Origin of the sequence: [Phormidium] sp. LEGE 05292, assembly GCF_015207735.1 — a bacterium.
GTDB lineage: Bacteria > Cyanobacteriota > Cyanobacteriia > Cyanobacteriales > Aerosakkonemataceae > Floridanema.
In genome coordinates this window covers 1-57,671 of record NZ_JADEWG010000013.1, presented here as the reverse complement: position 1 = coordinate 57,671, position 57,671 = coordinate 1, and the positions used below count along the sequence as shown (strand labels likewise).

At 40.1% G+C, this 57,671-nt stretch carries 50 protein-coding genes (1 of these 50 running past the window's edge); 25 read left to right on the top strand and 25 right to left on the bottom strand.

All coding sequences use genetic code 11. The features are described from left to right. Together IQ264_RS06250 and IQ264_RS06245 are read right to left on the bottom strand one after the other, a co-directional pair. Positions 1-579 carry the 5' portion of a hypothetical protein gene (locus tag IQ264_RS06250; RefSeq protein ID WP_193979647.1) on the bottom strand. The gene continues 69 nt to the left of window position 1, outside the view, so only the first 579 of its 648 coding nucleotides appear in the window; it begins with the start codon at positions 577-579; its stop codon lies off the left edge, out of view. After that, positions 554-1,783: a sulfite exporter TauE/SafE family protein gene (locus IQ264_RS06245; protein ID WP_193979645.1), complete on the bottom strand. Its 1,230-nt coding sequence runs from the start codon at positions 1,781-1,783 to the stop codon at positions 554-556. The genes IQ264_RS06250 and IQ264_RS06245 overlap by 26 nt, the downstream gene beginning before the upstream one ends. A gap of 436 nt (positions 1,784-2,219) precedes the next feature. On the opposite strand from IQ264_RS06245, the gene IQ264_RS06240 reads away from it, so the two are divergent. The 4 genes from IQ264_RS06240 (at position 2,220) to IQ264_RS06225 (ending at position 6,350) form a co-directional block, all read left to right on the top strand. Continuing rightward, the gene (locus IQ264_RS06240; protein WP_193979643.1) at positions 2,220-3,188 is read left to right on the top strand and encodes a cell division protein FtsQ/DivIB; all 969 of its coding nucleotides are present in this window, start codon (positions 2,220-2,222) and stop codon (positions 3,186-3,188) included. A 134-nt stretch (positions 3,189-3,322) separates the two neighbouring features. Then, on the top strand, positions 3,323-4,609 hold the full coding sequence (ftsZ, locus tag IQ264_RS06235; RefSeq protein ID WP_193979641.1) for a cell division protein FtsZ: 1,287 nt from the start codon (positions 3,323-3,325) through the stop codon (positions 4,607-4,609). A 153-nt stretch (positions 4,610-4,762) separates the two neighbouring features. Continuing rightward, entirely contained in the window at positions 4,763-5,590 is an 828-nt protein-coding gene (thiD, locus tag IQ264_RS06230; protein ID WP_193979639.1) for a bifunctional hydroxymethylpyrimidine kinase/phosphomethylpyrimidine kinase, read from the top strand. Between the two features lie 151 nt (positions 5,591-5,741). Continuing rightward, positions 5,742-6,350 carry a hypothetical protein gene (locus IQ264_RS06225; protein ID WP_193979638.1) on the top strand — a complete coding sequence of 203 codons (609 nt, stop codon included), beginning with the start codon at positions 5,742-5,744 and terminating at the stop codon, positions 6,348-6,350. 20 nt (positions 6,351-6,370) lie between these two features. Here IQ264_RS06225 and IQ264_RS06220 read toward each other — a convergent pair whose 3' ends face one another. From IQ264_RS06220 to IQ264_RS06195, 6 genes are all read right to left on the bottom strand, one after another. Next, positions 6,371-6,694 (bottom strand): DNA-binding protein, encoded by a 324-nt coding sequence (locus tag IQ264_RS06220; protein WP_193979635.1) that lies wholly within the window; start codon positions 6,692-6,694, stop codon positions 6,371-6,373. Next, positions 6,666-7,010: a type II toxin-antitoxin system RelE/ParE family toxin gene (locus tag IQ264_RS06215; RefSeq protein ID WP_193979633.1), complete on the bottom strand. Its 345-nt coding sequence runs from the start codon at positions 7,008-7,010 to the stop codon at positions 6,666-6,668. Before IQ264_RS06215 ends, IQ264_RS06220 begins: the two co-directional genes overlap by 29 nt. 65 nt (positions 7,011-7,075) lie before the next feature. Beyond that, complete coding sequence (locus IQ264_RS06210) at positions 7,076-7,399, bottom strand: DNA-binding protein (RefSeq protein WP_193979631.1); 324 nt, start codon at positions 7,397-7,399, stop codon at positions 7,076-7,078. Further along, complete coding sequence (locus IQ264_RS06205) at positions 7,374-7,715, bottom strand: type II toxin-antitoxin system RelE/ParE family toxin (RefSeq protein WP_193979629.1); 342 nt, start codon at positions 7,713-7,715, stop codon at positions 7,374-7,376. The genes IQ264_RS06210 and IQ264_RS06205 overlap by 26 nt, the downstream gene beginning before the upstream one ends. 29 nt (positions 7,716-7,744) lie before the next feature. Next, complete coding sequence (locus IQ264_RS06200) at positions 7,745-8,803, bottom strand: aromatic ring-hydroxylating oxygenase subunit alpha (RefSeq protein WP_193979627.1); 1,059 nt, start codon at positions 8,801-8,803, stop codon at positions 7,745-7,747. A gap of 111 nt (positions 8,804-8,914) precedes the next feature. Next, positions 8,915-10,864 carry an FAD-dependent oxidoreductase gene (locus IQ264_RS06195; RefSeq protein WP_193979625.1) on the bottom strand — a complete coding sequence of 650 codons (1,950 nt, stop codon included), beginning with the start codon at positions 10,862-10,864 and terminating at the stop codon, positions 8,915-8,917. Between the two features lie 29 nt (positions 10,865-10,893). Between IQ264_RS06195 and IQ264_RS06190 the strand changes: the two genes are divergently transcribed. Both IQ264_RS06190 and IQ264_RS06185 read left to right on the top strand, forming a co-directional pair. Then, the gene (locus tag IQ264_RS06190; RefSeq protein WP_193979623.1) at positions 10,894-11,697 is read left to right on the top strand and encodes an ABC transporter permease; all 804 of its coding nucleotides are present in this window, start codon (positions 10,894-10,896) and stop codon (positions 11,695-11,697) included. Positions 11,698-11,779: 82 nt separating this feature from the next. Further along, the gene (locus tag IQ264_RS06185) at positions 11,780-12,682 is read left to right on the top strand and encodes an ABC transporter ATP-binding protein (protein WP_193979621.1); all 903 of its coding nucleotides are present in this window, start codon (positions 11,780-11,782) and stop codon (positions 12,680-12,682) included. Between the two features lie 182 nt (positions 12,683-12,864). On the opposite strand, the gene IQ264_RS06180 is transcribed toward IQ264_RS06185, so the two are convergent. Beyond that, positions 12,865-14,064 carry a pentapeptide repeat-containing protein gene (locus tag IQ264_RS06180; RefSeq protein WP_193979619.1) on the bottom strand — a complete coding sequence of 400 codons (1,200 nt, stop codon included), beginning with the start codon at positions 14,062-14,064 and terminating at the stop codon, positions 12,865-12,867. A 282-nt stretch (positions 14,065-14,346) separates the two neighbouring features. Between IQ264_RS06180 and glyS the strand changes: the two genes are divergently transcribed. Further along, positions 14,347-16,497 carry a glycine--tRNA ligase subunit beta gene (gene glyS / locus IQ264_RS06175; RefSeq protein ID WP_193979617.1) on the top strand — a complete coding sequence of 717 codons (2,151 nt, stop codon included), beginning with the start codon at positions 14,347-14,349 and terminating at the stop codon, positions 16,495-16,497. A gap of 120 nt (positions 16,498-16,617) precedes the next feature. Here glyS and IQ264_RS06170 read toward each other — a convergent pair whose 3' ends face one another. Beyond that, positions 16,618-16,896 (bottom strand): hypothetical protein, encoded by a 279-nt coding sequence (locus IQ264_RS06170; RefSeq protein WP_193979615.1) that lies wholly within the window; start codon positions 16,894-16,896, stop codon positions 16,618-16,620. Between the two features lie 122 nt (positions 16,897-17,018). Here IQ264_RS06170 and murD point away from each other — a divergent pair, with 122 nt between their 5' ends. From murD to IQ264_RS06155, 3 genes are all read left to right on the top strand, one after another. Beyond that, positions 17,019-18,368: a UDP-N-acetylmuramoyl-L-alanine--D-glutamate ligase gene (murD, locus tag IQ264_RS06165; protein ID WP_193979613.1), complete on the top strand. Its 1,350-nt coding sequence runs from the start codon at positions 17,019-17,021 to the stop codon at positions 18,366-18,368. Positions 18,369-18,596: 228 nt separating this feature from the next. After that, on the top strand, positions 18,597-20,189 hold the full coding sequence (locus tag IQ264_RS06160) for an ATP-binding protein (RefSeq protein ID WP_193979611.1): 1,593 nt from the start codon (positions 18,597-18,599) through the stop codon (positions 20,187-20,189). A gap of 95 nt (positions 20,190-20,284) precedes the next feature. Beyond that, positions 20,285-20,629: a hypothetical protein gene (locus tag IQ264_RS06155; RefSeq protein WP_193979609.1), complete on the top strand. Its 345-nt coding sequence runs from the start codon at positions 20,285-20,287 to the stop codon at positions 20,627-20,629. Between the two features lie 138 nt (positions 20,630-20,767). On the opposite strand, the gene IQ264_RS06150 is transcribed toward IQ264_RS06155, so the two are convergent. Continuing rightward, positions 20,768-21,181, bottom strand: coding sequence for a hypothetical protein (locus tag IQ264_RS06150; protein ID WP_193979607.1), 414 nt, complete (start codon positions 21,179-21,181; stop codon positions 20,768-20,770). 307 nt (positions 21,182-21,488) lie between these two features. Here IQ264_RS06150 and IQ264_RS06145 point away from each other — a divergent pair, with 307 nt between their 5' ends. From IQ264_RS06145 to IQ264_RS06125, 5 genes are all read left to right on the top strand, one after another. Next, positions 21,489-22,889, top strand: coding sequence for a nicotinate phosphoribosyltransferase (locus tag IQ264_RS06145; RefSeq protein ID WP_193979605.1), 1,401 nt, complete (start codon positions 21,489-21,491; stop codon positions 22,887-22,889). A 35-nt stretch (positions 22,890-22,924) separates the two neighbouring features. After that, positions 22,925-23,524 carry a nicotinate-nucleotide adenylyltransferase gene (locus tag IQ264_RS06140; RefSeq protein WP_193979603.1) on the top strand — a complete coding sequence of 200 codons (600 nt, stop codon included), beginning with the start codon at positions 22,925-22,927 and terminating at the stop codon, positions 23,522-23,524. Then, complete coding sequence (locus IQ264_RS06135; protein ID WP_193979601.1) at positions 23,485-24,231, top strand: NUDIX hydrolase; 747 nt, start codon at positions 23,485-23,487, stop codon at positions 24,229-24,231. The genes IQ264_RS06140 and IQ264_RS06135 overlap by 40 nt, the downstream gene beginning before the upstream one ends. 72 nt (positions 24,232-24,303) lie before the next feature. After that, positions 24,304-25,977, top strand: a complete 1,674-nt coding sequence (locus IQ264_RS06130; RefSeq protein ID WP_193979599.1) for an NAD+ synthase — start codon at positions 24,304-24,306, stop codon at positions 25,975-25,977. A 61-nt stretch (positions 25,978-26,038) separates the two neighbouring features. Continuing rightward, positions 26,039-26,929, top strand: a complete 891-nt coding sequence (locus IQ264_RS06125) for a carbohydrate ABC transporter permease (RefSeq protein ID WP_193979597.1) — start codon at positions 26,039-26,041, stop codon at positions 26,927-26,929. An 89-nt stretch (positions 26,930-27,018) separates the two neighbouring features. Here the strand turns inward: IQ264_RS06125 and IQ264_RS06120 are convergent, their stop codons facing one another. From IQ264_RS06120 to IQ264_RS06095, 6 genes are all read right to left on the bottom strand, one after another. After that, a complete protein-coding gene (locus IQ264_RS06120) occupies positions 27,019-28,191 on the bottom strand; it encodes a glycosyltransferase (RefSeq protein ID WP_193979595.1) in 1,173 nt (390 codons plus the stop codon). A 237-nt stretch (positions 28,192-28,428) separates the two neighbouring features. Continuing rightward, positions 28,429-30,834 carry an ATP-binding protein gene (locus IQ264_RS33640; RefSeq protein WP_193979593.1) on the bottom strand — a complete coding sequence of 802 codons (2,406 nt, stop codon included), beginning with the start codon at positions 30,832-30,834 and terminating at the stop codon, positions 28,429-28,431. A 304-nt stretch (positions 30,835-31,138) separates the two neighbouring features. Further along, entirely contained in the window at positions 31,139-31,348 is a 210-nt protein-coding gene (locus IQ264_RS06110) for a Uma2 family endonuclease (protein ID WP_228061325.1), read from the bottom strand. Positions 31,349-31,412: 64 nt separating this feature from the next. After that, the gene (locus IQ264_RS06105; protein WP_193979591.1) at positions 31,413-38,111 is read right to left on the bottom strand and encodes a translocation/assembly module TamB domain-containing protein; all 6,699 of its coding nucleotides are present in this window, start codon (positions 38,109-38,111) and stop codon (positions 31,413-31,415) included. A 253-nt stretch (positions 38,112-38,364) separates the two neighbouring features. After that, positions 38,365-38,757 (bottom strand): type II toxin-antitoxin system VapC family toxin, encoded by a 393-nt coding sequence (locus IQ264_RS06100; RefSeq protein ID WP_193979589.1) that lies wholly within the window; start codon positions 38,755-38,757, stop codon positions 38,365-38,367. 2 nt (positions 38,758-38,759) lie between these two features. After that, positions 38,760-38,990 (bottom strand): DUF2281 domain-containing protein, encoded by a 231-nt coding sequence (locus tag IQ264_RS06095; protein ID WP_193979587.1) that lies wholly within the window; start codon positions 38,988-38,990, stop codon positions 38,760-38,762. Between the two features lie 291 nt (positions 38,991-39,281). Between IQ264_RS06095 and IQ264_RS06090 the strand changes: the two genes are divergently transcribed. The 7 genes from IQ264_RS06090 (at position 39,282) to IQ264_RS06060 (ending at position 46,531) form a co-directional block, all read left to right on the top strand. Next, positions 39,282-39,707, top strand: a complete 426-nt coding sequence (locus IQ264_RS06090; protein ID WP_193979706.1) for a DUF3110 domain-containing protein — start codon at positions 39,282-39,284, stop codon at positions 39,705-39,707. A gap of 14 nt (positions 39,708-39,721) precedes the next feature. Then, complete coding sequence (murQ, locus tag IQ264_RS06085) at positions 39,722-40,642, top strand: N-acetylmuramic acid 6-phosphate etherase (RefSeq protein ID WP_193979585.1); 921 nt, start codon at positions 39,722-39,724, stop codon at positions 40,640-40,642. 185 nt (positions 40,643-40,827) lie between these two features. Continuing rightward, complete coding sequence (locus tag IQ264_RS06080; protein ID WP_193979704.1) at positions 40,828-42,366, top strand: site-2 protease family protein; 1,539 nt, start codon at positions 40,828-40,830, stop codon at positions 42,364-42,366. A 91-nt stretch (positions 42,367-42,457) separates the two neighbouring features. Continuing rightward, positions 42,458-43,234 carry a PIN domain-containing protein gene (locus tag IQ264_RS06075; RefSeq protein WP_193979583.1) on the top strand — a complete coding sequence of 259 codons (777 nt, stop codon included), beginning with the start codon at positions 42,458-42,460 and terminating at the stop codon, positions 43,232-43,234. 143 nt (positions 43,235-43,377) lie between these two features. Beyond that, complete coding sequence (locus IQ264_RS06070; protein WP_193979581.1) at positions 43,378-45,006, top strand: FAD-dependent oxidoreductase; 1,629 nt, start codon at positions 43,378-43,380, stop codon at positions 45,004-45,006. A 13-nt stretch (positions 45,007-45,019) separates the two neighbouring features. Beyond that, positions 45,020-45,406 carry a VOC family protein gene (locus tag IQ264_RS06065; RefSeq protein WP_193979579.1) on the top strand — a complete coding sequence of 129 codons (387 nt, stop codon included), beginning with the start codon at positions 45,020-45,022 and terminating at the stop codon, positions 45,404-45,406. 621 nt (positions 45,407-46,027) lie between these two features. Further along, a complete protein-coding gene (locus tag IQ264_RS06060; RefSeq protein WP_193979577.1) occupies positions 46,028-46,531 on the top strand; it encodes a hypothetical protein in 504 nt (167 codons plus the stop codon). Between the two features lie 122 nt (positions 46,532-46,653). Here the strand turns inward: IQ264_RS06060 and IQ264_RS06055 are convergent, their stop codons facing one another. The 4 genes from IQ264_RS06055 to IQ264_RS06040 form a co-directional block, all read right to left on the bottom strand. After that, the gene (locus IQ264_RS06055; protein ID WP_228061323.1) at positions 46,654-48,786 is read right to left on the bottom strand and encodes a glycoside hydrolase family 10 protein; all 2,133 of its coding nucleotides are present in this window, start codon (positions 48,784-48,786) and stop codon (positions 46,654-46,656) included. A gap of 417 nt (positions 48,787-49,203) precedes the next feature. Further along, entirely contained in the window at positions 49,204-49,683 is a 480-nt protein-coding gene (gene msrA, locus IQ264_RS06050; RefSeq protein ID WP_193979575.1) for a peptide-methionine (S)-S-oxide reductase MsrA, read from the bottom strand. 24 nt (positions 49,684-49,707) lie between these two features. Further along, positions 49,708-50,112, bottom strand: coding sequence for a hypothetical protein (locus IQ264_RS06045; RefSeq protein ID WP_193979574.1), 405 nt, complete (start codon positions 50,110-50,112; stop codon positions 49,708-49,710). A gap of 45 nt (positions 50,113-50,157) precedes the next feature. Beyond that, on the bottom strand, positions 50,158-50,298 hold the full coding sequence (locus IQ264_RS06040; RefSeq protein WP_193979572.1) for a hypothetical protein: 141 nt from the start codon (positions 50,296-50,298) through the stop codon (positions 50,158-50,160). On the opposite strand from IQ264_RS06040, the gene IQ264_RS06035 reads away from it, so the two are divergent. Next, positions 50,297-51,229, top strand: a complete 933-nt coding sequence (locus IQ264_RS06035) for a hypothetical protein (protein WP_228061322.1) — start codon at positions 50,297-50,299, stop codon at positions 51,227-51,229. The genes IQ264_RS06040 and IQ264_RS06035 overlap by 2 nt on opposite strands. A gap of 6 nt (positions 51,230-51,235) precedes the next feature. Here IQ264_RS06035 and IQ264_RS06030 read toward each other — a convergent pair whose 3' ends face one another. The 4 genes from IQ264_RS06030 to IQ264_RS06015 form a co-directional block, all read right to left on the bottom strand. Further along, entirely contained in the window at positions 51,236-51,754 is a 519-nt protein-coding gene (locus tag IQ264_RS06030) for a DUF29 family protein (RefSeq protein WP_193979570.1), read from the bottom strand. A 6-nt stretch (positions 51,755-51,760) separates the two neighbouring features. Next, positions 51,761-52,957, bottom strand: coding sequence for a bifunctional phosphopantothenoylcysteine decarboxylase/phosphopantothenate--cysteine ligase CoaBC (gene coaBC, locus IQ264_RS06025; RefSeq protein ID WP_193979568.1), 1,197 nt, complete (start codon positions 52,955-52,957; stop codon positions 51,761-51,763). A gap of 118 nt (positions 52,958-53,075) precedes the next feature. Next, complete coding sequence (locus IQ264_RS06020) at positions 53,076-53,288, bottom strand: DUF2555 domain-containing protein (RefSeq protein WP_193979566.1); 213 nt, start codon at positions 53,286-53,288, stop codon at positions 53,076-53,078. A 247-nt stretch (positions 53,289-53,535) separates the two neighbouring features. Further along, on the bottom strand, positions 53,536-54,165 hold the full coding sequence (locus tag IQ264_RS06015; RefSeq protein WP_193979697.1) for an alpha/beta hydrolase: 630 nt from the start codon (positions 54,163-54,165) through the stop codon (positions 53,536-53,538). 566 nt (positions 54,166-54,731) lie between these two features. Here IQ264_RS06015 and IQ264_RS06010 point away from each other — a divergent pair. After that, on the top strand, positions 54,732-55,982 hold the full coding sequence (locus IQ264_RS06010) for a vWA domain-containing protein (protein WP_193979564.1): 1,251 nt from the start codon (positions 54,732-54,734) through the stop codon (positions 55,980-55,982). 84 nt (positions 55,983-56,066) lie between these two features. After that, positions 56,067-57,587, top strand: a complete 1,521-nt coding sequence (gene purH, locus IQ264_RS06005; protein WP_193979562.1) for a bifunctional phosphoribosylaminoimidazolecarboxamide formyltransferase/IMP cyclohydrolase — start codon at positions 56,067-56,069, stop codon at positions 57,585-57,587. Positions 57,588-57,671 lie beyond the last annotated feature (84 nt).

Here is a 57,671-nt window from a genome sequence, read left to right as displayed (position 1 = left end):
AGGTAATGCTGGATTAATTCTTGGTTTTGTCTGGGAATTTAATTCAGCATTCTTATTTGTTTGTAAGGTATTTCTTTGCAGGTTTTGACTAGGCGAATTTATCGCTTTGGGGCTAGCTGTTGGTGCTGCCGCAGTTCTACCAGCAGCAACAGTAACTGGGAAAGTTAATTTAAAGGGTTTAAAATTAGCGTTTGCTTTAGGAGTACCGCTGATTTCTATTTCGTAATTTCCCACTTTAGGAAACACTAGATCAGCACCGGGAATGCCTTGATATTGAGAATTTGAGATAGGTTTTAAAGCAGGTTTCAGCAGAGGAAGAGAACCTTTAAGACGCGGTTTTGTGTAAACTGCCATTTGGCAGTTACAATCTTTGAGCGGAATTAGTTTTCCACCTTGACGAGTTAATGCTATCCAAATTTGAGTAGATTCACCTGCTTTGGGATTATCATTTGGTTCAATGTGTAAAGTTCCGCCCACATCTGCGGCAACTTGTACATTATGTGCGTAAACAGGAGTAATTGCTAATCCTAGAAATAGTATAGTCGCCAAACTTTTATTCAGACTTGAGTGGTGCAGCATAGAATTTTTCTAAAGATAAAATTGACCAAAATTGACGCGATCGCACTAACAACACACAAACAGTAACTACTATTAAAATTGCCGTTCTTAACTTATTTTCCCAATTCCATTGCAAATTACCTAAATAATGAGAACCAATCACTACAGCGTGAATCGCACACAACAGAAACGCTGGCACAGCTAATAAATGAATTTGTCGCCAACGATTGCCTAAGTTTTTCTGAAAGCGATCGAAACTCGTCACCGTTGCCGGAATCATTAATATTAACGCTACAATGCCCGTCACTATACCTAATTGATGCAAAGGCAACATGAACGAAACCGCATTTACATTCCAACTCAAAGTATGATCTAAAATATGAGAAACATGAGCCAAAGCTAACACAAAAGCACCCACACCCAAAGCCCTGCGATATCGCAAAGGATGAGGCCAAATTCTGCTAACTGGACGGGCAATTAAAGCCAACATTAAAAATAATAAAGCGCCATGACTGGTGAAGTCTACCATAGTATCACCAGTGCGTAATAAAGTTAAAACACCGATCGCGATCGTAATCCAGCCACCCATACGGAACAACTGACTGCGCCGACTCGCACTCACACCAGAAATCGAAACCCCCACCCCCAACATCATCGGCAAAGTTCCCAACCCAAAAGCCAACATCGTCGCCGCACCAACCCAAAGATTACCAGTTTCCGCTGCCTTAATTTGAGCCGCATAAAGAAAACCGCAGGGAATAAAACCCCAAACCATCCCCAAAATTCCCGGAGTCCACCATTGATTTTGGAATGAGAGATTTAGCATAATTTTACTTAAGCGATCGTGCAACTTCCCCTGAGTCAAAGGATGAAAAATCGGGATCGGAGGCAGGAAATCCGGCTTTACCTGCGCCAAACCAAACCAAATCAACATGATCCCCGTCAAAATAGCGATCGATCGCCGCAACACACTATCGATCCCCGCCATCTGTCCGCTAGCAATCAACACCGAACCAAACGCCCCAATAGCCGCACCCACCAAGGCATAGCTGAGAATTCGCCCTAAATTGAGCAAAATATGAAAAAATAACTGTTGTCGCCAACTCGCACCAGGCTTTGGCTTCTGGGAAAAGGAAAAAGCCACACTCAAAGGGCCACACATTCCAATACAATGACCAAAACTTCCCAAAAAACCCAAAGCAGTCATCAGTAGCAAGTCGAGCATTTTGGTCTTAGTCTCCCGGAAATTTAGTAAACTTACAATCAAAGTGATTTTAGCTGAAGATCGCTGACGATCGAAAATCCCCAATTACCAAACTTATAGAAAATCAATCAACAGGTAGATGACGAAATAATTAAGTAATACTTCTGTTATTTAAACAACTCTTGAGGGATTGAACTGAGTAGTGAGGAATTAAGATTTTTGGTGGAAAACTCCAAATCAGGAACAAACAACTTGTACACTTTGCCCTAAACCCGGATATTAGGGAGAGCATGAATAGCGATCGATCCCTATCAATATCACCTAAACAAAGCAAATTTTTGGGATTTCCCCACCCTATTCCACCTAAAATCAAAAACACCCCCAGAGCATTTACCCGCTAAAACTCAAAAACAGAAAATTAATTAGCCGCTTTACTTTAGGCATTTAAGGTATCAGCATGACCAACATCTTATCGATTAGTTCAGCAGAATTGTCTCAAAGGCGAAAAACTCTGCGTCGTCAAAGAAGACAGCAACTAGTTTGTGGAATTTGGCGCATTGTAGCAATTACTAGTTTGGCAGGTGGTTTAAGCTGGGTAGCCACCCAACCAGTTTGGGTGATCGAACAACCCGAACAAATTAACATCGAAGGCAATCACATTCTTTCCGACCAAGGAGTTCGCTCTTTATTATCCTTGTCCTATCCCCAGTCATTACTGCGAATTGAGCCGAAAACATTAGCTCAACAGCTAGAAACAAAGCAAACATTGATCGCCAAAGCATCAGTCAGCCGCCAGCTATTTCCACCGAGTTTAACGGTCAAAGTCGAGGAACGTGAACCTGTAGCAACCGCAGTTTCAGTAAATCCCAGCGTACCCCCAACTCCCGCCATATCATCCCCAACAAATCCAGCCGATCCCAATCAAACAAATCAACTAGAACCAACCACCCCTCCCCCACCGCAAATAGTACCAGTGGGATTAATTGATGCTAAAGGAACTTGGATACCAATAGAAAACTCCAACTCTGCCGGACAACCAATACCTCTGCCCACATTGCGAATTATCGGCGATCGCCAACAATATTTACCCCATTGGGCACAACTCTATCAAATATTGCGTCGCTCCCCCGTCAAAATTTCCGAAATTGACTGGCAAAATCCCACCAATGTAATCTTGAAAACCGACATCGGCACCGTGCATCTGGGAATATATGGTTCTCACTTCGCCGACCAACTCGCAATTTTAGACCAAATGCGCCAATTGTCAAACCAAGTTGATGGACACCCAATAGCTTACATTGACTTGAGTGACCCCAATTCACCCGCTGTTCAATTACAATATCCAACAACTCAACTTGATTCAGAGTCGGCTCAAATCCTGAAGATTCGCTCAAAACGAACACTAAAGCTTGACAGACAGCGATAAGCTATAGGTTAGCAAAACTTGCTATATAATCAATCAGCTTGTCACTATTTATTGGTTTTTCAACCACCTTAGCCTATAGTTGACTTGAGCTACCTAGAATTGAAAAGTTGTTTAGGGACTATTTTTTGATTCCAATGATTATTAATAATAGACAGGGGCTCGCAAATAAAGTTTCCCAAGCAGAGGGACAACAGGGTTTGGCACCAGGAATGGATGCCAGTAATCCTTATATGATGACTGGATTTCAGTTTGGTCAAGTTCGCGAACCCAAAGATATGCCTGAAGAAGCACGCAGCGGCGACATTGTACCCAGTCGGGTAGCCAAAATTAAAGTGATTGGTGTTGGTGGCGGTGGCAGCAATGCCGTCAACCGCATGATCGCCAGCAATCTCTCAGGAATAGAATTTTGGTCAATTAACACCGATGCTCAAGCCTTGGCTTTATCATCTGCCACCCAACGCTTGCAAATCGGAACAAAATTAACTCGTGGTTTAGGCGCAGGCGGTAATCCCGCAGTTGGACAAAAGGCAGCAGAAGAATCTCGTGATGAAATAGCTAATGCTATTGGTAACTCAGATTTAGTGTTTATCACTGCTGGCATGGGCGGTGGTACAGGTACGGGTGCAGCCGCAGTCGTAGCTGATGTAGCGAAAGAAGCAGGTGCCTTGACAGTAGGTGTAGTAACTCGTCCTTTTAAGTTTGAGGGACGGCAACGCAATAACAAAGCGGAAGAAGGAATAGCGGCTTTACAAAGTCGGGTGGATACGTTGATTATTATCCCGAACGATCGCATCCTCGACGTAATTCCCGAAAATCTTCCCCTGCAAGACGCTTTTCGCGAAGCCGATAACATCCTCCGTCAAGGTGTACAAGGGATCTCCGATATCATCACCATCCCCGGATTAATCAACGTAGACTTTGCTGATGTCCGGGCAATCATGGCAGATGCGGGATCGGCTTTGATGGGCATCGGTGAAGGGTCTGGGAAATCACGGGCTACCGAAGCTGCTACTACCGCAATTTCTTCTCCTTTCCTAGAATCTTCTGTCAGAGGTGCTAGAGGCGTAGTATTCAACATTACGGGTGGTAGAGACCTCACCTTGCATGAAGTTAATGCCGCAGCAGAAATTATCTACGACGTTGTTGATCCTAACGCTAACATCATCTTTGGTGCGGTGATTGATGAAGAAATGCAAGGGGAAGTTAGGATTACGGTAATTGCCACTGGGTTTAGTGGGGAAGCTCAGCCACAAACGGCTCAGCAAACACGCCCAGCAGCGAGGCATCAAACTCAGCCAGCAGTTAAACCCCCAACTTCCGTTAATGTGAGGACTGAACCCGAAAGACAAGCACCATTACAACCACCTGGATTAGATATTCCAGAGTTTCTCCAAAGAAATCGTCCCAAGAGAGACACCTAAAATTGTTTCTCTTGCAGTTTGTTATCGAGAAACCACCTTGTTTGCGTTTTCGTTGGTAATTTCTCAGGGGAGTAACCCTGGCTGAGTGTTACCGAAAAACAGAGAGGATTTGGGTTTCTCGACCTGCTTCAACCACTTTAAACTTCCTCCGGTATGACCAAAGAAACTGCATTGCGTATACCAGTAGCTTTGACGATCGCAGGTTCAGATAGTGGCGGCGGTGCCGGAATTCAAGCAGATTTAAGGACTTTCGCCTTTCACCGCGTTCACGGAACCAGCGCCATTACCTGTATAACAGCACAAAACACTTTAGGGGTATATAGGGTTGATGCTCTGCCTGCGGCGGCTGTAGTAGCGCAAATTCAGGCAGTAGTAGGGGATATTGGGGTGCAAGCTACAAAAACTGGAATGTTGCTCAATCAGGAGATTATTCAGGCGGTAGCTCAACAGGTAAGAGAGTTAAATATTGCCAATTTGGTAGTTGACCCAGTAATGGTATCCCGCACCGGAGCTCAGTTAATTGATGATGCGGCAGTTGTTTGTTTGCGAGAGCAGTTGATTCCCCAAGCTAGAATTGTCACTCCTAATCGTTACGAGGCGCAAATGCTCAGCGGTTTGGCAGTTGAAAGTTTAGTTGATATGCAGGAAGCGGCTCAACGCATTCACCAATTGGGGGCACAAGCGGTTTTGGTTAAGGGTGGGGGAATGTTAGGAGATTTGCGGGGTGTGGATGTTTGGTTTGATGGCGAGCAGCTTTTAACTTTAACCACATCGATGGTGGAAACAACCAACACTCATGGTACTGGTTGTACTTTAGCAGCTGCGATCGCCGCTAATTTAGCACAAGGAAAAGATTTATTAACCGCCGTGCAATTAGCTAAAAATTATGTTACTACCGCCTTAAAATACGCACTCAGTATTGGTAAAGGTCAAGGGCCAGTAGGACACTTCTTTCCCTTGTTACCCAAAACTACCGAGTGATAAAAACAATTTTATGTAATCGATCGCTCTTATGTTATCCTGATTGGGACTATATTTTAGGCATAGTTGAAATCTAAGCAATTAAGCTTAGTCGAGAAACTGTTAAACAGGTTGCCGCTGGCTGACCTAACTTTAAGTTAGAGCAAAACTTATGATGCCAAATTTCAATCCCAAGCAACCCCATCAAAATGCGGGAAATGGTGGTCAGAATATTCCCACATCAGCTGGAAACAATGCTCGGTCAGTACCAATTTCTATCTATCGCGAACTAGCAGCCGAGTTGCAAGCGACAAGGGTAATGCTGGAATCACTGAATAACCAAAATCAGCAGTTGTATGAACAAAATCAACAATTGCGCCGGGAAATTGAAAAGGTGGTTCATTCGGCTATATATCTAAAGCAGCTAGCTGATGCTTCGAGTCCGGGAATTCGTCAGACTGATTTTATTCATCCAGAAATGCGATCGGAAACGATTGATATATCTTATCTGCGACAATTAAATCAGCGTTCTGTGCCCCATTCTGGAGTAAATCCGCCACCCTTGGGAGTAGAAGCTTTTGACGATGGCGAGCCAATGATGCCCATTTTTCAAGAACACTTGGTAACAGAACAAGCACAAGGACGTTATCGGCGGAATAGTCAGTTAGACCGCAATGCGGAAATTAATGGTTGGTGGTTGACTTTGGCGATCGTCTTAATTGTAGTCACAGCTTTTGGCGCTGGCTATTTATTTATGCGCCCACTATTGATTAAACGATAATTTTTCGAGTTATTTGCTTGTTAGGATTGGGTTTCTTTCGGTGTAATTATAATGTGGAAACCCAGTTCATTTAGTAATTGGAAAAAAGTGTAAATTTCGGTAGCATTACTTTCTGTTAGCATTCGATCGAGCTTTTCATGTAATTGTTTTGTTGATTCGGAGATGCGATCGCACCTTTCCCAAGCTTCAACCACATTTCTAATTGCCTTTCGCAATAATACTGGTTGATCGCCCCCTTCTTCCAGAACTATCTCAATATAACCAGCAGCTTCTTCCCGGTTTTCCAGAGACTCAATTAGAAACTCATGATAGCTTCTACTTGTCGGTACTTTCACGTTTTTCATAATCTGCCCAATACTCCTTAGCTTTGCGAATGTCTCTATCTTGAGTACTTTTATCTCTGCCACACAGGAGAAGTACAATAATAGATCCTATTTGTCCAAAATAGACTCGATAACCAGGGCCATAATCAATTCTAAACTCAAAAACTCCTTCTCCGACTGAACGGTAATCTCCTAAATTACCTTGCTGAATTCTATCAAGTCTTAACTGAATCCGGTTTTTGGCTTTGTTATCTCGTAAAGAGTTATACCAATCTTCAAAGGGGCTGCTATTGTCAGCTTTGACATAGTTTTGAATTTCCCTTGGTTGGGCTTCCATGATTTTATTGTAGTTCCAGAATTGTCTGATTTCACGATAAATCGCATCATATCAAAATCGGGAACTCATTCAGTTTCTTTCGGGGAAATAGCTATTTGAAAACCTAGTGCATTTAGTAATTCTACAAAAGTGTAAATTTCTGAAGCATTACTTTCTGTGAGTATTCGATCGAGCTTTTCATGCAATTGTTTTGTTGATTCGGAAAGGCGACGATCGCTTTTTTCCCAAGCCTCAATAACCTTTCTCAGCGCATTTCGGAGAAGTTCCGGTTCAGGATCTTCTTCTTCTAAAATAGCTTCAATATAACCAGCAGCGTGTTCTGGATCTTTAAGACATTCAATTAGAAACTCACGGTAGCTATCACTAGTTGGCATTTTCACGTTTTTCATAGTCTGCCCAATACTCCTTAGCTTGGTTAATATCTTCTTGTTGAGTGCTTTTATCTCCTCCACAAAGGAGAAGTACAATAGTTGTTCCTATTTGTCCAAAATAAATTCGATAACCGGGGCCATAATTAATTTTTAGTTCAAATACACCTTCTCCAACTGAACGATAGTTTCCTAAATTTCCTAATTCAACTCGCTCAAGCCTTGTATCGATTTTATATTGAGTTTTGCGATCGCGCAGCGAATAGTACCATTCTAAAAAAGGAATTCTGCCATTTAGCGTAATGTAACGTCGAATTTCCCTTGGTTGAACTTCCATGATTTCAGCTGCGCTAACGCACCCTATAGTTATATTGATTTTTCAACCTTGATTCTGATTAGTTTTTGTACGCTCACCAAGGCTTTATTTAACTCATAATTTTTCCTTTCAGGATGTTGCAAATAAGCTTGTTGTTCTTCTTCAATCATTACCAAATCCTGACGCACTAAGTTATTAAGTAAACCTTTGGCTGCATTAAAGGAAATGTTTTTGACAAAGCGGCGAAACCACACAGGTAATATATGTAATTTGTCAAAGGCATTTAATGAAGTGAAATGAATTAAATAAGCGCGGGTTGTTGTTTCATTTACTGGACAAAACAAACAACAAATTTTAAAATCATTCCCTAACGTTGCTACCCAATTAGGATAAATATAACTCACATCTAAAGGTTCAGGATGCAACTGTCGCAAGGCGGGAATAAATAATTGTAAAACTGCCCATTCTCTATTGATTCGGTAATAACTTTGTGCTGCATAATGAGCATGAACTTTATTTTCGTCTTCATCAATATGTTGTAACACAGGATTTGCCCAAGCTTGCAAATTTTGATGCAAATGTCCGTGATACATATCCATCAGGTTTTCAATTAAAAATGAATAGTGAGATGGACACTCAAAACCTGTATAACTGACAATATAATTAAGATGTTCCCATTCTGGTAATGCTAAAGGTGAAACTGTATTTGATAAGGTTTCATCGCCAGGAAATATCCAGATAAATCCATATTTTTCAAGTACGGGATAGTTGCGAAGTTTACAATTGGGTAATTTTTGATTTGCTGCTAAATAAGGAACTTCGGTGCATTCACCAGCAGTATCAAATCGCCAACCGTGATAAGCACATTCTAATTGATTGTTGATAACTTTTCCGTGACTTAGCTTTACTTGGCGATGGGGACATCTGTCTTCTAAGGCGTGTATGTTACCTGTGTTGTCTCGGTAAATTACTATTGCTTGATTCCACAGGGTAACACCTAAAGGTTGGTTTTTTAATTCGCTAATTTGGGCAACGACATACCAATGGTTGAAATTAATTCCTAACTTCCGAATGTCGCGGTTATTGTTGATTGAAGAGAGGGAAGTCATAAGTTTATAAACCTGATTAAAAGCTAAAATTTTAAACGCGGATGAATGCAGATAAACGCAGATGAACGCAGATAATATTTATATATTTACTGTGTTCATCTGGAGGTAATTTTAAATTTTTAGTAACCCTTCGGGGTTGACTGTGAACAAGGTGCGTCTTTGCAATCCTTGGCGGTGCAAAATTTCATTTGCTGCTAGTAGTCCGCTACTAATTGCTCTTTCCATTAAACCACAAGGGAAGGGCATTTTTACCCAATCTCCGGCGAATAAAAGGTTGGGAATTTCAGTGGTAGTTTGAGGTCGATCGCTATAACTATTCGGAGGATAACCGGAGAAGTTCTTTTGATTTACTAGTTCGCGATGGAGGATGTTTGCTTGCTGAAGTTCGGGGACTATTTCGTATAGTTCTTGTTCAAAGGTTGTGAGTAATGCTTCTTGGGTGGGAAAGTCTTTTTCTTTGTAGCAATAAGCGTGTAATTCAACTACGCTTCCTCCGGTTTTCTTTGCCCATTCAATAAATTGGTCTTGAATGCGATGATAGAGGGTGATACTATCAGTTAGGCGATAACCGGATAGAGAGGTAAACCAACTTTGTTTCCACTCAAAATCGCGATCGAACCAAAAACGACAAACCGCAAATGGATCTGCTACTGGTAGTTTTTCAATTTGGGTTTTTACTTTCTCATTAACATCGCCGTTAATACGGGTAAATAGTTGGCGTACTCCGGGAACATCGGTGGCAAAAACGTAGTAATCTGTTTGAATTGTTTTGGTTGATGCGGTTAAGTTGGGGTTGTTTGTGGTTGCGATTAGTTGGAGTCGATCGGATTTGCGATCGACAACTTTATACTTCGCCAAATCTCTTTGAGCAGGGCCTTTAATAACTTTACCATTTTTATCAAAAGCTGCACCGTGACAAGGACAGTGAAACTCACCATTTGACTGTTTTTGTACTGTACAACCTTGGTGAGTACAAGTTAAGGAAATCGCTTCATCGCTATTGTTTTTTACAGCAAACACCTCATCGCCTGCACCAAAATATTCTACTTGATTATCAGCAATGTATTGATTGCGACTTACCCAAAAAGGCACATCGTAACTATTGTTACCTTGATAATAAGTTAAGGAATCAATTTTGCCTTGTGATACGCTAATTTCTTTAACAGTTGCATCAGTGATAATGGTGCCATTATTACTTTGAATTGCTTGCGCGATCGGTTGCACTAAACTTGTTCCCATGTCCTGTTTAGTACCATTAAAAGCTAAACCTTCGGGATTGCCAAAAAAGTAAAAATGGAAAAATTGCATTAACTCGCCAACGCTCATGCTATCGGGAGCATTTAAACTAGATTTGGCAAAGGGAAGAAAGTATAAATCATATAATCCTTGGGGAAATCCATTTTCTACCCATTCCGCAACTGAAATATTATCAAGACGTTGAAATGTTTTTTCGGTTTGAAATCCGGTAATGGCGCGGAAAACTTGCCAATGTTCCCATTTTGTCAAATTAATTCCCCAGCGTAAACGGTTATGAGAAGCAACTGCTAAATCAACTATATTCCAGGGGAAAGCCGAATGACTGGGGCGAAATACTTCGGGTTGATATTTGCGATCGCGATAGACAACTGAGTAAAATTTCAAATCCAGAAAATTATCAGCGATTTGCAGTTCTTTAACTAAACTTTTCAGGTTATAATATTGAGGGAAAAAACCGTGAAACCCATGTTCCATCATGAAACTTTCATTGCCAACTTGAATAGGCCAACTGGCAATTTTTCCTCCTAATTGCGGCGATTTTTCTAATAGCGTAACTTGAAAACCTCGTTGACTTAGTTCATAAGCACAAGCTAATCCAGCTAAACCTCCACCGACTACTGTGACACTAACTGGTTTATTTGTCCAACGGGGTAAATCGAGGGTATCCTGTTGAAAAATGGTTGGCTGTGGCTTAGAAAAACGCGAATACCCTACTACACCGCCAACTGCACCGACACCAAACATTTTGAAGAAAGTACGTCGCGAAATTGTCGGCAATTGGGCGTATCTTGATAATTGATTCATGAACTACTCTACTAACTCCTCATATCACGATGAAATATTGGCGAGAAACGCTGGCTGTGGCTCAGCGAATTTTAATTGAGTTATTCCGACGGCGACGTAGCCTGATTTTTTGGAGTGTTTTTCCCATTGCTCTGCTTTTACTCAACGGATTTATTTTTGCAGAACGCGCTCAACAGTCAATGGCTTTTGCTTTTGAAAATGCTACACCGACTACTTTGGCTTTTGAAAATGCTGCACCAACTACTTTAGTAGGTGCGGCGCTGTTTTTTAGCTGCTTGGGTGGTACTGTCACTACAGTGGTAGCGGAACGAGAGCAGCAAACGCTCAAGCGGTTGTTTATCTCTCCTTTGAGTGGAACTTCTTATTTTTTGGGCATTTTCGTTGCTCATTGTTGTATAGGTGTTGGTCAGAGTTTTTTGGTGTATGCGATCGCATCTTTCTGGAAAGCTAAATTTCAAGGCTCTCTCCTTTTGGGAGCAATAATTATTTTACTCAGTATTATCTCCTATGTTGGTGTTGGATTTGTTCTCGGTACGCAATTGGCGCGTCGTGCTGATGATATTAATGCTTTAGTAGCAACTTTTGGCGTACCTTTATTAATTTTAGGAGGTGCATTTATTCCCAGTTTTATCTTTCCGCAATTTCTGCTAAACTTGGCTACATTTGATCCAATTTATCACATGACTGAAGCACTACTTGGTGTGTCTGCTAATGGAAATGGATTAACAGAAATTTCTTTCCATTTTTGGTTTTTATTTGGGTTTGCTATTTTGATGATTGGTGCAGGTTGGTTATCTTATCGTCGGATGTTGAGAGTAGAGAGAAGATTATAAATCTAGAACCCCTACTCTAGGGGTTCTAGCTAAAAAGTTACTTGGGAAAAAATTAGACTGTTACACTCGATCGAGGAATATAATGCTGTTAATTGAAAATATTAATAAGTCTTACGGAAAACGTCAAGTTCTGCAAAATTTAAACTTACAAATTAATTTTGGCGAAATTTACGGTTTACTGGGGCCAAATGGGGCAGGTAAAACGACGACGATTAATATTATATGTAATTTGCTGAAAGCTGATAGTGGCAATATTAAAATTAACAATCAACCTGTTTCAGAAAAAACAAAATCAATTATTGGTGTAGCACCTCAAGAAAATTTACTTTATCAAGGGCTGAGTTGTAAAGAGAACTTGGATTTTTTTGCTCAAATTTATGGTTTACGGCGAAAAGTCCGTCAGTTACAAGTTGATAATTGTTTAGCAGCTGTCAATTTGCTCGATCGCGCAAACAGCACCGTAGAAACTCTCAGCGGCGGCATGAAACGGCGCTTGAATATTGCAGTGGCGTTAGTACATCAGCCAAAGTTAGTCATTTTAGATGAACCGACGACTGGTTTAGATATTGAAGCACGTTATGAAATTTGGGAATTAATTCGCAAATTGAGACATCAGGGAATTACTATTTTGTTAACTACACATTTACTCGATGAAGCCGAACGTCTTTGTCAAAAAATTGGCATTCTGAAAAATGGGCAAATCGTCGCCGAAGGAACTTTGCCGGAATTACAGAAATTAATTCCGGCAAAGGAGATAGTAACGGTACAAACGGCAGAAGAGGAAAAAGCGATCGCACGCGCCATAGAATTAGGTTTTATTCATCGACACTATGGCAATGAATTAGCTTTTTGGCTACCAGAAAGTTTAGAACTAAAAGAAATTATTGCTGCTTTTGATGGGATTTCTCTTGCTTCAATTTCTCGCCAACCTATCAAATTAGAGCATATTTATTTAGAAGTTACTAAACAGGGGACTGGGGATTAAGGACTGGGGACTGGGGAAATTCGATCGTAATACACAGATTTACCAGATTCCTTGATTAATCCTATTCATTAACCCTGCTCATAAATCCTGTTCATCATGTAAATCCATAAATCCTGATCCAAGTGTTGAGTTAATGAATTTCCCCTTGTCCCCCAGTCCCCAGTCCCCAGTACCCAATCCCACTAATTAAAGTAAAAATCTTGGGCATGATTATTCTGATTGTCATCTTCTAAAGCAGATTCTGAGAGATTAAAATTTTCAGAATTTGTGAGACTTTTTAGGTCGATCGGTCTATTAGCCATTGTCTTAGCAATTTCCATTAAATTAGCACCTTGTTGGCGATGAATGGCAATATCATCAGATTGGCTTTGTAATTGTTCCCCATATTGGTTATCAATGTCTCGCAATGCCAGTTCATATTGTAATTTTAAAAGCTTTTCAATTTTGGCTTTATCAGTCTCGCAAGGAACTTTAAACCGAATCACAAAAGCCCCATCTAATCTTTGTTCAATTGCTTGAATAGCTATTTCATTTCCTACCATTTCTGTATTGAATTTTTCCAAAGCAAGTGAAAGAGCTTGCCACTCAATACCATGCAAAAAAATCAAATCAACAGTAGCAAAAACTTTGTGAAATAACTTACTAAATTCTCCTGATACAAACTCTCCAATAATTGGGCGGCGCTCTTGTTGATGATACTGTAAATAAATATAATCGCAGAAAATATCATCTAATAAAGTAGCACTGTTAATATTCCAATCTTGAATGCAAGCTCCCGTAAATTTGGCTTTATTAAAATTTGTATAAAGTGCTTGAGTTCTGATTAAAAAAGCAGCAGTTAAGTCAGCTTCTTTGAAAGAAGCAGCTGTTAAATCGGCTTCGCTCAAGTTAGCTGCTCGCATATAAGTGCCAGAAAAGTCGGCTCTACTGAGATACGCACCTCGAAGATTTGCGCCTGTCAGGTATGCGCCACGCAAAAATGCCCCGGTCAAGTCTGCTTTCGCCAAATTTGCCACCCTTAGCAATGCCGTAGAAAGGTCTGCTCTGTTGAGGTATGCCCCGCTGAGGTTTGCGCCTGTAAGGTTAGCTCTGGTGAGGTCTGCGGCACGTAATAATGCCCCGCTTAACTTAGCTTCACTCAAGTTAGCTCGATTTAAACAGGCTCCATTTAAGTACGCTCCAGTTAGGTCTGCTGCTTGTAAATCGGCACTGAACAGTCCAGCAGGGCCAAGATTAGCGCCGCTGAAGTTAACTCCTTTAAGATTGGCTCCATTGAGATTAATTCCATATAAATCTGGCTCTATATCTGGAAAATTTTTGCGCCAACTATTCCAAACATTTACCCCCATCCAGAGCAAGGTGCTGTGTAACCAATTAGCCATAAGTGTCGCCCTTTTTGCCTAATTTCTACTTAGATATACGGCTTGGTTCACTTGCTGTCAGGAATGGATGGGAGATGCGACTAGCAAACAAGCGATCGCACACCGAAAATAGCAACTTAAACTGGGAAAATTACCAATCAAATCTCTAAATTGGAATTACTCTGTGTAGAGACGTTATATATAACGTCTCTACAAGATGTTGAGTTAGCTGATTAGCCAGACATAATATCAGGCATCAAATCACGATAAACTGTTTTAGCTAGTGTACTAACATTTCAGTCTATGTCTAGTTTCCTATTAGAAGTCGGTACAGAAGAACTCCCCGCCAGCTTTGTCTCCAGCGCCATCCAACAATGGCAAAGCATCATCCCGAACACTCTGGCGGAACAATTCTTAAATACGGAGAAAATTGATATTTACGGTACTCCGCGCCGCCTTGCCGTTCTGATTCAAGGTTTGCCCACCCAGCAAGCTGATAGAGTAGAAGAGGTAAAAGGGCCACCAGCAGCGACGGCTTTTAAGGATGACAAACCAACAAAAGCAGCAGAAGGTTTTGCCAAAAAGCAAGGTGTAGAATTAGATGCTTTGGAAGTTCGTCCGACGGAAAAAGGTGATTTCATTTTTGTTCGGAAAACAATTCCCGGACGTTCCACAGCAGAAATTTTAACCCAGTTAATTCCTCAATGGATTTCTAAGTTAGAAGGTAAGCGGTTAATGCGTTGGGGCGATGGTGATATTAGATTTTCTCGCCCAATTCGGTGGTTGGTTAGTTTATTAGATGATGCAGTTTTACCTATTGAAATAGTGAATGGTTCGGAGACGGTAAAAAGCGATCGCATTTCTCAAGCACATCGGGTTTTACATCCCGAACCTGTATCAATTTCCCACGCCACAGATTACGTTAAATCTCTAGAATCTGCTTTTGTCCTAGTTAGTCCCGAACAGCGACAAACTAAAATTACAGAACAAATTCAAACCGCAGGGAATCAACAAAATGGTTTCGCTGAAATTTATCCTGATTTGTTAGCTGAAGTAGTTGATTTAGTGGAATTCCCTAATGCTGTAGTTGGAAATTTCGATGCCGAATTCTTGAAATTACCAGCCGAAGTAATTACTACGGTAATGGTAACTCAACAGCGTTATTTTCCCATTTTTAAAAATGCTGAATATCGAGAATTACTACCTTATTTTATCACCATTTCTAACGGCGATCCAGCAAAATCAAATATCATTGCTAGAGGAAATGAAAGAGTAATTCGAGCTAGGTTAGCTGATGGGCAATATTTTTATAAAGTTGACTCAACGAAACCTTTAGAAAGTTATTTGCCGCAATTAGAAAAAGTTACATTTCAAGAAGATTTGGGTTCGGTACGTGAAAAAGTTACTCGGATTCAAAAAATAGCTGAACAGATTTCCGAACAACTGCAATTAAATTCCGAAACTAGCAACAATATTCAACGAGCGGCTTTATTATGTAAAGCAGATTTAGTTACACAAATGGTAGGAGAATTCCCGGAGTTACAAGGAGTAATGGGGCAAAAATATGCCGCTGCGAGTGGGGAAACAGAAGCAGTAGCGACGGCGATTTTTGAGCATTATTTACCTCGTGGTGCAGGGGATAAATTGCCGGAAACCGTTACAGGTCAAGTGGTGGGAATTAGCGATCGCCTAGACACCTTAATCGGTATTTTCGGCTTAGGAATGTTACCCACTGGTTCTTCCGATCCCTTTGCCTTAAGGCGGGCAGCCAATGCAATTGTTAACATTACTTGGGCAGCAGAATTAACAATTAATTTACAACAATTGATTGAAAAAAATGTAGCCAACTTTGCCGCCAAATTTCCCAAAACTAACTCGACTGAATTATTATCTCAATTGCAAGATTTCTTTATTCAACGCATTCGCACTCTGTTACAAGAAGAAAGAGGAATTGATTACGATTTAGTAAATGCAGTTTTGGGAGAAAATGATCCAGAATATACAGAACGCGCCTTGCAAGATTTATTAGATGTGAGAAATCGGGCTGATTTCTTACAACGAATTCGTAAAAACGGTCAGTTAGATAAAATTTACGAAACTGTCAACCGTTCCACTCGTTTAGCAGCACAAGGGGATTTAGATAAGCAAGAATTAGAACCTACTTCTGTGGTAGATTCTAAGCTATTCCAAAAGTCATCAGAACAAGCTTTTTATGATGCGATCGTTCAACTAGTTCCCCAAACCAAAGCATCCCAAGCACAACGGAATTATCAACAATTAGTTGATGCTTTAAGTAACATTGCACCCACAGTCAGCACATTTTTTGATGGGCCAGAAAGTGTGTTAGTAATGGATGAAAATTTAGAGATTCGCCGCAATCGGTTAAATCTCTTAGGATTGTTACGAAATCATGCACGAGTATTGGCGGATTTTGGCCCGATTGTAAAGAGTTAATCCTAAATCTGCATTGATGACTCCCTTTTAAATTTTAGACCAAAAAATGTAGAGACTTTCATGGAACGTCTCTACATTTTTCTCTCCTTCTTCTCTGCGTCCTCTGCGTCTCAGCGGTTTTTAATCATCTTTGTCATCATCATCATTATCGTCATCATCATCGTCATCGTCATCATCTCTATCTTGTGAAATTCCTCTCTTGTCATCATCTTTATTTCGCTTTTCTTGAATGACTGACTTTTGTTCGGAAGAATTTTCCTTTAACTCTGGCTGCTTTGGCAATGAATTTGCCTCTTTTGCTAACACATTAGTTACAGAGGTACTCAGCAGCAAGATTAAACTAAATAGATGGAGGGTGGTAGTGATAATTGGGTTAATTATTGGACGATTGGTATTCATAGTTACACCTTATCCCTAAAAACTTAGAGGTTTTCCCTTCGGTTTCAACAGAATGAATTGCAAAAAGCCCATTAGGCTGTAATATTATAAACGGGAAAAATCTGGGAATTACCATTTAACTTATGCCTATTGCTCATATCATTGGTTTGGGAAGGTCGGGAAATGCTGCTGCAAGACTGCTGAAAAGAGAAGGTTGGCAAGTTACAGTAAGCGATCGCAACAACAACCCCAACTTACAACAGCAAGCAGAACAGCTAATTAGCGAAGGAATTGAGGTTAAATTAGGTTATTCCCTAGAATTGGACAGTCCCGAATTACCAAAATTAATAGTAGTTAGTCCCGGAGTTCCTTGGGATGCAGCAATTTTAATCCGCGCCAGAGAGTTGGGAATAGAAGCGATCGGCGAAATGGAATTAGCATGGCGATATCTGCGAAATATTCCTTGGGTAGCTATTACTGGAACTAACGGAAAAACTACAACTACCGCTTTAATTGCAGCGATATTTCAAGCTGCTGGATTGAATGCTCCCGCTTGCGGTAATATCGGTTTTGCCGCTTGTGAATTAGCATTAGCCGAAACTCCCCCCGATTGGGTAATTGCTGAAATTAGCAGTTATCAAATCGAGTCTTCCGCTTCAGTTGCACCTCGCATTGGTGTCTGGACAACTTTCACTCCCGATCACCTAAGTCGTCACAAAACCTTAGAAAATTACTTTAACATTAAGGCTCATTTATTAGCGCAATCTGAGCAGCAAATTTTTAACGGAAACGATCCTTATTTACAAAATAATGCACCCAGCCGTTTTCCTAATGCTTACTGGACAAATGTTAAAGGAAAAGCTGAGTTAATTAATGGTAAAGGCGCTTATATCGAAGATGGCTGGGTGATTTTTGACGAAGAGAAGATTGTTCCAGCTAATGCTTTAAAAATGGTGGGAGATCATAACCAACAAAATCTCCTTATGGCGGTAGCGGCGGCTTGTTTGGCGGGGATTGAAAAAGATGCGATCGCTAAAGCGATCGACAATTTCCCCGGAGTTCCCCACCGTTTAGAACACATCTGTACATGGCAAGGAATTGATTTTATTAACGATAGTAAAGCCACCAATTATGATGCAGCAGAAGTAGGATTAAATGCAGTTTCAGCCCCAGCAATACTCATCGCAGGCGGCGAAGCAAAAGCCGGAGATGACACAGGTTGGATGAGTATGATTCAAGCCAAAACAGCCGCAGTTTTACTCATTGGTGATGCCGCAAACGCCTTTGCCAAACGTCTTGATGAAATTGGTTATACGAGATATGAAATAGTTGAAACGATGGAACGTGCTATTCCTAAATCTGCTGAACTAGCAAAACAATATCATGCTAAAGTTGTTCTCCTTTCTCCGGCTTGTGCTAGTTTCGATCAATACAAAAGTTTTGAAGAAAGAGGCAACCATTTCCGGCGAATCTGTGAAGCAACATTTCAATAATTTCGTTAAATAGAGTTATTATGGATATAATAGAAAAAAACTGCCCATAATTAACTAAAAATTAATTTATTTACTTCTGGATTTTATAGAACCAAAATAATAACTCTCCCAATAGGAAGATAAAGCCCCCATAAAAAATCATCTTTATGATTGATGTAAAAGCTCTCTGTGTTTAGGAAAACATAGAATATATGGGATGAAATACCATTATTTATTAGAGAGAGATTTATGCAGAGAATCGCTTTTTCCGGCTTTCACCTATATGGATTAACTCTTGTAATAGAGATACTTGTTTTGTCAATAATGTATTTACTGAATCAAGTAATTGATGTGACAACAAGTGCTTTCGTGCTGTTTTTTTGTCCAATAATTATTACTGCCTGGTATGGTGGATTAAAAGCAGCAATTTTTGCTACTCTATTAACAGGATTGGCGATCGTCTATTTTTTCCTACCTCCCCTCAACTCCTTACTCTTAGGGGGAGAAGAATTCATTCAAGCTTCTCTTTTCTTAATTCAAAGCTTTTTATTCATCACTCCAGTAACTCTATTACAAAGCAAAATTTCCTTAAAACCTAAAGTAGAAATTCCCCAAGATCAAAAACTATGTCTTGAGTATATCACTAAACTTGAGGAAACAAAAGCAGCATTGTGGCAAAGTCAATCTTGGTTAGATAGAATAGTAGAAAACTCTTACTCTGCCATTTATATTAAGGATTTAGAGGGGCGTTATTTATTATTTAACCACAAATGTGAAACTATTTTCAATATTTCTAGAGGACAAGTTTTAGGTAAAACAGATTATGATTTTTTACCTGATGAAATAGCAGCAACATATCGTTATAATGAGCAAAAAGTAATTGAATTGGGAAAAGCTTTAGAATTTGAAGAATTTGGTATATTTAACTCTCAATCTGTGACATTTATTTCTTTAAAATGTCCCCTTTATAATTGCGATGGAGTACTATACGGAATTTGTGGTATATCTACAGAAATTAGCGAACAGCAAGCGGCGCTACGCGATCGCAAAAACATGGAAGAAGCCTTGATTAAACAATCTGAAGAATTAGCTCAAATAAATCGCATTAAAGATGATTTCTTAACCACAGTTTCTCATGAATTACGCACCCCATTAAATGCCATCCTTGGTTGGTCGCAAGTTTTGCGTAGTGGTAAACTAAGTGATAGCATTGTTGCCAAAGCTTTAGAAACAATTGAACGCAACGCTAGGTCACAAAAACAGTTAATTGAAGATATCCTTGATGTATCTGAAATTATTACAGGAAAGCTACATCTACAAATTAGTTTAATAGATGTTGTCCCAATTATAGAAACAGTAATTAACATCTGTCTGCCATCTGTTGTAGCTAAACAAATTCAATTTAAATTTGTCCACGATGAAGTTAAAGAGAAAATTTTAGGAGATAGCGATCGTCTACAACAAGTGATTTGGAACTTGCTATCTAACGCCATTAAGTTTACACCAGCCGGAGGCAATATTGCGATTAATTTGAGAGTAGAAGAGTGGCAAAAGACAACTGAAGAACAAAAAGTTGCTTGTGCATCTTCTTATCTCAAATTTGTAGTTATTGAAGTGACAGATACAGGTATAGGTATTAAACCAGAATTTCTTCCTTTCGTGTTCGATCGTTTTCGTCAAGCGGATGGTTCAACTACTAGATTATACGGTGGTTTAGGTCTTGGTTTAGCGATCGTCCGCCATATCGTAGAATTACATGGCGGAGTGATCTACGTCCAAAGCGAAGGAGAAGGAAAAGGCGCAACCTTCACAGTAAAACTACCTTTAGTTAACAATCTGTAATTTTCTCGGCAGGTTGAATGTATCTTTTGGTAGAAGCAAAATTTTTTAATCAAAAATACTATAATTTTGGGCAAAAAAATTAGGAGCCAGTTAATATGCACCACCTTTTTTCTAACTTACAAAAATCCTTGCACAAAGTTTTGGTTTCAACTTTAATAGTTTTACTAAGTCTATCAGTTTTCGTACTTTTTCCAGCACAAAACAGTTTAGCAGCAGCCCCCTCACTAAGGCAGCCAATACAAACACAAAAAGACAATTCTAATCAATCAGAAACCGCACGGGAAAAAGCTTACGACCAAGAAATTAACGCCCTGAACAATCCCCAAGGTTTAGAAAAAGAATACAAAGAAAACTTAGAAGCTTACGAAGAAACCCAACCAGATAAAGGCATAATTCAAGAAGCAAAATCACTCGTAGAAAAAGCCACCGGAAAACAATAGTTAGTTGTGAGGACTTTAGTCCTACTATAGTCCTCTTTTTAAACTTAATTAACCAATGCAGCACTTTATAAATTACACAGCTAAAAAAGGCTCAATTTAAATAAAACCCTTCTTTCCTTCTGCCTTCTGCCTTCTCAACTAACCAGGCAAATCTTGCTGTAAAGCATTTCCCCATTCCACAGCCAAAGCAAGTTCTGTAAATGGAATTCGCACCGAATTAAGAGAATTAAAAAATAGAAATTCCAAAGCAATAGCCCGACCTTTTGCTGGGGGATCTGCTAAATTGTATATGCGATCGTCCACAATTAACCGAATCTCTTGTACATCTTTCAAGGAAAAAGTTTGCAGATTTGCAGGTTCTTGGCGCGTCGGTTTTCCCCAAGTTACATCACAACCCTTTTGCCCAAGCACAGCATAAATATCATACTTGGCGCGATCGAACTTTTCGGCCCAAATACGGTAAGCTTCTAATTTTTGATATTCATTCCAACCCGCCCAAGCTAACCAAATAAATAATGCTAGCAACGGCAACCAAAAAAGACCTCTTTCCATAATTTTAGGGATTGGGGACTGGGGACTGGGAGAAATTTATATTCTTCTTTTGCTCCCTATTAATTTTAAATCTATAGCAATCTTATCGATTTGTGACAAAGATTTTTTTTGAACCACGAAGACACGAAGGACACGAAGGAAAGAAAGAGAGAGAGAAGAAAGAGAGAAATTTACAAATTAAATAACATTTCCTCTATTTCCCAGTCCCCAATCCCCAATTCATACAAAATTTACAAAAATACCTTGACAATATTTTGGTGAAATTTACTATAATTAGATTAATCAAATTTAACTAGGAAGTTGGGCTATGACTGTTGCCCCGGACTGGAAATGCTTAGCTCCAGAAAAAACTCAAGTGGCAGAAACCTTTGAGGATAGGGAACTGGCGCTCTCACCTGAAGATTATAGCTTGTTGACTGACCTTTACCAACTGACGATGACGGCTTGTTATGTTGGTAAAGGATTAGATCAAAAGCGGGCTAGTTTTGAGTTATTTGTGCGCCAATTACCAGAAGGTTTTGGTTATTTAATTGCAATGGGCTTAGAACAAGCCTTAGATTATTTGGAGAGGTTTCGCTTTAGCCCTGCCCAAATCAATGCTTTACGGGCGACAGGGATTTTTCGGCAAGCGCCTGCCCAATTTTGGTCACTTTTAGCAGAATCCGGTTTTACTGGGGATATTTGGGCGGTACCAGAGGGAACGGCTGTGTTTGCTAATGAGCCTTTGTTGCGGGTGGAAGCACCGTTGTGGCAAGCGCAGATTGTGGAAACTTATCTATTAAATACACTGAATTATCAAAGTTTGATTGCGACTAAGGCGGCGAGAATCAGAGATATAGCTGGCTCAGAGGCGACTTTGCTGGAATTTGGCACGCGACGGGCTTTTAGTCCTCAAGGGGCGTTGTGGGCAGCGCGAGCGGCTTTAGCAGCAGGATTTGATGGGACATCGAATGTGTTGGCGGCGCTGAAGTTGGGGCAAAAGCCTAGTGGTACAATGGCTCATGCTTTTGTGATGGCGTTAACGGCGACTTCTGGTAGTGAGGAAGAAGCTTTTAAGGCGTTTCATGAATATTTTCCGGATGCACCTTTACTGATAGATACTTACGATACTGTTGCTGCTGCCCAAATGTTGTTAGAAAAGATCGATGCTGGGGAAATGCAATTGTCGGGTGTGCGATTAGATTCGGGGAATTTAACCAGTTTATCGCAAGAAGTACGATCGCTTTTACCAGGAGTTGCCATTTTCGCTAGCGGCGATTTAGATGAATGGGAAATTGCTAAATTAAAAGCGGCTGGTGCTTGTATTGATGGTTATGGTTTAGGAACAAAATTAGTTACAGGAACGCCTGTGGGTGGTGTTTATAAACTGGTGGAAATTGATGGCATTCCCACAATGAAACAATCGAGTAATAAAGTTACTTATCCCGGTCGAAAACAAATTTTTCGCCGTTGGGAAAAGGGAGAAATTCACTGCGATCGATTGGGATTAATGAACGAAAGTTTAGAGGGAGAACAAGGTTTGCTGCAACTATTTATGAAGCAAGGTCAAAGGGTAAAACCTCCAGCAAGTTTGGCGGAAATTCGCGATCGTACCAGGACTTCTGTTGCTAGTTTACCAGTTGCAACCCGCAAATTAAATCAACCCCAACAGATACCAGTAGAAATTTCTTCAGCACTCAGGGAATTAACCGAAAAAACCAAACGTTAAAAGCTAAACTACCAACTACCAAATACCAATTACCTATGACAACAATTGCTCTTTTTGGCACAAGCGCCGATCCACCAACTACTGGACATCAAGCAATCATGAATTGGCTATCTCAACATTTTGATTGGGTAGCAGTTTGGGCTTCGGATAATCCTTTTAAATCACACCAAACACCGTTAGAACATCGGGCGACAATGTTGCGATTATTAATTAAGGATATCGATCCTCCGAGATATAATATTGGTTTACATCAAGAATTAAGTAGTCCTCGAACTTTGGAAACTGTGGAAAAAGCTAAAAGTTTATGGCCTGATGGTGAACTGACATTAATTATAGGTTCGGATTTGGTAACACAGCTACCACGTTGGTATAGAGTTGAAGATTTGTTGCGGCAAGTGGAATTGTTGGTCGTACCTCGTCCAGGATCTCCTATAGAAGAGATTAGTTTGGGAGAATTGCAAAATTTAGGGGCGAAAGTAGCGATCGCGTCTCTAAATGGCCCCAATGTTTCTTCTACAGCTTATCGTCAACATAAAGACCCGACAACTTTAACGCCGACTATTGAAGAATATATTGATCGAGAGAAACTATACGAATGTCAGAACGCACCACGAGAAAAATTGCATATCCGGTGAAAAAACAGGCATTAGCTGATTTTAAAGTCGGGGTAGATAACGCGATTTTTTCCGTTGATACCTCGCAAAATCGCTTGTTAGTCTTGTTAGTAATGCGCCATGATGAACCATTTTTAGGTCAGTGGTGTTTACCCGGAACTTTAGTCAGACAGGGGGAATCTTTAGAGGATGCTGCCTATCGAATTTTAGCGGAAAAAATTCGGGTCAAAAATCTATATTTAGAACAATTATATACCTTTGGTGGGCCAGGTCGTGACCCCAGAGAAGCACCAGATAGTTTCGGTGTTCGTTACCTATCGGTAAGTTATTTTGCTTTAGTGAGATTTGCGGAAGCAGAGTTAATTGCTGATGGTGTAAGTGGTATTGCTTGGTATCCCATACAACAAGTTCCTGAATTAGCTTTCGATCATAAGAAAATATTGGAATACGGTTATCAAAGGTTACGAAATAAACTAGAATATAGTCCCGTAGCTTTTGATGTTTTACCAGATGTTTTTACGTTAAATGACCTTTATCAGCTTTATACTACTGTATTAGGCGAAAATTTTTCTGATTATTCCAATTTTCGCTCTCGATTGTTAAAATTAGGTTTTTTATGCGATACAGGAATTAAAGTTTCTCGTGGTGCAGGTCGTCCAGCTAGTTTATATCGATTTGATGCCGAAGCTTTTGTCCCGTTTAAGGATAAACCTTTGGTATTTATTTAATAGTCCTGAGTTATCGATCGTTAGTCATTGGTAAATAACAAAGGACAAATAACAAATGACAAATGAGAATTTATGAAAATAGCGATCGCTCAACTTAACCCCATTATTGGTGATCTGACTGGCAACGCCCAAGCTATTCTCAAAGCTGCCAAAAAAGCTGCTGATGCAGGTGCGCGGTTGTTGTTAACTCCAGAACTTTGTCTATGTGGATATCCACCCAGAGATTTATTATTAATGCCTAGTTTTGTCGAGGGAATGGCAACTGTATTAGGGAAGTTAGCCGAAGATTTACCAGAAAAATTAGCTGTTTTAGTGGGTACGGTTGAACCAAACACCCAGGCGGAATTTACGGGAGGCAAGCCTTTATTTAATAGTATCGCATTGTTAGAAAAAGGCAAGATACAAAAGATATTTCATAAACGGTTATTGCCGACTTATGATGTTTTTGATGAGCAGCGTTATTTTGAACCAGGATTAGAATCGAATTACTTAATTTTAGATGAAATTCGCATTGGTGTAACTATTTGCGAAGACTTATGGAATGACGAAGAGTTTTGGGGAAAGCGTAGTTACGCAGTAAATCCGATCGCAGATTTAGCAAAAATAGGCGTAGATTTTACCGTTAATGTTTCAGCTTCTCCCTATTGTGTAGGAAAACCAGACTTACGCAAAGCAATGTTAAGTCACAGCGCTGTTAGATATCAGCAACCAATTATTTATACAAATCAAATTGGCGGAAATGATGATTTAATTTTTGATGGAAGTAGTTTTGCGGTAAATCGCCAAGGAGAATTAATTTGCGCTTTAGCTAGTTTTGAAACCGAGTTAGCAATTATAGAATTTGATCAAAAAAATCAAGATTTAGTCTCTGGAACTATAGCCAATAAACCAGAAAATGCTGATGAGGAAATTTGGTCAGCTTTAGTTTTAGGCGTGCAAGATTACACTCATAAATGTGGTTTTTCTAAAGTTTTAATTGGATTAAGTGGAGGGATTGATTCATCTTTAGTCGCTGCGATCGCCAGAGAAGCGTTAGGTGCAGAAAATGTGTTGGGCGTGTTAATGCCTTCACCTTACAGTTCCGATCATTCTGTGAAAGATGCTTTAGCATTAGCGAGGAATTTAGGAATTAGTACCCACACTTTACCGATCGCCAATTTAATGCACGCTTACGATGAAAGTTTAATCAATGTTTTTGCCGGAACAGAGTTTGGAATTGCCGAAGAAAATATCCAATCTAGAATTCGGGGAAACTTGTTAATGGCAATTGCCAATAAATTTGGTTATCTGCTAATTTCCACCGGAAACAAATCAGAAATGGCAGTGGGTTATTGTACCCTTTATGGTGATATGAATGGGGGATTAGCTGCGATCGCAGATGTACCCAAAACTCGCGTTTATTCAATTTGTAAATGGTTAAACCGTTATGGGGAAATTATCCCAGAAAATGTGTTAGAAAAACCCCCTAGCGCCGAACTAAAACCCGGACAAGTTGACCAAGATTCTTTACCACCTTACGAAGTATTAGATGATATTTTAGAAAAGCTAATTCATAACCATAAATCGATCGCGCAAATTGTTGCTTCAGGACACGACGCTGCTGTAGTCGAAAAAGTAGTAAAGTTAGTCTCTAGAGCAGAATTTAAGCGCCGCCAAGCGCCCCCAGGATTAAAAATAACCGATCGCGCCTTTGGTACTGGTTGGCGAATGCCGATCGCCAGTAGAATTAGCTATTTAAGTAGCTAGTTTAGGTTGCAGGGGAGAGAAGTTGAAGGTTTTTCCTAGTTTAATAAATGACCAATCACCGATGAATAATTACCAAAAACAACTGACTCCCTACTTATTTTTATTACCAGCCATTATCCTTTTAGGATTAACAGTAATTTGGCCTGCTTTACAAGCTTTTTATCTCAGTTTTACTCGTTACGAATATGATATTACCCAAGCGCCAGAATGGATAGGATTAGCCAATTTTAAACGTTTAATAGCAGATAAAATCTTTTGGCAAACCTTTAGAAATACATTAATTTATTTAGTTGTTGTTGTGCCAATTTTAGTATTTTTACCTTTGGGATTGGCTATTTTAGTTAATCAAAAACTCCGAGGAATTAGTTGGTTTCGCGCCGCTTATTACACACCTGTAATTATTTCAATGGTAGTTGCTGGACTAGCTTGGAAATGGCTTTATGCTGAAAATGGTTTAATAAATCAAATAATAAAAATAATTGGTTTTAGCGAGGGGATTCCCTGGTTAACTAGTCCAAATTGGGTACTTTTTAGTGTCATGGCAGTGACAATTTGGAAAGGATTAGGTTATTACATGGTAATTTATTTAGCTGGATTACAATCTATTCCTAATGACCTTTACGAAGCAGCTGCGATCGATGGTTCTGACGGACTCAGAAAACATTGGGATATTACCGTTCCCTTAATGAAACCATATCTATTTTTAGTAGCAGTAATTTCGGCAATCTCCGCAACCAAAGTTTTTGAAGAAGTTTACATTATGACCCAAGGAGGGCCAAGAAACAGTTCTAAAACAGTTGTATATTACCTTTACGATCAAGCTTTTCGTAACTTAGAAATTAGTTACGCTTGCACAATTGGTTTAGTTCTATTTCTAATAATTTTAGGCTTGTCAATCTTACGAATTGTCTTTGGCAATTCATCCTCGGAAATTAGTCCATCAAGACTATAATAACTGGACTTCAACTCACATCTTGCACTCCTGAGCAGAGCCTTGGTTTTTCGTTCCCAGGTTCAACCGGGGAACGAGTCTTGGGAGGTTCAGGAGTTCACTTTACTCATAATAATGTCTGGCTTTAGACCGTGTAATCTCTGGTGGTCTTGCTTTGTTTGAATGAACTGGAAAAGTTTTAGATATTTTTGGGTAGCAGTTTCTGCATCAAACTGGTTAAGCCAATTTGAATCAACTGTTTTTGGATTACCAGACAAAACTTGTAAAATTCCCTCCGCAAGAGCTTCACTATCTCCTACAGGAGTTAGGTAGCCATATTTTCCACCTGCAAGAATTTCTCTGGGTCCGCTCTCGCAATCAGTTGATACCACTGGTATCCCCAATGCGATCGCTTCAATCAGAACATTAGGCAATCCTTCCCAGACGGACGATAATGCAAACACAGCCGATCGCGCCATGAACATATAAGGATTATTGACGTGCCCCGGCAGATCAACCACGTCCTCTAACCCCAATTCCTGAATCAGTGCTTCTAGCTTTGGACGGTCTGGCCCCCAACCGAGAATTACTAGTCGGCATGGTTTATGCTGTTGCACCTTGGCAAAGGCTCGAATCAACGTCGGGAAATCTTTTTGCTTTTCTAATTTGCCCACACCCAAAATTACAGGTAATTCCCCAGGTGCAAACCAAGGATGATCCAATGGCTCTTTGGCTTTGACAAACATCTCTGGATTGACGGGGTTGTAAATAACCTCTATTTTTTCTAAAGGCAAAGAAGCTACGTGAGCTAGGTCTTTAGCAACACCGTGAGAAACTGCCAGAATACCGTCTGCCAGAGGATACAAGAGTTTAGTTAACAGAGGAGCTAACCGAGCTTTGAGTTGACTACCATTTCGGGCAGTTTTGGACAACTGATTACGTTCTGAGACAATTACGCGAGTTGGAACTCTGGCAATTGAGCAGGCCAAAATTGCCACTTCGTTAGCAAAATGGTCTGCTGCAAAAAGTATTGATGGACGTTCCTGACGCAAATACCGAACTAATTTCGGAAGACTTTTGAATAAACCGGAAGACTTCAAATTAATGATGCGGGATTCTGATGGCATTTGCCACAGATGTGTACTGTCTACGTCAATTAATATTAAGTCAATTTGTATACCCAACTTTACCAACTGATGGGAAAGTCGGGCTGTAACTCTCTCGATTCCTCCGCCTCCAAAATTTCCCAGAAACAAAGCGACTCGAAAATTAATCTTAGCCATAGAATTAATTTTTTCTCCTAATGTAACTTTAAGTGCAGTACCAAAGCTAAAACACTAAAAAAGTCATCTGTCTTAGGGAGTAAAAGTTAATCTAAAATATATGAACTTAACTTTAACTCTATTTCTATATACGTTAAAACTCACAAATCAACAGGATAATAGATTGACAATTTTCAGTCCAAATTAGTGGAATGCAGCAGAAATAGCCAATTAGCTAAAAGTACTTAAAAAGCTGAATTACGGCTTTTCTTGGCAACTGTTCACTAAGTCTACGATCGCTCTAACTAATGCTTGCGGTTCTACAGGTTTGGCGAGATGAAGCTGAAATCCAACCTGGAGAGCTTGTTGTTGATTGTGCTCTCCAGCATAAGCTGTCAGCGCGATCGCTTTCGGCATAGCTTTGCCTACCGCCCTCACCTGTCGGTCTTGTTGAGAGTACCTGCTACGAATTTGCTGCATCAACGTATAACCGTCCATCTCTGGCATACCAATATCACTGATCAGCAGAGCGAAAGTTTTTTCTTCCAAAGCTTGCAATGCTTCTCTTGCAGATCCTACAGCAGTGACGATCGCATGATTTTGCTCTAAGGTGAAGATAAGAAAATTTCTCATATCTAGATCGTCATCAACCACTAAAACTCGCAGCCCCTTCAGAGGTGCGGATTGAAGCGTTAAAGATGAAGAGTCACTTGATTCATCTGTGTTTTTGATGCCTTCATCTCTTAACAATGGCAAGCTGACTATAAACGTTGCACCCTGTTCTTCTCCAGGGCTATCTGCTTGAACTGTTCCACCATGCAGTTCCACCAGATGTCGCACAATTGCCAGTCCCAACCCCAAACCCCCAAATTTACGGGTTGTCTTGCTATCTTCCTGACGGAAATACTCAAATACGAATGGCAAAAAATTCGGATCGATGCCTTTACCAGTATCAATCACTTGAATTTGAGCCTGTGAAGCGACACGCAACAAACGCACTTCCACCCGTCCACCTTCCGGTGTGAACTTAACCGCATTGATGAGTAAATTCCAAATCACTTGCTGGAGGCGGGCGGAATCTCCTAAAACTAGAAATTGGGGATTTTGGGAGTCGCCATTGTTTAATCCCAAATCCAAAGTGGTAAATCGCAAATCGATCGACTTAGCTTCAGCCGCTAATCGCACCGTTTCGATCGCAGAATTAATAGTAAATACCAAGTTAACTGGAACCGTTTTCAGGCTTAGTTTACCTTGCATGATCCGAGCAACGTCTAAGAGATCCTCTATAAGTTGGGTTTGCAGTTTGGCGTTACGCTCGATCGTTTCTAAAGCAAAAGCCGTCTTAGCAGCATCTAATCTTCCACCTCGAAGCAATTTAGACCAACCAAGAATCGGATTGAGAGGCGTTCGCAACTCATGGGATAACACAGCTAAAAACTCATCCTTCATTCGGTTAGCAGCCTCAGCTTCTTCTCTTGCCGCTTCCGCCCGCTGCAAATTTTCATTCCGTTCCTGCTCTCGCTGCGACAACAAGTTAGCCGCAAATTCCAAAGACTGCCCTAAAAATACCACTTCTTCAATCAAGAGCGGTTTGATTTGGGGAGACTCACCTTTTGCTAATGCTTCCGCAGCCAAAGCAGCCGAAGTAATGCTCAGAGAAATGTATCGGGAGAGAATGAAGGAACCGATACCACTGACCAAAAGCAAAGCTAAACCAGACCCAATCACCAGCCACATCGCTTGTCGGGCTGGCCCTTGAATCACATCAACGGGTACAGTAATAGCAACTGTCCAAGGAGTATCATCGACCTGACTGAAGGCAACGTAGACCTTCCTTCCTTCTAAGGTCGTATCGCGGTAAATTCCTTCGTTTGCCTCTGAGATTCGCTTCAAAAAAGATGGTGTTCCCCGCTGCCCAACAAAGCGTTCTGGATCGCGGGTGCGAACGACTACAACCCCTTTTCCATCAACTACTGTGCGCGTCCATTCTCCATCAATGCTGGTTTGATCGCTGACGACATTAGCGATCGCCTTTTGATTAATGACAGCCGTGAGTATGTATTGAAGCTTGCCATTCCGCATTACTGGAATACGAACTGGGAAGCCCAACCTTATGGGTTTAAATATTGAAGGGGAGATATTGCCGACAGTCGGCTGGTGAGTTTCGACAACGCGCCGTAGGCTGGCTGGCTCTCTAGCTTGAGGCAAGGGCGTACCAAACGGTCGTGTAGTATTTACAACCTGCTGCCCTTCTGGTGAGAGGAGAATCACAGCGATCCAAGAGGGTTGTGTTTGTACGACTCGCCTCGCCTCGCGGTGAAAGTTTTTCAGGTTTCCTTGCTCTATCCGTTCTGAAGTTGCTAGTACCTGAAGCGTCCGAATTGTGCCGGAAAGTTCGCGCTCTACAATCGCAGCTAAGTTACGGGTAGCTAGAAGTATCCGCCGCTCCGTTGCTGCCTGTTCCTGACTTGACAACTTATAAACAACAGCAACAGCAAATAACACAACCGGAAGCAAAGTACCTGCCACAAGCAGGACAAGATACGATCGCAGTGAAAGTGTTCGGCAACTGGAAGATGTTCGATCGGGATGTCCATTTTTTGAAGCAATCCACTTCAAAAGTATGTTTAAGAATCCAGTCCGTGTAGCTTTATCTTCCACCATTTATTTCTCATTTGGGGCGCTGTAGAGTATGTTGTGAAAAAAATCTACGATTACCAAGTTAAACTCAGGTCTTCCTCCAGTAAGGAGATCGAACCTCCCAACACCTCGTTCCCAGGTTCAACCTGGTAACGAGAAATAGAGGCTCCGCCTCGTTGTGCAAGATCTCAGTTAAAAAGAACGTACATCAGATTTCCCCAACTATATATCCAGTCCGATCGCCATACTAATGCGTATCTTTAGCCAAATCAGGTTCCCTATTTCTCAAGATCAACTTTCTTAATTTAAACGCGCTCAAAATTTTTCTTCAATGCCTGCCAGTCATTCCCATTATCGCATTAACTGTAAGTGGTGGTATTTCCCCCAAACTGGGCAAAATGTCTGCGCCGGAAAAAATGTTTGGCAAATCATCTGCTTGCCAAACCCAAATTTGTTGGCGAGTTATATCTATCAACCAAGCAAGTTGTGTTCCATTTTTAAGACAGTGGAGAATTTTGTTTTGTAAATCTAGGTTCATTGTATCGACTTCAGTCGTATTTTCTTCAAATAAAAGGACTAAAGTCCACACAACGAACCGAAGACTAAAATCTTTTTTGAAACTCAAGAACTGCCCTAGTATCACCAGAAAAATCGGTGGAACCGCGCAAGGTAAATTCTGGATTAAAACGATAACGTAAACCAAACTGAGTTGGTTGAGATTCAGTTAAAATTTGCAGGACTGAGACTGATAAATTATTAGTAATATCAACCCCAAATTCTGCGGCTAAACCTAATACTGAGTCACTATTTTCTTTTCCAGAAGTTATTGCTGTTGGGTAGATGCGAAACTCGCTTAACCCCAGTCTTTCGCCAAGATCGCCAAAAAATCCTTCTAAACCGGGTAAAATTACAGAACTAGCAAGTCCGGCTAACCCGGCAACACCACCCCCACCTTGACCGAGATTATTAATAAAACTACCACCAATTAAAGCCACAATTTCTGATTCAGTGCGGGGAGGATCGCTGGTTAGTTCAATAATTTGAGATGTTGCCGTATTAGATTCAGGATTTACACCTAATTGACTCGCCCAGCCATTAACAGTTGCCCTTACCCTGACTGATTGTAAACTGCCCATACCTGTAGCGGGAATATCACTAACTTCTGAACTAAAAGCTGGTGCAGGTAAGCGAAAACTAGTTACTTCCGAAACGTTAGTAATCAATCGTACATTTAAAAAGGGATTGAAACCTCGTTCGGGAACAAACACAGCCACATTTTCGTAACCGCGTTCTAGTCTAAAGCGGGCGGCAAATAAGTTTACTGAACCTCGTCGTAATGCGATCTGACCTTCTGGGCGGGGCTTATCGAGAGAACCGTCAAGTTTTAGAGTACCGCTACCTCGGAAGGCGAGAATTGGTTGTAAGGTAATATCAACTCGATCGCTTAATCCAATTTGGAAATTGTCAAATTCAATAACTAAAGTTTGACTGGGGGGTGCTGTTTGGGATACAGTGGCGACGGTAGCGGGAGTTTGCGGTAAAGAAAGTTGACCATCAAGTAAGTTTACTTGTCCACCAATTTGCGGATTGACTGCTGAACCCACTATAGTTACTCTACCATCAACCAAACCTCCATACAATCCTCTCAGGTTAATTCTCGCTTGGTCAAGGGTGATATTGAGAGGATTTTGACGGGCTGGGTCTTGAGAGTCTAAAGGTGTGAAAATGGGAATGGTTCCTTGGGCTATTACTTGTCCTTGCTTGAAGTTACCTGTAAGATTTTCTACAGTGATGCGATCGCCCTCAAATTGGATAACTCCTTTCACATTATTCAAATCTTCTGCCAGTAATTGACCGCCAAGAGTAGCATTTTGCAAGTTTACAAATCCCTTTGGTACTGGACGTTCTAAAGTTCCCCCCACTGTTAATTGTGCTTGTCCCGTACCATTTACCCATCGCACTTGTTGATTTGTCAGCAGGCTAATTAATGCTAATCCCTCGTTTTGGACATTGACACTAAGACTAATTTCATTGCTAGCTGGCGAGACTTTGGCAAAGGGTAATTTCAAAGGAACACTACCAGCAATTACAATTGGTTGTGGTGGATTGATTAATACTTGAGAATCAAGATTTAACCGAGCATCTTGATAGCTAAAAGTCGCTAATGCGGATTCGATCTTTGTACCATCTACAGTGCCATTTTTAACTGTTAATTGACCGCTAGCATAAGGGTTATTTAAATCTCCCCTGATATTAACTGTTCCATCTAGATTTCCGGTGACATACACAGGTAACTGTAAAATATTGTTGACTGGTTCTAAGGGGAAGTTTTGGATTTGTAATACTCCATCTTGTTTATCCATTCCCAAAGTTCCCGTAAATGCTACGCTTCTATTTTGGGATGCTAATTTTAAGCTTTGAACATTCAAATTACCCTGATTATAAGTTCCTTGTGCTAGTACCTGTTCAACTTTGTAATTACCTAATAACCAATTATCGCCTTGGAGATTAAAACTAGCTTGAATATCTCTGGGTAAAGTTCCTGCAAAATCAACAGTCCCGCTAAAATTACCCTGCAATTCTGTAATATCTGGTAATGTGTTAGCTCTTTGTTTTTCTGCTAGTTCTTGTTGCTGTAAAGAGATAATTTCGGCAAATCTTTGGAGTTGCGTCCTTAAAGGAGCATTTGGTATTCCTACTGGGATAGTTGGCACATTAGCGGCGCTACCAATGTTTCCTCCTCGATTACCAAAACCTTGTAAATTAAACCAATCAACTGCGGCTAAAATGTTTTGAATTTTGCCTTTCTCAACAGTCACTTTTCCTTGGACTTGGGGAGTTTGAGTTAACAGTTGAGTTGCTCTACCACTGAGGGCATAAATACTTTCACCTTGTTGTAATCGACTGTTAATTATTTCTAATGTTCCGTTAGCGTAGCGGAAATCAGCTATTAGAGAATCTGCTTGTAAATCTCCGATTCTGGGTTGTGCGATCGCAACATTTCGCCCCTCTACACTTAATGTATCAAAATTAATCGCCAAATTTCCTGAAAGGTTTCCGCTAACTTGTTGAGTAGCTATATCTGGCGGTAAATTGACAAAATTTTGGGCTAAATTTTTCACCGTTGCTACAGGCACATTTGCCAAATCTAACAAGAATAAATCGCCCTGTCTTCTTCCCTGTGCTAAAATGTCACCCCGGCGGAATAGTAAACTTTCAGGTTTGTAATTTGGGTCTAACTGAACAGCAATTTGGTCTTGTTGTCCTTGCAATTGTAAATTTATTCCCCTACCCGCTGTTGCAGTAATATTCCCGCGCAAATCTGGGTCAAATTTAAACTCACCAACTACTAAATTTTGTAATCCAACTTGACCATTTATATTTAACGCATTTAACTGACCTGAAATTTGCCCATTAAAATCAACTAAACCTGCTATAGCCACATTTTTGGGTAACGCTACTGGCAGAGTTTGTAAATTAAAATCTTCCGCTTGAACATTTAAATTCAGGTTAGCAATTTGCGGTGTATTATTTCGGTCAAAACTCGCTGTAACTGTTCCACTTGCATTAAGTCCTGGTGCTGTCGCCTGTTTAATTTCTAACTGTTGACCATTCCATTGAAATGCTACACTTAAAGGACGATTTAAATAAGGTGTTTGGGTAAAGTTTAAATCACCAATTGCTTGAATATCTGTTAAAGGCGAACCCTTTGGTTGAGTTAATGCAGCTAAACTTCCTCCGACTCTTAAATCACCACTAACTCCACCTTTTAATTGTTGAGAAAACTGATTTAATTGCACTTGGGCTAAATTAACAGCAGCCGCCCAACGCCCTTGGGTTACTTGTGCTTCTTTAATATCAACTACACCACCAGCAATTTGTAATCTTCCCCTACCAATTGCCTCAATTCCTGATAGCGGAGTATCGGTTTTCTGGGTCAAACTGGCAACATTTCCCGATGCTTGCAATTCCCCAGTAAATATTCCTTGAAACTGCGGCGGTACTTGAGGTAAACTTGCTAGTTGTAAGCGGTTAGCATCCAAAGCTACTTGCCAGTTTCCTTGATTTAACGTTGCTTGGCGTAATTGAACTGTGCCACCATTGGGAATGGTTAAAACTCCTTGGGCGTTGGCTTGAATTTCCGCAAGAGGAGATTGATTTGATTTAGTATTCGTTAATGAATCCAGATTTCCCTCTGCTTCTAATTGTCCGGTAAATGCACCTCTAAATCCTTGGGGAACTTGCGGTAAAGCCGCCAATTGAAAATTATTTGTATTAACTCTGGCGAGGAAGTTGCCTTGATTTAATCGCAACTGTTGTATTTGTAAATTTCCCGCACCAATTCGCAGATTTCCTGTAGCGTTGGCTTCGATTTGATTCAACGGAGATTGGGCATTTTTGGCAGTTAAATTATCAAGATTTCCCCTGGCTTGTAATTCACCGCTAAATATACCTTGAAAACCTTTTGGTACTTGATTAAATTGCGATAATTGCAGGTTGTTTGCTGTTACTCTTGCTTGGAAATTTCCTTGATTTAATTCAACTTGTTGCAGTTGTAAATTTCCGGTGGGAGTTTGCAAAGTCCCTCTGGCAGTCGCTTGAATTTGATTCAAGGGAGATTGAGCATTTTGGGCTGTTAAATTGGCTAGATTTCCTCTGGCTTGTAATTGTCCATTAAATGTACCTTGGAAATTATTTGGTACTTGGGGAAAACGCGCTACTTGAACGTTATTTGCATCAACTAAAGTTTGGAAATTCCCCTGATTTAATTGGAATTGGCGCAGTTGCACATTTCCGCCAGCAAGTTGTACGTTTCCTTGTCCAGAAACTTGTATTTGATTCAGGGGAGATCGATCTTTTTGGGCGGTAAGATCGTTTAAGTTTCCAGCAACTTGAAATTGTCCGCTAAATGCGCCAACTGGTAATTCTTTTGGTACTTGAGGAAGACGGGTTAATTGCACTCCTGAGGCTGCAATAGTTGCCAGGAAATTACCTTGATTTAGTTCTAAACTGCGAAGGTTAACATTACCGCCAGCAACTTGAATATTTCCCGAACCTACAGCTTTAATATTATTAGTATCAGTTGCGTTTAAATTACCTGATAAACGGAATTCTCCGTTAAAAGGTGCTTGTAATTCGCGGGGAACTTGGGCTAATTGTCCTAAGTTAATCCTGTTAGCTCTAACTGTAGCATTCCAATTGCCATCATTCAATGCTGCTTGCAATATTTGGGCATTTCCACCTGCAATGTTTATGTTTCCTTGTCCAGTTGCTTGAATATTTGTTGTGGGGGCGTTGAGATTTCCGGCTACGCGGAATTGTCCGTTAAAATTGGATCTAAATTGTGGGGGAACTTGGGGGAAAAGTGCTAGGTTAATGCCGGAAGCGTTGACTAAACCTTGCCATTTTCCTTGGTTTAATTGTGCTTGGCTAACGCGAATGTTTCCCCCTGCTACTTGCAAGTTTGCTTGGGCGGTTGCTTGAATATTTCCTAGTTGGAAAGAGTCAAGATTTCCGGCTAAGTTTACGGTTCCGCTAATTCTTCCTTGGCGGATGGATGGGGGAATTTCTGGTGGTTTTTGTTGTTGGTTTTGGTTAGTTGATTGAGTAATTGCTAAGATGCTATTAACTGGCAGTTGGGCGGCTTGCACTGTGGCTTGCCAACTCCTATTCGCTATTCTGGCTGATGCTTGAACATCGCCGCCTGGTACTTGGGCGATCGCATTATTTAAGCGAATTTCGCCATTATTAACTGTTACTTGTCCGGTTAAAGGATAGGTGGCTTGGGGTGCTTGAAAATTCGTGGCGATGCGAATATTATTTAAAGGGCCAGAGACTTGAGTTTGGGCATTAACATTGCCAATATTGATGTTAGCCGGAAGATTGACGTTGTAGATTTTGGCGATCGCATCACCAGGCAAATTCTGCGCTTGTAAATCTAACGCTACTGCCCCAGGTTGACCTAATTTAGCATTACCTTTACCTGTAATTTTTCCCCCAGCCATTGGGGAAATTTGAATATTAGAAATTACTAATTCGCCTGTTTGGGGTGCGAAAGCAAAGTTAGTGCTAATATCCCGAAAATTCAGTTTATCAACTTGGGTTTGTTTAGTTGTATTAACTCGTCCTAAAATAGTTGGAGATTCAATAGTTCCAGTTACTTTTGTGGCTAATTTGATTTCCCCTATCACGGGAACTGGTGGTTTAACTTTGAAAGTTTGCGTCAAGTTTGCCACATTAACATTAGGAACTATAACATCTAAATTTAACCCTTTATCTAAATCAGCACTTCCCCCAAGTTGAACGGGAATTTGTCCTAAAGATGTCGAGAAATTATTTAAGTTTAATCCTCTGCCAGTAAAGTTAACTACCCCATTAGTATTAATAATTGGTGCTGGTAATTGGGGACTGGTGACAGAAACATTTTGTAAACTGGCAACTCCCAAAACAAAAGGTTTTTCTTGGGGATTATATTTGACTGTTAAATTACCGTTGACTTGACCTGCGATTAAATTAGCATTAGGAATTTGAATTAAGCGATCGATCTCTTGAACCGGAATATATTGTGCTTGTACTTGAGCATTTAACTGTTGAGATGGTAATAAAAATTCGCCATTAGTTCTAAAAGTAGCTGGATTAGTCTGAGATGATTGATTATTAGTTTTTTGGGCAATTTGCCCTTCAGCATTAAAGCGAAATCTTTGACCCTTATCTAAAAAGTCTACAGTCGCAGAAATCGGATTAATATTAACTGGTACTCTGGGATTAGTTAATTTCGCTTGGGGAAGTAGCACCACATTAGCATTACTAACCCGAATTGAATCTACATTAGTAGTAATTGCCCCTTTTGCTTCAGATTGTTTAATTTGGGTACTAATCCAACGTCCATCAGGAGTTTGTTCAATAAAAACATCAGGATTAACTAAAGTAATATCGAGATTTAAAGTTCTGGTAAGAAGTAATTGTAGAGGATTAAAACTTACATCTACTGCTTGGGCGGAAGCGCGATCGGTATCTGTCGCCGTTGGCGGTACACTAGAAGGGCCAAACCGTAAACTATTTAACGTAAAATTTTCTAACTTGCCCAGTTTTACAGGTCTTTGTAGCAGATCGCTAACATTTTTTTCCACCAGCGGTGCTAACTCTCGGTTAATAAAAACCCACGCCCACCAAGCACCAGCCAGCACACCAATCAGTACAACTATACCAAAACCAAGCCCAGCGCGACTTAGCCACAACAGCCACACACGGCGATTTAGATTTTGTTCGGTTTCGTTATCCGAATTTGGGGAATTTGTCATTTCAACCTCACACCTGACAAGCTAAGCGGTTGTCTGAAAATTTGTAATTATCGTCGCTGCTGCAACTAAAGTCATTGGCTATACAGACAAAATCTGCCCTTCACAGGTTCCAAAATTCTCCTATTCTAAAAGTCCGTGTCAAGCAGACGAGAGTTTGTATAGTCGCAGTTTTAACCGCCAGAATCTTTTCAAACATCCTTTAAGATAGCACCAGAATTTAGCTGAACAGCATTTTATACCACTTCTGCACAATTCATGGATTAAATGGTAAAAGATTTATATCTTGAATAAAGCGATAATCACTCTGATTTTTACTTAACAGAGGGTACCCTGTTACTAAAGCTGTCGCAGCAATTAACGCATCAGGAATTAATAAACCATGACTCAAGCGATATTGAAGTAACAATTTAACCGCTTGAGTTGAAATAGATTCATTAATATGAATTACTTCAAATCTACGCAAAAAACGCTCTAGAATCTGTTGTTCAGATTTATTCCTACATCCAACCATTAATTCCATTTGGGTAATAACGCTAACAGCTAAAGAAGCGATCGCTGCGGTATTGTCTAATAAAGCGATTGTTCCTTCTATGCCGCGACTAACATCAATCAAAACATCCGTATCAATCAAGATTCGCTGACTCATTCTCACTCCCGCCATTCCTGTTGGCGAGTGTGACGCACCCAAGCACTACTATCGCTCATTTCTTCGCGCTGCTGCCACATCCCAACAAACGGTTCATCACGCCAATTTTCTTTAATTGAATGGTTAGTAACTTCAACCTTTTGGGCTAAAAATTCGGCAAAATCTAATACTTCTTGTTGCTTTTCTACAGGTAAAATTTTCAGCTTTTCTAAAATAGCGTCTTCAATATTCATTGCTTTCTCTCAACTATGAGAAATCTTTAACCTGTTATCATACGTCGAGTGATTGAATTAGCCAAGAGACTTTTGGCAGAAGTCAAGGACAAGGGGACAAGGAGACAAGGAGACAAGGATACAGGGGGACGAGGGGAAGTATTGGCAGGTTTTACCAATAATTTATGGTTTGTCAAGAAAGTTAATTACTAAACCCGCCCCTATAATTCAAAACTTGACTAATTACCAATAAGATCGCCCTTGATTAGTAATATAAATAACTGATGAGCGCAAAAGTAAAGTGTAATGACCATGCGTGTATTCGTTCTATTATTCAATGCTGGTACAGACAATGAGGGAATCCACACCCTTCAGATTGGCGATCGCAATAAAGTGCTGATGTTCGAGTCAGAAGACGATGCTACCCGCTATAGTTTGATGCTGGAAGCCCAAGATTTTCCAGCTGCATCGGTGGAATCAATGGACGATCGCGAAATTAAGGCGTTTTGTGAAAGTGCTGATTATGACTGGGAACTAGTCCCAGACGGCGCTTTAACTCTACCTCCAGATATGAACGTCGAAGAAACTGATTGGCAAATAGATGATGAGTTTGATGATGAGTTTGATGATGAGTTCGATGAAGAACCAGATTTGGCTGCGTCAGAAGAATCTGAAGCATCAGAAATGTCAGATGCAGAATTGGATAAGATTCGCCGTAGGCTGGAAGGATTACTTTAATTTTGTGAGATGCAATGAAACAATTAGAAGAACGTGGTCATCTTTTGACTGAACAGATTAACCCGAATAGTCAAAACTTAGATCAGTTAAGTTGTTTGGAATTGGTGGATCTGTTCAATCAAGAAGATCGGCAAACTATTGCCGCGGTCGCTAAAGCCCGTCTCCCCCTCGCCGAAGCGATCGACACCACAGCCAAATCTTTACGCCAAGGCGGAAGGCTGTTTTACATTGGCGCAGGTACTAGCGGGCGTTTGGGCGTTTTAGATGCAGCAGAATGTCCCCCCACCTTTTGTACACCTCCAGATTTGGTACAGGGAATTATCGCTGGGGGTGCAGATGCTTTGGTACGGAGTTCGGAAGCTTTGGAAGATCGGGCCCAAGATGGCGCAGCTGCGATCGATCAAAAAGAAATCACTCAGTTAGATGTAGTAGTGGGAATCACTGCTGGTGGAACTACGCCCTTTGTTCACGGTGCCCTGCAAGCTGCCAAAAGTCGCGGCGCTACTACTATTTTTATCGCTTGCGTTCCTCAAGAACAATTTAGCTGCGATGCTGATATTGACATTCGGTTGTTAGTTGGGCCAGAAATTTTAGCAGGTTCTACGAGATTAAAAGCCGGAACAGTGACTAAAATGGCTTTAAATATTCTCTCCACTGGAGTAATGGTACAGTTGGGGAAAGTTTACGGCAATCGCATGGTCGATGTCGCAGTTACTAACAGTAAATTGCGCGATCGAGCTTTGCGAATTATTCAAGACCTTACCGATTTAAACAGAGATGCTGCTGCGAATTTACTAGAACGCAGTGGCAAAAATGTCAAATTAGCCTTACTAATGCACTGGACAGGATGCGATCGACAACAAAGCGAAAAACTTTTAATTGACAATCAAGGAAATATCAGACAAGCGGTACAAAACTCTCAAAACCAACTTTGAAATTTACATTTTTAACTGTTATGACCAAACCTGGATTATTGGATACAAGGCAATGAATTAAGACAAATCTATTTTAGATCTTCGAGCCAGTAGATTTTTTTGATTTCCCATCCATAAATCCGAAATCAAAAAAATCGTCCATATAAAATCATTTGAACTTTTCTTAAGGAGCAAAAATTTTGGAAATATTTACTGCATCAGAAACTTCTGTAATAGCATTAATTTTGCTAGTCGCTTTAGGAATATTAACTTGGGGATTTTATCGGGCTAAACCCTTTGGTAAAGTAGGTATTTTAGCCTGGTTACAATCAGTGGTATTAATGGCTCCTTGGCTGTTATTCTTTGGGTTGTTTGCCGCAGGAATTTATCTTAACTTAGCTGCTATTTTGTTGCTGTTGGTAGTTTCAACTGGGTTATATATTTTCTTGGGTAGACAACTCCGCGCCGCTGGTCAAGATGTGTTACTCCGAGAAAAAGCTGCGAAGATGATGCAAGCGAATCAAGATTCTCAACAAGCACCAGCAGAAAAGTCTCCCGAAGTAACTGAATCAGACAATGGTAAGGGGAAGACAGAATTATTGGGAATTAAACAACCAATTCCGATTCCTGAGCAAGATTTGAAAGTAATTCAAGGAATTTTTGGCATTGATACATTTTTTGCCACAGACACAATTCCCTATCAAGAAGGAGCAATTTTTAAGGGAAATTTGCGCGGCGAAGCTGAAGCTACCCATAATCGATTATCTGCTGCTTTAAAGGAAAGATTGGGCGATCGCTATCGGTTATTTATGATCGAAAATCCCGAAGGAAAACCCACAATTGTAGTTTTACCTAGCAGCAACGACCCGAAAACTTCTACTCTAAGTCAAAAGCTTTTAGCTGTGATTTTGCTGGTAGCTACTATAACAACCTGTTTAGAAACAGCTGGTTTCTTCTTGGGTTTTGATTTTTACAACAACTTGAGCCGAATTAATGAAGTTTTACCGATTGCTGTAGGAATTTTAGTAATTTTAGCTGCCCACGAAATCGGTCATTGGGTAATGGCTAAACGCCATAATGTTCGCTTAAGTTTCCCTTATTTTATTCCTGCTTGGCAACTTGGCTCTTTTGGTGCAATTACTCGCTTTGAATCTATTTTACCTAACCGCAAAGTAATGTTTGATATTGCGTTAGCAGGGCCAGCCGCCGGGGGAATAGTTTCTTTGTTAATGTTAATTGTTGGCTTAACTCTTTCCCATGAAGGCAGCTTTTTCCAAGTTCCAGCACAGTTTTTTCAAGGTTCAATTTTAGTCGGAACTTTAGCCAAAGTTATTTTAGGTTCAGCTTTACAAAAACCTTTAGTTGATGTGCATCCCTTAACAGTAATTGGTTGGTTAGGTTTAGTAATTACAGCCCTGAATACCATGCCAGCGGGACAATTAGATGGGGGTCGAATAGTTCATGCAATTTATGGGCGGAAAATTGCTTCTAGAGTCACATTAGCAACTTTTATCTTTTTAGCGATCGCTGCTTTTGCTAACCCCATTGCCATCTATTGGGCGATCATTATTTTGTTTCTGCAAAGAGATTTAGAACGGCCCAGCTTAAACGAAATTACCGAACCAGATGATGCTAGAGCAGCATTAGGTTTGTTAGCCTTGTTTTTGATGATTACCGCCTTAATTCCCCTGACTCCCGGAATTGCAGGAAGGTTGGGAATTGGTGGCGCAAATAATCTATTTTAGATGATCGATCGGGAACAGTTAGCGATCGAACAATTCCTGACCAAAAACAATCTAAAATCTAAAATCTAACACCTAAAATCGTGTAAAGGTCATGGCAACAACACCGCCTATAGCAATTCTTCTCGACCTCAGTTCCATTATGGGTAGCAGCATCCGCGAATGGCAAGAATATTCCCGCATTGGCAACTGCTACCTCCCCCAAATAATCTATGAAGAAATCGAATTTCTCACAGGTCGCGCCCCAGAACCAAATTTGGAAAAAACAGCCAGAGAATTTACTCGCTTTTTTCCCGAAAGTGGTTGGCAATTAACCAATGCCCACGCCGTTCATCCCACAATTAATCCCGCTGCTGGACAAAACTTAAGCAAACAAGCCAGACTAGTAGTATCTGTAGCTCAATGTATGTACGGTTTCGCCCAAGAAAACCCCGATAACCTAGTAGTTTTCGTCTCCAATTCTCAACCAATTCTCCAAAGAGTCCCCGGTTTAAATCAACCCAATCTTTGCGGCATCACCACAGCAGCACTATTACAATGGGTACGCACAAAACAACGCCCCCCAGCAGTAACTCAAAAACTAGAAACCTTTAGTAATTCTGAAACATCAGCAACAGTTTCTCAACCAAAACCTACGGCAAAAAACCCGCCTCCCGCAAATTCTCCCGCAATGACAGGTCCTGCTTCAGCCGCCCAAACATCAACCAGACAAAGGTCTATTAGCAATAATTTACTCACAAAAATAGTTGGTACTTTAGTAAGTTTGCTCATTTTTGCTGTCTTAGGTTTAACAGCATGGCGCTTTATTCAACCCCAAAGTTTTAATCAATTTTGGCAAAAAACTGGCTTACCTGCACTTCCGGGTAAGTAGATTGTTAATCACTTAAATTACTGGTTGAGGCAGCAGAGGAGCAGGGGAGCAGGAGGGCGGGGGAGAAAATTTGAAAGTTTTTCCGAAATTCTAAATTTAAATGCGGGGCAGTGACCCAACCTTGTGAATAATTACTTCAGTTAATGGGAGTACTTAGCTTGATTGATATTAATTCTTTGCTACGAATTCAATCTTCCACCAGTGGAGTGCGTACCTACGATATTATCGGTTTTGGTGATGAACTTCCTGGGGTATTTGCTGTAGTTGCTGCTGCCAGAGAATACCGTCGCCGTACTAACAAATATCCCAGAGTTCTTTTACTATCCAAAGGTGATTTACAAGCAGGCATTGGCGGTCATTTAATTAGAGGCGGACTTGCTTGTTTAGATAGAAGTCAAATTGAGCAATCATTGCGCGATTCTCTTGGTTTAGATACCTTTGGCGACCCCCCTGCTATTTACAAGGAATTTTTGCAAAAAGCTGGTGTTCGTGCAGTTTCCCTTGACCCAGCTAAAGGTAATGCCGTTCTCAGACAAATGCTAACCGAAACTCATATTGATTTCATTAGCAATGTGGGAATTAAATTTGTTAATAAACAAGCTGATAAATTGGTTAGCATCACCACTTTTAATAACGAAACTTTTACAGCCAAACAGTTTATTGATGCTACCGTCAATGCCGAACTAGCTCAAGCAGCCGGAGTGCCAAAACTAAAGGGTTTTGCAACTTTTGGTTTACCTGAATCTGAATTAGCTGTTAGCTTAGTTTTTGAAACTCAAGGACTTACAGTTACCGAACTAAAAAATTTTGAATTACAGCTACTAAAACGCTTTACTAACTTCGCGGATATAGAAGCTCAAAAGTGGTTGTGGACAGCGGCGGGAAACAATGACCAGGTAGTACAACAGCTGCGAAAAGATATGGTAGATGCTAATGGAAAGTTGAAAACTCTTTGGGTAGGAACTGATGATATTGTAATACGTTCACCCGCCCTTTCTGTAGCTTACCATTCTTTCCGCAACTTAAAATTTTCTCTCTATGAATCGGGAATGGTTTTTGATAAAGCAAATATCGCCATTCTTCCCGGAGGAAGACTATTTTGGAATTCCCTGTTATTTGCTGTAACTGCTTCCACAGCAGAAGCTTTAGCTAGGGGTGGTTCTAAACCAAATTTGCCAATGTTGTCAGAAATGAATTACTTGGAAAAATGGTTTAAAAGTATTGGTGCTAGTGATTTAATTCCGGCTACTGAACTTTATATTAGACACGCTGGGAATATTACTAATGTTGTACAACCTCTTGATGGTACGAATATGTTAATGGGAGGTGTTTCTAGTAATGAAGCTTTGGGTACTTTTGGCTATCATTTTGATGTTCGCGGTGGAATTAAAGGCATTGGTGAAAAAGCTTATGCAAAGGGTTTTACCCAACTTGGTTTTCAGATACCCATCTATAATGTAGGTTTTCAACATTCATTAATCAAGAATGTGCGTAACTTAGCAGTTGTTAGTCCGGGTTCTGGTTTTACTGGTATGGCTCCAGGTTCGGGTAGAATTGTCGAATATAATTCTGGTGTCGGTCAAGCTTTAGGTATTGCTGCAACGATCGCGTTATTAAGTAACAGAAATTTGGCAGATGTGAAAAATCGAGAAGTTAGACAAGTTTTAGCTGAGACTAGACGTTTACCTCGCATTTTTGGCATTCCTAAAATTGCTGAGGCTACCAGGTTAGGCGAATTTGAATCTGCATTGGGTAATGTTTTTATAGCTTAATTTTTTAGCAATTATGAAAACTACAGGCTTTCACCATGTCGCCATTATTTGCTCAAATTACGAAAAGTCGAAAAATTTCTATGTGGATGTTTTAGGTTTTTCGGTAATCGAGGAAACTTTTCGGGCCGATCGTAATTCCTATAAGTTAGATTTGCGTGTTGGAGAGTGCGATCGAATTGAGCTTTTTTCTTTCCCTAATCCTCCCCAAAGACCTAGCAGCCCTGAAGCTTGTGGATTGAGACATTTGGCTTTTCAAGTGGAAAACCTTGATGCAGCTGTGGCTAATCTCCAATCTCAAGGTGTACCAGTGGAAAATATTCGAGTTGATGAAATTACTGGTAAGCGATTTACTTTTTTTAAAGACCCAGATAATTTGCCTTTAGAAATATACGAAAAGTAGTTGGTCAGAAAATTTTGGCTAGTTGGGAACAGAAGCGAAAAATATTGCTGTGTGGTCTGTGTAGGTTGTGCTAGCAAAAACACCTTTATTTTCATCGCTGAGAAAAAACAAGCTATACGATCGCTTTCTTCAATTTTCACGTTTTTGTTGAATCCGCACGGAGAATTTGGTTACACGAAATTATGTATTGACAAAAAAGCAAATATATAGTAAGCTCTCTCTTTTTATTAATTATTGATGGCAGTTAAATTAACATTTTTTATTATTAAATGTAAGCTTTTTGACACTAATTTCCGTATTTTCTAGGTGTAAAAAGATTGAAATAACAAGCAAACTATTAATATTAGGATTTTGGTAATGTTTCCTCAAAAACCAACCTTTTGCGGAGCTATTACTATTGGGGTGCAAGTGCTTACCTCTTCTGGAAGCCTTCTGTGATGCCAGTGCGACTCTTAGACTGAATCGCGCCGCGCTCCATCAAGCTTAAAGCTATATTGCAACAGCATTACAAGCACAGAAGATAAAAAACTATAAAAGTTTTCTGGAGTTCTAAAGAATAGGGGTGTAGTCTCTACCTTTGAGAATGCTCTTTGTTAACGCCATAGATTCCCCAAGCTTGCTATGGAAAATACAATTAATACTGGCGCTATTAAAGCAACGTTTAATAAAACCACTAAAACGACTAGACAACCAAATCCCTTTGTTTTAGCTTTAGTGTTCACAACTGTTTTATGCTTTGCTGTTAGACCATCAATTACCAGGAGTAATAAGGTTGTTGTTGCTCCTGATGCTTCACCAACAGCTTTATCTGAGTCGGTTGCTGATGCGGTTGTCAAAGACTTGTCTAAGCGATCGGGCTTACCAAAATCAGAATTGAAGATAGTTGATGCTCAACAATTGATATTGAGCGATCGTTGTTTAATTAGCAAAAACTCTAATTTCCTCTGTGTTGAATCAGAAATACCAGGGTGGCAAATAACTGTAGCCAGCGGAAAAAAACGTTGGGTGTATCACACTAATAAATCTGGTTCAATGCTGAAACTAGATAACGGCAATGTTACACCCAAACACAAAACTCAAAGAAACACTTTTGCTAACAATATCTCATCAGTTGGTAATGGATAGAAAAGCAGAAGGCAGAAGAGGTGGGGAGGTAGGGAGGTAGGGAGGTAGGGAGAGTTGTTGATGTAAATTTAAGGAACTCCCCCCATCTCCCCATCTCCCCATCCCCTTTTCCTCCTGCTCTCTCAAAGAGAAGGTTTCCAACCAACAAAAATATTAGGTCTTGGCATCTTATTTGGAAATATATTTTGTAAAGCCGACTGTCTAAGTGCAGGCGGTTCTTTCGTTAGATTCCACAAACTTTCATAGAAAAAGAAAGAAACTCCCGAAAATCCCCAGTTGCGAGCAACTTCTACTTGTTCTCTCACTTGTGACATAGGAATAGCTTGCGGTTTTACTCCAGTCATAATACCAATAGCAACAGGAATGCGCTGTCTCGCTGCTTCCACTTCAGGACGTTCTATTTCTTCAATAAAGCGATTCAGGTCATTGCGATAAACTTGTAAAACTAGTTCATCAATTAATCCTTGTTCTCTCCATGTTTGCCAATCAGCCAAATAGTATTTGTAGGAAAATTCTTGAGGATTGGGAGATACAGAAATCACAATTTTGGGTTTACGTTGTTTAATTGCTCGTTGAATTCGCTGCATATATTGAGTAATTTTATCTGCTCTCCAACGAACCCATTCAGGGTCTTGAAAATCATCTGGCGGAGATTGTCCAGCGTGTTCTTGTTGATAAAGTGCAACAGTAAACTCGTCGTAGCCTAATTGTGAAGGGAAACCAAAATGGTCGTCAAATTGAATGCCATCAACATCGTATTTGGTGACAATTTCTAGGATTAAACTTTCAATAAATTGCTGCACTTGTGGGTGGAAAGGATTCATCCAAACTCTTTGATGTGGCCCTTCAATCCAAATTTGACTACCATCTCGACGTTTGAGAATCCAATCAGGGTAAAGTTTGGCTATTTGAGAATCTGCTGGAGCCATAAAACCAAATTCAAACCAAGGAAGAACAGCCATACCTTGTTTATGTCCTTGGGTGATTACTTCCTGCAAAACATCTCGCTCTGTGCCTAATTCGGGGTCAAGGTTTTCGTCTGTTGGTGTAACTAAACGTATCGGACTTCCTACTATTGGTGCTGCTACTTTGCTGGGATAAAGTGTGTAACCCCAATTCCAAACGGTGGGATACAATGTGTTGAAATTTAGAGATTTTAATCTAGCGATCGCATCAGAAAGCCTATCTTTATAAAAGAGAACATCGCTATCAACATTTGTCAGCCAAACACCTCGCAATTCTGTTGTTGCTTGTAATGTTTGAGGGGTAGGTTTTCTAATTATAGCTAAAGAATTTTGTGGCGCTGTTGGGGCAACCATTGAATTTGTTGGCGCAGCAGTTGTTGATGTTGCAGCAGTTCTATTTATATTAGTTTGAGCAGTAGGCGTTCTAATAGAAATTGACGTTGGAGATGTGGTTTCAGAAAGAGTTGATGATGTAGAAGTAGTCGCGGAAGTTGGGGATAAAGTAGGTTTTTTCTCTGTAGTTGTTGGGGTAGTAGTTGAGGATAGATTGGGGTTTTTTTCTGTGTTTAGTGTGGTTTGAGGAGTTTGATTCCCGACTGCGGTTGTAGTTGTAGCAGGAGAACTAATTCTGGCAATGTACTGTTCAGGAATTAGTTGTGGATTTCCCAATGCTTGACATAAAAAGCTGGCTACTTCTGCACGGGTAACTAGTTGATTTGGTTTGAGTTGGCGGACGTTCGGATAATTGACAATTAGTAGTTTTTCACTAGCAGCCGCAATAGCAGTTCTAGAAGTTTTAGGGATTTCTTGTGCATCGTCAAAAAGTTCTTTTAATGTTTTCTCAACTGGTTTAGTAGGTGAATATTTTAAACCATTTACCAAAGATAGTAAAACTTGTTCTCGCGTCACTCGTCGCAGGGGATTAAAATTTTCACCTATATAAGCAGAAAGAAATCCTGTTTGATAAGCTTGTCGAATCCCATTAACTGCCCAATAATTTGAGGGAATATCAGCAAATCGAATTGCATTTCTAGTTACAGGTTTGTTAGGAAAAGCTTTAGTAATTATATTAGCAAATTCGGCTCTATTTACTTGCGAATCGGGATGAAAATTGCCATCTTCGTAACTGGTAATAACTTGCTTTTGCACAATTTGTTCGATGCAAGGTTGTGCCCAATGTCCTTGAATGTCAGTAAGTTTTGTTTGCGAGTAGGATTTGCTGGGTATTAACACCACTACTATCATACTCAAGGCTATTAATAGGGGAAACCATCTGCGTTTTTTCAACATATTTTTCACTCCGCGCACACCTCATCGAAAGGAATTTTCAGGTAATACTTACAGTTTCAGAAACGGGGTTTTTGCACCCAAAAAACCCTTTCTCAGCTTGTGTTGAGAATCATGCTAGTTCTTAGTTACAATCGACTTGAGAGTTGGATAACTTGGTTGGTGTAATGGGAAACAATCAGTAGATTACCATTAAAAGTTTTTTAGTAAGCAGAAAATTTTGATTCTTGGCTAAAAAACCTTGGCTATAGCAAAGGTTATGATCCTGAGATCTAACTCAAGTTGCTAGTTACAAGTCTGTCTCTTTCTTAGCCCCCCTTTTGATCCCCCCTCCGCCCCCCTTAATAAGGGGGGAACTCCGAAAGAATTAATAACTAGCGACTTGCGTTATCTAGAAATATTCAACTACTCAGCTTAAATTTATAAAGCTTGGTAATTACTGCTTTTTTGCCTTTTCTTGGCAAAATATTGTTGGTGTTCTTCTGCTGCTAAATAAAATTCCCCAACAGGTTTTATTTCTGTGACAATATCTTTATCATATTTCCCGGATATTTGCAATTTTTGTTTAGAGGCTTGGGCAGCAGTTTCCTGTTCTGGGGTATGAAAGAATATAACAGATCTGTATTGTTCGCCTCGATCGGGCCCTTGTCGATTTAATTGGGTTGGATCGTGACAATTCCAAAATATTTCTAATAATTGATTATAAGTAATTTGTGACGGGTCATACTCGATTTGTACTGATTCTGCATGACCCGTAATTCTAGCACAAACATCTAAATGACAAGGGTTAGGAAAATGTCCACCTGTGTAACCAACTGCTGTGGAAATAACGCCTTTAACTTGACGAAAAGTGTCTTCAACTCCCCAAAAACAACCAGCAGCAAAAGTGGCTTTTTCCATGTTTTTCTGTTTTAGCTAAAGTAATTATAGAATATGAGAGCGATCGCTTTCCGTAGGCGTAGGTACAATCTTGTTCGCTTCCAGACAACGCTTAAAGGCGACTTCTGCTTCTGTCGGATTCGGGTTATCTGTCGCTTTTAGAGCTCCCACTAAGCGATCGTTTCCCATTTTATCTAAAGGTCTGTCTAAATTGGCAGTGCTACTATTATTTCCTTGGTCTAAATATTTTCTGCATTCAGCAATAGCGTCAATCCGTTTTATCCTAGCTTTAGAAACGTTAGAATCTCCTTGAGTGAGATTAGTCTCTTCGTGAGGAGTATTAGCCGCTGCGGTTGCAGTTGGTGCGTTGAACATCCAAATGTTAATAAGCAACAATCCGGTGACAAATATTTGGCAAATCAGCCGCCAAGTTTGAGTAACTTTAATCACTTCAAGTCCCTTAGTTTCTACCTGATGTTTACTCTGACATCTTAATTAATCGGCAATTCTCAGCCATACTCCTTGGGGAGGAATAATTTCCGGGAACTCAGGAATGGGGTGATAGCGTCTAGAGTTTGTAAGTAGACGAGTGATACATCGCCAACTTACATAATTAAAACTTTTCCACACTACCATGAAACATTTTACTCATCAATTTACAACAAGTCCCACCATTAAAGGGCGCGTTTTCCCAACTTTTGTATTAGCTGCAATCTTTTCTTTAAGTGCCAATTTAACTATGATTAATTCTGCTGCTGCTTACTCAGAAAGTAGTGAGCAAGTTAATAGCGAATTTGTTAATACTAGAGGCACTTTTGTTAGCCAAAATCAATCCAATAGTTTACCTGCTACCGTCGCTAATGCTGTCAAAAAAGACTTATCTAAACGTACCGGAATTCCTCCCGGAAAGCTGAAGATTACTGATTATAAACAAGAAACTTGGCCTAATGGTTGTTTAGGTATTGCTGAACCCGATCAAATATGTACTCAAGCATTAGTTCCTGGATGGCGAATTACTGTAACTGATGGTCAAAAAACTTGGGTGTATCGTACTGATAATAGTGGTAGAAATATCCGGTTAGAAACTCAGAATATCTCTTTGAATTCTTCCAAATCATTGCAATTTATCAGTAATGAAACGCTGATTGCTGCGACTCCTAAACCATCACAAATTCCTAGCAGCGAACTACCACCAGCTTTAGATAAAGGTATAATGTTTCAAGCTATTTCTAGTGGTGGTTTTGCTGGACGTACTTATCAAACTACTTTAATGAAGGATGGGTCATTAATGCGAGTGAGAATTGGCGATGCTAATGATTCAGAACGCAGCGTAAAAAAAATTTCTCCTCAACAATTGCGCCAATTTCAAAAATTATTAAACCGTCTGCCATTGTCGCAATATAATGGTTTGAGTTACCCTGCACCAAGCGGCGCTGCTGATTATATTACTGTGACTTTAATTAGTTCATCTGGTACTGTTCGTTACGCTGATATTGTGCAAAGTGAATTGCCGAAATCTTTGCGAGAAGTGATCCAAGCTTGGAATCAAATAACTAGTACAAGATAAATCATATTATTCTCTACCTTCCAGCCAATCTTCACCACCAGGTAACTGAATTAAATATCGATCGATAATATCGGGTAAAGCGGTTACTGAATGCTCATAAGTTAGCATAAGTAACTGTTTTGCTATGTTAATTAATTGGATTTTATCCAGCATATTTGAAAGTTGCGCTGGTTTCAATTTCCCATTTAACACTTCTACACTTGCTGGACGAATTGCATCTGATACTGCTTCTTCTAGCATTGATTCCCACTCATCTTCTTTTACGTAACAGGAAGTTTTGTTTTCCTTTAAATTTAGACGTTTAATTTGCACAACAGAATCAGAAATTGAAGCAACCCAAGAATTGGTTAAACGCTGTTCAATTTGGTTTTTAATCAAATGAATCATTATCCGATCGAGAAAAGATTGGATATTACGTAAAACTGCTAGTTTACTCATTCCTTCCAACTCATCAACAAGTGCCAAAGCATCTTCGTAACGACCTTCAAGGATGCTATTTCTTAAATCTGTGAGTTCCTGCGTCATAAAAACCTAGCCTAACTCTTGAACGAAATCATACAAAAGATGCGCCATTTCTAATTTAGAACATGGGGGAATTTCTACTTGTCTACCTTGAGAATCTAATAAAATTGCTTGGTTGTTATCACTGGCAAAACCACTGTTTAATTTATCAATGGGATTAGCTGCGATCGCATCCAGTTTTTTCCGCTTTAACTTCTCCAATGCAGGTGTTACAATATCCCCAGTTTGAGCCGCAAAACCAATTAACTTTTGATGAGGTTGTTTTAAATTACCTAACTGGGCAACAATATCAGGCACAAACTCCAAATCTAAAGAAGTAGGAAGAGATTTTTTCGGTAACTTTTCACTGGCATAATTAGCAGGTTTCACATCTGCCACCGCTGCTGACATAATAATTAAATCAGCACTAGGAAAAGAGTCTAACATTGCCTTTTGCATTTCGGCGGCGCTAGTCACTCCCACGCTTTTTACACCTAATGGAATTTCCCCATTTATTGGTGCGTGAACTAACGTAACTGATCCACCTCGATGCAACGCTGCTGTTGCTAAAGCTAATCCCATTTTGCCAGTCGAAGGATTCCCAATAAATCGCACTGGATCTAAAAATTCTCTCGTTCCACCAGCACTAATTAAAACTCGTTTTCCGGTTAAATCTTTCTTGCCTTTAGTGTGTAATAAACTTTTAATATATGCGATAATTTCTGAAGGTTCAGCCATGCGACCGTAACCAATGCGATCGCAAGCTAAAATCCCCGCCCCTGGCCCTACACTATGATATCTTTGGTTTAGAAAAATCTCTTGCCAATTGCGCTGCACTGTCAACTGTTCCCACATATCCGTGTTCATTGCAGGCGCTAACAAAATTGGACAAATAGAAGCCAACACAGTATTAGTTAATAAATTATCAGCAAAGCCATGAGCGAGTTTTGCTAAACTATTCGCAGTCAAAGGCGCAATAACAAAAACATCCGCCCATTCACCTATTTCAATATGTAGCGGACGACCATGATTTGATTGCCAAAAATCTCGATCTGTAAAAGCGGGATTTCGAGAAAGAGTAGCTAGGGTCAAGGGTGTGATAAATTCACAAGCCGCAGCAGTTAAAATAACCTTTACCTCGACCCCTGATTTTGCCAATGCAGAAACTACTTCGCAGACTTTATAAGCAGCAATTCCACCGCCAATGCCAATCAGAACCTTTGCCATTTTAGATTGAGGAATTTAGATGTCAGTAGAAAGGCGTAAATAAATAGAAGTATGTCAGGAATAGTAAACTTAACTAAAACCCTCTTCCCTTCTGCCTTCTACCCTCTGCCTTTCTTTCTCAGGCTTCATCATAAGCTTCCATATCTAACAGATGAATGTAAGGTTCAATTAACTCTGGACGCTGAAAGGCGATCGCCCTTAGCAGATGCCAATCATCCAGTCCTTCAAACACATTAATGTAATCATCCTGCTCTAAACGTGCCGCTAATTCAGCTACATCTGCTGGAGTCATAGCAGCTATATCGCGCTTCACAATGCTTGCTGTTGTCATCTCTCGGCACCTCCCGTCCCAGCGTAGAGTCAATCAATCTTAGATTTTAGATTTTAGATTTCGGATTTCGGACTGATTAGATCACTTAAGGGTGAACCATATAGTCACAACAATCTGCAATCTGCAACCTTCCCTCTAAAAAATTGGTCAACTGGTGAAAATACAGTTACCGCTACTATCTTACCCTTACCTCAGTATGCGTAAATAATTACCAATTATTTGCAATAAGGCGCAGATACCTTTTTCCTCAAGCTTTAGAGCTTTCCACAGACATCACCTGCAACACAAAACTTCGCATTAAGTTAAGGACTGCTGGTATAACTTCATGCGCCATATTAAACTCTTGATACTGCACCGCTACCCCTAAATTCGTTAATGTATCCCTGGCATTTTGACCAGCAGTTATAGGAACAATTGAATCCTTTGTCCCGTGAACAATCAAGGTTGGCGGAAAAGCATCAGGTTTTATTCCCTGAGTAATCGGATGCAAATAGCCACTGAGACTAACTAAACCAGCTAACGGTAATTTTAATCCCACATCCAGCGTCATCGCCCCGCCCTGGGAAAATCCACTTAAAATAGTGCGCGACAAGGGAACACCAGTTTCACTCTCCAAAGCAGAAAGCCAATCTGTGAGAAGTTGGCGACTCTCTTGTATACCCTCATTTCGCTGAAAGTCGTACCAAGCCCTTCCCACTGATGAATAAGGGTGGGGAAAGGGGGCATTAGGAAAGAGAAACTGATAATCCGGTAAGTTCAAAAAAGGTGCTAAGTCAGCTAAATCTTCTGCATTGGCACCCCAGCCATGCAAAGCGACAATCACCCCAGTCGGCGCTTGTCCGGTTGTTGGTGGAATGGAAATTACTTGAAGAGACAGAAGTTTGCTCCTAAATTCAGACTAACGCCTTTGATTTTAGACCAAGAATTTTCACTACATCTTGCATCAGCAGAGGTAAATTAAAAATTTTACTTATAAAAATTGAGGGGTTTTAAGTGAAAGGTTTAGGCGATCGAATATTTTTATTTTTACAATATTATTAAATCAATCTTAAGGAACTCACTTACGTAAATTCACTTAACCCAGACTTTTATGAAGATTCAGTGAAGTTTCTTGATGTAATGTATCTTTCTGAATATTTTTTTGTAAAATTGACCGTAGAAATACGATGAACTAGCCAGTGAAGCCTCTTTCCTGTAGTGAAATTATACGGATTTCACTAGTCAGTATTACTTATCAGTTTCAGGTGGTAAATCTACTAATGATTGCTGAAGCAATATATGTCTTACAGCAATATATTGCGATGATTTCTTTAATGGGAATTTCTAGAAAATTAAACATATTTTCCTTAGACTTCTCAATTTATTTGGGTAGTTTCTTATATCTATTGCTGATATTCTTGTTTCAATTTATCTTTACCTTTCGTTTCCAATGGAGTTCGGTGGATGCAAGTACCAAAAATTGACTTAATTCCCTTACGTGCTGCTATTTGTTCAGACGTACCATCAGATTTGGATGTTCTAATTAGAATTATCCCGCCTGCACCTGAAAAAGACTTACAAAGACCACCTTTAAACTTATGCTTAGTAATCGATCGCTCTAGTTCCATGAAAGGGAGAAAAATCGATTATGTGAAAAGAGCAGCTTGTTATGCAGTACAGCAACTTTTAATTACCGATCGCGTGAGTGTAGTAGTATTCGATCGCGCAGTTTGTACCCTAGTAGATAGTACATTTGCCGTTGACAAAGCTAATATTATTCATCAAATTCAACAAATTCAACCAGGATATGGAACTGCTCTACACGCAGGTTGGCAAGCCGGAGCAATCCAAGTTATTAAACATCTTAACTCCCAACATTTAAACCGAGTAATTTTACTTTCAGATGGCTTTAGCAGCATTGGCGAAAACAATCCTTATGTCATCGCTACAGATGTTTATGGTTTAGCACAACATGGCGTAAGTACAACTACAATGGGTGTCGGTAATCATTATGATGAAGACTTACTCACCTCAATGGGAAAACGCGGAAATGGTGGCTACTATTACATCCAATCTCCCGAAAAATTGCCCATTATTTTCCGCACTGAATTACAAGATTTAATGGCAACAGTAGGACATACTGTTAGTTTAGCGATCGATCCGCAAGGAGCCGTAGAAATTGAAGACGTACTTAACGATTTAGAAACAGATCAAAGAGGCAGATTTCAGTTACCAAATTTAATTATGGGTAATCCAATGGAAGTGGTGGTAAAATTGCAAGTTCCACCAGTACCACAAACTACAGACTTGTGCTATTTCCGCTTAAATTGGAAAAATCCCAAAGAGGAAGAACTGCAAAAAGTTTGGACAAGTCTGCGCTTACCTGTAATTAATTCAGCATCAATAAGTGAATTTCCTCCCCATTTAGAAGTCCAACAAAGAACATTATTAATGATGGTAGCTAGGGCGAAAAAAGAAGCAGTACGCCATCTCGATCGCGGCGATTACGACAAAGCAAGTAAACTACTCAAAAATGCTAGATCACTAGTATTAAACGCCCCTCAATCACCATTACTAGATAAAGAAGCTCAAGCATTAGCTAACTTGGATGCAGACTTACAAGCAAGGCAATTATTAAAGTTACGCAAACAAGCAAGCTTAGAAACTTATGACATTACCTTAACAAATCCCCGCATCTTAGACGACATTTTCTAACATTTAATAAATTAATAACTTTCTAATTCCCGGTTATCAGGTAAGATCGCTAATGGTCAATCAGCGATAGGAAAATTTAAGGTCATGGCGCGTCTAGCACTGCTGAGTACCTCTGATAAAACGGGATTAGTAGACTTTGCTCGAATTCTTGTCGAAGAATTTCAATTTGATTTAATCAGCAGTGGCGGAACCGCTGTTACTTTAAAAGAAGCAGGTTTACCAGTCACAAAAGTTTCTGACTATACAGGTTTTCCCGAAATTTTAGGGGGAAGAGTCAAAACTCTCCACCCTCGAATTCATGGAGGTATTTTAGCTAGAAAAGATTTACCAGAAGATATTAACGATTTAGAAACTCACCAAATTCGCCCCATAGATTTGGTAGTAGTCAACCTTTATCCTTTTGAACAAACTATTGCCAAACCTAATGTAACTTTAGCAGAAGCAGTGGAACAAATCGATATTGGTGGCCCTGCAATGATTCGCGCCGCCGCGAAAAACTTTGCTCATTTAACAGTATTATCGAATCCCGATCAATACCACAATTATGTAGAAGAATTGCGGCAAAATGGAGAACCAAGTTTTGCTTTTCGTCAAGCTTGTGCATTAGCAGCATTTAGACATACTTCTACTTACGATTTAGCTATTTCTAATTATTTAGCAACTGATGATTCATTTTTTAATGTTTCAGGAAAACAGTTGCAACCCCTCCGTTACGGGGAAAATCCTCATCAACCAGCTGCATGGTATCAAACAGGAACCGTTGCTACTGGTTGGACATTTGCTACTAAATTACAAGGTAAAGAATTAAGTTACAACAATTTAGTAGATTTGGAAGCTGCTAGAAGAATTATTGCTGAATTTAGCGACACCCCCGCCGCCGCAATTTTAAAACATACTAATCCCTGCGGTGTAGCTTTAGGTAATAGTTTAGCTGAAGCTTATGAAAAGGCTTTTAATGCTGATGCTACTTCGGCATTTGGCGGAATTGTAGCTTTAAATCAACCAATTGATGCAGCTACAGCGACAGCTTTAACCAAAACATTTTTAGAATGTATAGTTGCGCCAAGTTGTGAACCAGCAGCACAGGAAATATTAGCAGCAAAATCTAATTTGCGCGTGTTAACTTTAGCAGATTTGAAAACAGGGCCAAAACAAACAATTAAGGTAATAGCTGGTGGTTTGTTGGTGCAAAATTCCGATGATGCTCAAGAAAATACTAGTGAATGGAAAGTGGTGACAGACAAGCAACCAACTCCTGAAGAATTGGCAGAATTATTGTTTGCTTGGAAGGTTTGTAAGCACGTTAAATCTAATGCTATTGTAGTCACAAAAGACCGCACTACTCTTGGTGTTGGTGCAGGTCAAATGAATCGCGTAGGTTCGGTTAAAATAGCTTTAGAACAAGCCGGAGAAAAAGCCCAAAATGGTTTCTTAGCTAGTGATGGTTTCTTCCCCTTTGATGATTCCGTAAGAACCGCAGCAGCAGCGGGAATTAAGGCGATCGTTCAACCTGGTGGAAGTCTCCGCGATAATGATTCGATAAAAGCTGCTAATGAATTAGGTATAGTCATGGTATTGACAGGTATCCGTCATTTTCTCCATTAGCACTACTAGAAGAAGGCACAAGGCACAAGGCACAAGGCACAAGGCAGAAGTAAAAATTCTCCTTGTCCCCTTGTCCCCTTGTCC

Coding starts and splice junctions, on each gene's coding strand:
- IQ264_RS06245 (WP_193979645.1), bottom strand. CDS start 1,783: ATGCTCGACTTGCTACTGATGACTGCTTTGGGTTTTTTGGGAAGTTTT.
- IQ264_RS06240 (WP_193979643.1), top strand. CDS start 2,220: ATGACCAACATCTTATCGATTAGTTCAGCAGAATTGTCTCAAAGGCGA.
- ftsZ (WP_193979641.1), top strand. CDS start 3,323: ATGATTATTAATAATAGACAGGGGCTCGCAAATAAAGTTTCCCAAGCA.
- thiD (WP_193979639.1), top strand. CDS start 4,763: ATGACCAAAGAAACTGCATTGCGTATACCAGTAGCTTTGACGATCGCA.
- IQ264_RS06225 (WP_193979638.1), top strand. CDS start 5,742: ATGATGCCAAATTTCAATCCCAAGCAACCCCATCAAAATGCGGGAAAT.
- IQ264_RS06220 (WP_193979635.1), bottom strand. CDS start 6,694: ATGAAAAACGTGAAAGTACCGACAAGTAGAAGCTATCATGAGTTTCTA.
- IQ264_RS06215 (WP_193979633.1), bottom strand. CDS start 7,010: ATGGAAGCCCAACCAAGGGAAATTCAAAACTATGTCAAAGCTGACAAT.
- IQ264_RS06210 (WP_193979631.1), bottom strand. CDS start 7,399: ATGAAAAACGTGAAAATGCCAACTAGTGATAGCTACCGTGAGTTTCTA.
- IQ264_RS06205 (WP_193979629.1), bottom strand. CDS start 7,715: ATGGAAGTTCAACCAAGGGAAATTCGACGTTACATTACGCTAAATGGC.
- IQ264_RS06200 (WP_193979627.1), bottom strand. CDS start 8,803: ATGACTTCCCTCTCTTCAATCAACAATAACCGCGACATTCGGAAGTTA.
- IQ264_RS06195 (WP_193979625.1), bottom strand. CDS start 10,864: ATGAATCAATTATCAAGATACGCCCAATTGCCGACAATTTCGCGACGT.
- IQ264_RS06190 (WP_193979623.1), top strand. CDS start 10,894: ATGAAATATTGGCGAGAAACGCTGGCTGTGGCTCAGCGAATTTTAATT.
- IQ264_RS06185 (WP_193979621.1), top strand. CDS start 11,780: ATGCTGTTAATTGAAAATATTAATAAGTCTTACGGAAAACGTCAAGTT.
- IQ264_RS06180 (WP_193979619.1), bottom strand. CDS start 14,064: ATGGCTAATTGGTTACACAGCACCTTGCTCTGGATGGGGGTAAATGTT.
- glyS (WP_193979617.1), top strand. CDS start 14,347: ATGTCTAGTTTCCTATTAGAAGTCGGTACAGAAGAACTCCCCGCCAGC.
- IQ264_RS06170 (WP_193979615.1), bottom strand. CDS start 16,896: ATGAATACCAATCGTCCAATAATTAACCCAATTATCACTACCACCCTC.
- murD (WP_193979613.1), top strand. CDS start 17,019: ATGCCTATTGCTCATATCATTGGTTTGGGAAGGTCGGGAAATGCTGCT.
- IQ264_RS06160 (WP_193979611.1), top strand. CDS start 18,597: ATGCAGAGAATCGCTTTTTCCGGCTTTCACCTATATGGATTAACTCTT.
- IQ264_RS06155 (WP_193979609.1), top strand. CDS start 20,285: ATGCACCACCTTTTTTCTAACTTACAAAAATCCTTGCACAAAGTTTTG.
- IQ264_RS06150 (WP_193979607.1), bottom strand. CDS start 21,181: ATGGAAAGAGGTCTTTTTTGGTTGCCGTTGCTAGCATTATTTATTTGG.
- IQ264_RS06145 (WP_193979605.1), top strand. CDS start 21,489: ATGACTGTTGCCCCGGACTGGAAATGCTTAGCTCCAGAAAAAACTCAA.
- IQ264_RS06140 (WP_193979603.1), top strand. CDS start 22,925: ATGACAACAATTGCTCTTTTTGGCACAAGCGCCGATCCACCAACTACT.
- IQ264_RS06135 (WP_193979601.1), top strand. CDS start 23,485: ATGTCAGAACGCACCACGAGAAAAATTGCATATCCGGTGAAAAAACAG.
- IQ264_RS06130 (WP_193979599.1), top strand. CDS start 24,304: ATGAAAATAGCGATCGCTCAACTTAACCCCATTATTGGTGATCTGACT.
- IQ264_RS06125 (WP_193979597.1), top strand. CDS start 26,039: ATGAATAATTACCAAAAACAACTGACTCCCTACTTATTTTTATTACCA.
- IQ264_RS06120 (WP_193979595.1), bottom strand. CDS start 28,191: ATGGCTAAGATTAATTTTCGAGTCGCTTTGTTTCTGGGAAATTTTGGA.
- IQ264_RS33640 (WP_193979593.1), bottom strand. CDS start 30,834: ATGGTGGAAGATAAAGCTACACGGACTGGATTCTTAAACATACTTTTG.
- IQ264_RS06110 (WP_228061325.1), bottom strand. CDS start 31,348: ATGAACCTAGATTTACAAAACAAAATTCTCCACTGTCTTAAAAATGGA.
- IQ264_RS06105 (WP_193979591.1), bottom strand. CDS start 38,111: ATGACAAATTCCCCAAATTCGGATAACGAAACCGAACAAAATCTAAAT.
- IQ264_RS06100 (WP_193979589.1), bottom strand. CDS start 38,757: ATGAGTCAGCGAATCTTGATTGATACGGATGTTTTGATTGATGTTAGT.
- IQ264_RS06095 (WP_193979587.1), bottom strand. CDS start 38,990: ATGAATATTGAAGACGCTATTTTAGAAAAGCTGAAAATTTTACCTGTA.
- IQ264_RS06090 (WP_193979706.1), top strand. CDS start 39,282: ATGCGTGTATTCGTTCTATTATTCAATGCTGGTACAGACAATGAGGGA.
- murQ (WP_193979585.1), top strand. CDS start 39,722: ATGAAACAATTAGAAGAACGTGGTCATCTTTTGACTGAACAGATTAAC.
- IQ264_RS06075 (WP_193979583.1), top strand. CDS start 42,458: ATGGCAACAACACCGCCTATAGCAATTCTTCTCGACCTCAGTTCCATT.
- IQ264_RS06070 (WP_193979581.1), top strand. CDS start 43,378: ATGGGAGTACTTAGCTTGATTGATATTAATTCTTTGCTACGAATTCAA.
- IQ264_RS06065 (WP_193979579.1), top strand. CDS start 45,020: ATGAAAACTACAGGCTTTCACCATGTCGCCATTATTTGCTCAAATTAC.
- IQ264_RS06060 (WP_193979577.1), top strand. CDS start 46,028: ATGGAAAATACAATTAATACTGGCGCTATTAAAGCAACGTTTAATAAA.
- IQ264_RS06055 (WP_228061323.1), bottom strand. CDS start 48,786: ATGTTGAAAAAACGCAGATGGTTTCCCCTATTAATAGCCTTGAGTATG.
- msrA (WP_193979575.1), bottom strand. CDS start 49,683: ATGGAAAAAGCCACTTTTGCTGCTGGTTGTTTTTGGGGAGTTGAAGAC.
- IQ264_RS06035 (WP_228061322.1), top strand. CDS start 50,297: ATGAAACATTTTACTCATCAATTTACAACAAGTCCCACCATTAAAGGG.
- IQ264_RS06040 (WP_193979572.1), bottom strand. CDS start 50,298: ATGGTAGTGTGGAAAAGTTTTAATTATGTAAGTTGGCGATGTATCACT.
- IQ264_RS06030 (WP_193979570.1), bottom strand. CDS start 51,754: ATGACGCAGGAACTCACAGATTTAAGAAATAGCATCCTTGAAGGTCGT.
- coaBC (WP_193979568.1), bottom strand. CDS start 52,957: ATGGCAAAGGTTCTGATTGGCATTGGCGGTGGAATTGCTGCTTATAAA.
- IQ264_RS06020 (WP_193979566.1), bottom strand. CDS start 53,288: ATGACAACAGCAAGCATTGTGAAGCGCGATATAGCTGCTATGACTCCA.
- IQ264_RS06010 (WP_193979564.1), top strand. CDS start 54,732: ATGCAAGTACCAAAAATTGACTTAATTCCCTTACGTGCTGCTATTTGT.
- purH (WP_193979562.1), top strand. CDS start 56,067: ATGGCGCGTCTAGCACTGCTGAGTACCTCTGATAAAACGGGATTAGTA.